39 protein-coding genes are annotated in these 46,487 nt (G+C 41.8%); 16 read left to right on the top strand and 23 right to left on the bottom strand.

The genetic code is table 11. The annotated features are described in order from the left end of the window. From VK664_RS19470 to VK664_RS19455, 4 genes are all read left to right on the top strand, one after another. A partial coding sequence (locus tag VK664_RS19470; RefSeq protein WP_461400369.1) for an amino acid permease occupies positions 1 to 925 on the top strand: 925 nt, incomplete at its 5' end. A 34-nt stretch (positions 926 to 959) separates the two neighbouring features. After that, on the top strand, positions 960 to 2,237 hold the full coding sequence (locus tag VK664_RS19465; protein ID WP_461400368.1) for an ethanolamine ammonia-lyase subunit EutB: 1,278 nt from the start codon (positions 960 to 962) through the stop codon (positions 2,235 to 2,237). Then, positions 2,237 to 2,986, top strand: a complete 750-nt coding sequence (gene eutC, locus VK664_RS19460; RefSeq protein ID WP_461400367.1) for an ethanolamine ammonia-lyase subunit EutC — start codon at positions 2,237 to 2,239, stop codon at positions 2,984 to 2,986. Before VK664_RS19465 ends, eutC begins: the two co-directional genes overlap by 1 nt. A 786-nt stretch (positions 2,987 to 3,772) precedes the next feature. Continuing rightward, positions 3,773 to 4,024, top strand: coding sequence for a hypothetical protein (locus VK664_RS19455; RefSeq protein ID WP_461400366.1), 252 nt, complete (start codon positions 3,773 to 3,775; stop codon positions 4,022 to 4,024). A 232-nt stretch (positions 4,025 to 4,256) separates the two neighbouring features. Here the strand turns inward: VK664_RS19455 and VK664_RS19450 are convergent, their stop codons facing one another. The 4 genes from VK664_RS19450 to VK664_RS19435 all read right to left on the bottom strand — a co-directional run bounded on the left by VK664_RS19450 (position 4,257) and on the right by VK664_RS19435 (position 7,350). Further along, on the bottom strand, positions 4,257 to 4,676 hold the full coding sequence (locus VK664_RS19450; protein ID WP_461400365.1) for an Imm63 family immunity protein: 420 nt from the start codon (positions 4,674 to 4,676) through the stop codon (positions 4,257 to 4,259). A 106-nt stretch (positions 4,677 to 4,782) separates the two neighbouring features. Then, a complete protein-coding gene (locus VK664_RS19445; protein ID WP_461400364.1) occupies positions 4,783 to 5,358 on the bottom strand; it encodes a pentapeptide repeat-containing protein in 576 nt (191 codons plus the stop codon). A 14-nt stretch (positions 5,359 to 5,372) separates the two neighbouring features. Continuing rightward, a complete protein-coding gene (locus VK664_RS19440; protein WP_461400363.1) occupies positions 5,373 to 6,455 on the bottom strand; it encodes a calcium:cation antiporter in 1,083 nt (360 codons plus the stop codon). Positions 6,456 to 6,486: 31 nt separating this feature from the next. Next, a complete protein-coding gene (locus VK664_RS19435) occupies positions 6,487 to 7,350 on the bottom strand; it encodes a transglutaminase-like domain-containing protein (RefSeq protein WP_461400362.1) in 864 nt (287 codons plus the stop codon). A 276-nt stretch (positions 7,351 to 7,626) separates the two neighbouring features. Here VK664_RS19435 and VK664_RS19430 point away from each other — a divergent pair, with 276 nt between their 5' ends. Both VK664_RS19430 and nudK read left to right on the top strand, forming a co-directional pair. Continuing rightward, positions 7,627 to 7,914: a T9SS type A sorting domain-containing protein gene (locus VK664_RS19430; RefSeq protein ID WP_461400370.1), complete on the top strand. Its 288-nt coding sequence runs from the start codon at positions 7,627 to 7,629 to the stop codon at positions 7,912 to 7,914. An 83-nt stretch (positions 7,915 to 7,997) separates the two neighbouring features. Beyond that, entirely contained in the window at positions 7,998 to 8,576 is a 579-nt protein-coding gene (gene nudK / locus VK664_RS19425; protein ID WP_461400361.1) for a GDP-mannose pyrophosphatase NudK, read from the top strand. Positions 8,577 to 8,736: 160 nt separating this feature from the next. Here the strand turns inward: nudK and VK664_RS19420 are convergent, their stop codons facing one another. The 6 genes from VK664_RS19420 to VK664_RS19395 form a co-directional block, all read right to left on the bottom strand. Next, complete coding sequence (locus tag VK664_RS19420; RefSeq protein WP_461400360.1) at positions 8,737 to 9,594, bottom strand: SDR family oxidoreductase; 858 nt, start codon at positions 9,592 to 9,594, stop codon at positions 8,737 to 8,739. Between the two features lie 877 nt (positions 9,595 to 10,471). After that, a complete protein-coding gene (locus tag VK664_RS19415) occupies positions 10,472 to 11,371 on the bottom strand; it encodes a helix-turn-helix domain-containing protein (protein WP_461400359.1) in 900 nt (299 codons plus the stop codon). A gap of 229 nt (positions 11,372 to 11,600) precedes the next feature. Beyond that, entirely contained in the window at positions 11,601 to 11,969 is a 369-nt protein-coding gene (locus VK664_RS19410; RefSeq protein WP_461400358.1) for an Atu4866 domain-containing protein, read from the bottom strand. A gap of 197 nt (positions 11,970 to 12,166) precedes the next feature. Beyond that, complete coding sequence (locus VK664_RS19405; protein WP_461400357.1) at positions 12,167 to 12,826, bottom strand: YdeI/OmpD-associated family protein; 660 nt, start codon at positions 12,824 to 12,826, stop codon at positions 12,167 to 12,169. A 30-nt stretch (positions 12,827 to 12,856) separates the two neighbouring features. After that, on the bottom strand, positions 12,857 to 15,133 hold the full coding sequence (locus tag VK664_RS19400; protein WP_461400356.1) for a xanthine dehydrogenase family protein molybdopterin-binding subunit: 2,277 nt from the start codon (positions 15,131 to 15,133) through the stop codon (positions 12,857 to 12,859). A 50-nt stretch (positions 15,134 to 15,183) separates the two neighbouring features. After that, positions 15,184 to 15,642 carry a (2Fe-2S)-binding protein gene (locus VK664_RS19395; RefSeq protein ID WP_461400355.1) on the bottom strand — a complete coding sequence of 153 codons (459 nt, stop codon included), beginning with the start codon at positions 15,640 to 15,642 and terminating at the stop codon, positions 15,184 to 15,186. Positions 15,643 to 16,011: 369 nt separating this feature from the next. On the opposite strand from VK664_RS19395, the gene VK664_RS19390 reads away from it, so the two are divergent. From VK664_RS19390 to VK664_RS19380, 3 genes are all read left to right on the top strand, one after another. Beyond that, on the top strand, positions 16,012 to 16,713 hold the full coding sequence (locus VK664_RS19390; RefSeq protein ID WP_461400354.1) for a YceI family protein: 702 nt from the start codon (positions 16,012 to 16,014) through the stop codon (positions 16,711 to 16,713). Positions 16,714 to 17,112: 399 nt separating this feature from the next. Beyond that, positions 17,113 to 17,322, top strand: coding sequence for a hypothetical protein (locus VK664_RS19385; RefSeq protein ID WP_461400353.1), 210 nt, complete (start codon positions 17,113 to 17,115; stop codon positions 17,320 to 17,322). A 113-nt stretch (positions 17,323 to 17,435) separates the two neighbouring features. After that, positions 17,436 to 18,947 (top strand): MFS transporter, encoded by a 1,512-nt coding sequence (locus VK664_RS19380; protein ID WP_461400352.1) that lies wholly within the window; start codon positions 17,436 to 17,438, stop codon positions 18,945 to 18,947. 239 nt (positions 18,948 to 19,186) lie between these two features. Here VK664_RS19380 and VK664_RS19375 read toward each other — a convergent pair whose 3' ends face one another. The 8 genes from VK664_RS19375 to VK664_RS19340 all read right to left on the bottom strand — a co-directional run bounded on the left by VK664_RS19375 (position 19,187) and on the right by VK664_RS19340 (position 31,922). Continuing rightward, positions 19,187 to 20,503 (bottom strand): TldD/PmbA family protein, encoded by a 1,317-nt coding sequence (locus VK664_RS19375; RefSeq protein ID WP_461400351.1) that lies wholly within the window; start codon positions 20,501 to 20,503, stop codon positions 19,187 to 19,189. Positions 20,504 to 20,509: 6 nt separating this feature from the next. After that, complete coding sequence (locus VK664_RS19370; RefSeq protein ID WP_461400350.1) at positions 20,510 to 22,144, bottom strand: TldD/PmbA family protein; 1,635 nt, start codon at positions 22,142 to 22,144, stop codon at positions 20,510 to 20,512. 20 nt (positions 22,145 to 22,164) lie between these two features. Beyond that, positions 22,165 to 23,805: a TldD/PmbA family protein gene (locus VK664_RS19365; RefSeq protein ID WP_461400349.1), complete on the bottom strand. Its 1,641-nt coding sequence runs from the start codon at positions 23,803 to 23,805 to the stop codon at positions 22,165 to 22,167. 83 nt (positions 23,806 to 23,888) lie between these two features. After that, positions 23,889 to 25,793, bottom strand: coding sequence for a hypothetical protein (locus VK664_RS19360; protein WP_461400348.1), 1,905 nt, complete (start codon positions 25,791 to 25,793; stop codon positions 23,889 to 23,891). Further along, the gene (locus tag VK664_RS19355; protein ID WP_461400347.1) at positions 25,790 to 28,216 is read right to left on the bottom strand and encodes a DUF4175 family protein; all 2,427 of its coding nucleotides are present in this window, start codon (positions 28,214 to 28,216) and stop codon (positions 25,790 to 25,792) included. Before VK664_RS19355 ends, VK664_RS19360 begins: the two co-directional genes overlap by 4 nt. 143 nt (positions 28,217 to 28,359) lie before the next feature. After that, on the bottom strand, positions 28,360 to 29,907 hold the full coding sequence (locus VK664_RS19350; RefSeq protein ID WP_461400346.1) for a BatA domain-containing protein: 1,548 nt from the start codon (positions 29,905 to 29,907) through the stop codon (positions 28,360 to 28,362). Next, positions 29,908 to 30,795, bottom strand: coding sequence for a DUF58 domain-containing protein (locus tag VK664_RS19345; RefSeq protein ID WP_461400345.1), 888 nt, complete (start codon positions 30,793 to 30,795; stop codon positions 29,908 to 29,910). Between the two features lie 149 nt (positions 30,796 to 30,944). After that, positions 30,945 to 31,922, bottom strand: a complete 978-nt coding sequence (locus VK664_RS19340) for an AAA family ATPase (protein WP_461400344.1) — start codon at positions 31,920 to 31,922, stop codon at positions 30,945 to 30,947. A gap of 241 nt (positions 31,923 to 32,163) precedes the next feature. Between VK664_RS19340 and VK664_RS19335 the strand changes: the two genes are divergently transcribed. Then, positions 32,164 to 32,784, top strand: coding sequence for a DUF4159 domain-containing protein (locus tag VK664_RS19335; protein WP_461400343.1), 621 nt, complete (start codon positions 32,164 to 32,166; stop codon positions 32,782 to 32,784). A 98-nt stretch (positions 32,785 to 32,882) separates the two neighbouring features. Here the strand turns inward: VK664_RS19335 and VK664_RS19330 are convergent, their stop codons facing one another. After that, entirely contained in the window at positions 32,883 to 36,665 is a 3,783-nt protein-coding gene (locus tag VK664_RS19330) for a S8 family serine peptidase (protein ID WP_461400342.1), read from the bottom strand. Positions 36,666 to 36,753: 88 nt separating this feature from the next. Between VK664_RS19330 and VK664_RS19325 the strand changes: the two genes are divergently transcribed. The 6 genes from VK664_RS19325 (at position 36,754) to VK664_RS19300 (ending at position 42,734) form a co-directional block, all read left to right on the top strand. Continuing rightward, positions 36,754 to 37,215: a hypothetical protein gene (locus VK664_RS19325; RefSeq protein ID WP_461400341.1), complete on the top strand. Its 462-nt coding sequence runs from the start codon at positions 36,754 to 36,756 to the stop codon at positions 37,213 to 37,215. Between the two features lie 345 nt (positions 37,216 to 37,560). Beyond that, the gene (uxuA, locus tag VK664_RS19320; protein ID WP_461400340.1) at positions 37,561 to 38,736 is read left to right on the top strand and encodes a mannonate dehydratase; all 1,176 of its coding nucleotides are present in this window, start codon (positions 37,561 to 37,563) and stop codon (positions 38,734 to 38,736) included. Positions 38,737 to 38,803: 67 nt separating this feature from the next. After that, positions 38,804 to 39,493, top strand: coding sequence for a response regulator transcription factor (locus tag VK664_RS19315; protein ID WP_461400339.1), 690 nt, complete (start codon positions 38,804 to 38,806; stop codon positions 39,491 to 39,493). Continuing rightward, complete coding sequence (locus VK664_RS19310) at positions 39,494 to 40,876, top strand: HAMP domain-containing sensor histidine kinase (RefSeq protein WP_461400338.1); 1,383 nt, start codon at positions 39,494 to 39,496, stop codon at positions 40,874 to 40,876. Between the two features lie 347 nt (positions 40,877 to 41,223). Further along, positions 41,224 to 42,093 (top strand): universal stress protein, encoded by an 870-nt coding sequence (locus VK664_RS19305; RefSeq protein WP_461400337.1) that lies wholly within the window; start codon positions 41,224 to 41,226, stop codon positions 42,091 to 42,093. A gap of 344 nt (positions 42,094 to 42,437) precedes the next feature. Next, complete coding sequence (locus VK664_RS19300) at positions 42,438 to 42,734, top strand: early set domain-containing protein (protein ID WP_461400336.1); 297 nt, start codon at positions 42,438 to 42,440, stop codon at positions 42,732 to 42,734. Positions 42,735 to 42,847: 113 nt separating this feature from the next. Here the strand turns inward: VK664_RS19300 and VK664_RS19295 are convergent, their stop codons facing one another. The 4 genes from VK664_RS19295 to VK664_RS19280 all read right to left on the bottom strand — a co-directional run bounded on the left by VK664_RS19295 (position 42,848) and on the right by VK664_RS19280 (position 46,200). Continuing rightward, entirely contained in the window at positions 42,848 to 43,513 is a 666-nt protein-coding gene (locus VK664_RS19295) for an SDR family NAD(P)-dependent oxidoreductase (RefSeq protein ID WP_461400335.1), read from the bottom strand. 23 nt (positions 43,514 to 43,536) lie between these two features. After that, positions 43,537 to 44,826, bottom strand: coding sequence for a PA0069 family radical SAM protein (locus tag VK664_RS19290; protein ID WP_461400334.1), 1,290 nt, complete (start codon positions 44,824 to 44,826; stop codon positions 43,537 to 43,539). Positions 44,827 to 44,843: 17 nt separating this feature from the next. Then, the gene (locus tag VK664_RS19285; protein ID WP_461400333.1) at positions 44,844 to 45,452 is read right to left on the bottom strand and encodes a 2'-5' RNA ligase family protein; all 609 of its coding nucleotides are present in this window, start codon (positions 45,450 to 45,452) and stop codon (positions 44,844 to 44,846) included. A 169-nt stretch (positions 45,453 to 45,621) separates the two neighbouring features. Then, on the bottom strand, positions 45,622 to 46,200 hold the full coding sequence (locus VK664_RS19280; RefSeq protein ID WP_461400332.1) for a 2'-5' RNA ligase family protein: 579 nt from the start codon (positions 46,198 to 46,200) through the stop codon (positions 45,622 to 45,624). Positions 46,201 to 46,487 lie beyond the last annotated feature (287 nt).

Here is a 46,487-nt window from a genome sequence, read left to right as displayed (position 1 = left end):
TAACATTTCCGGCATAAAAGAATCGGCAGCTTTTTCTGTGTTTATCACAATCCTTGCCGTTGCTGAATTACTGTTATTCATGGGCATAATTGCGCCTCATTTCAATGCCGGGAACTTCCTGACGAATCCAATGCCATTTGGCTGGAAGGGCATATTTGCTGCACTACCTTTTGCGATCTGGTTCTACCTTGCCATTGAAGGTGTTGCCATGGTCGCCGAGGAAGTAAAAGATCCTTCCCGCAATATCCGCAAAGGGTATCTTTCGGGTATGGCAACGCTTGCTTTCCTTGCTCTCGGTGTGATGATTTTAACCGGCGGTATTACCGACTGGAAGAACCTGAGCAATATCGATTATCCTTTACCTGAAGCCATTAGTATTGTGCTTGGCAAAGGCAGTACACTCACGAAAATATTTGCCAGTATTGGTTTGTTTGGATTGGTAGCTTCTTTTCATGGAACCATACTGGCAGGTTCAAGGCAGGTGTTTGCCATGGCAAGAAGCGGTTATTTACCCTCGCCACTTGCAAAGGTCAATCATCGTTTTAAAACGCCCCATTGGTCCATCGTGGCCGGCGGGTTTATTAGTTTTGCCGCTTTGTTTACCGGGACTACCAGCCAGGTGATTGTTCTATCTGTATTAGGTGCTGTGGTTATGTATATTACCAGTATGATAAGTCTCTTTATTCTCCGGAAAAAAGAACCTGGAATGAACCGACCCTTCAAATCTCCTTTTTATCCTTTCTTTCCTGCCATAGCCCTGATTTTGTCAGGCATATGCCTGGTGGCAATCGTTTATTACAATTTGTTACTCACGATTATTTTTACCGCCGGCCTTGGATTGTGGCTCGTAATTTTTGTAATAACAGGAAAACATAAATTGCCATTAAAAGACGAACTTTTGATGAAAGCCGGACCACAGGTATAAACCGGGGTGAAGTTTATGATGAAAGCGAAGCAAGATGAGTTACCAGCATACCATAGGTAGGAAATTATACAGGTTTATTGATCTGAAAGATTTGCTTGCGAAAGCTTCTCCGTTTAGAAGTGGTGATGCTTTGGCAGGCATAGCTGCCGCTTCTTATGAAGAAAGAATAGCGGCACAAATGACATTGGCTGAATTGCCACTTTCAACTTTTCTTAATGAAGCAGTAGTACCTTATGAACTGGATGAAGTGAATGGTGAAACCCTGGCAAATCTCAAATGGGGCATCACTCCTGAAATGGCCGCTGCCGTGTCAAAACTAATGCGGAACCAGGACCTGATCGCCGTTGCTAAAAAGGCAGAGATAGTTACAAAATTCAGAAACACAATAGGGTTAAAGGGAAGATTTTCAACCCGGCTGCAACCCAATCATCCTACCGATGATGCACGTGGTATTGCTGCAAGCATTATTGATGGTTTGCTTTACGCCAGTGGCGACGCAGTAATCGGAATTAACCCTGCAATGGATAGCCCGGCAGAAGCATTACGATTACTTATGTTGCTTGACAATCTGCGAAATCATTTTGAGATTCCGATGCAATCCTGTGTGCTGACGCATATTACTACAACCATTGAATTGGTTAAAAGTGGCGCGCCGGTTGACCTTTGTTTCCAGTCAATTGCCGGAACCCAAAAAACAAACACAAGTTTTGGTATTAACCTCTCTATGTTGCAGGAAGGGTATGATGCCACCTTATCTTTACAAAGAGGTACACTTGGAAATAATGTAATGTATTTTGAAACAGGGCAGGGTAGCGCTTTGTCTGCCAATGCCCACCACGGAGTGGATCAGCAGACCTGTGAGGCGCGTGCTTATGCGGTAGCAAGGAAGTTTAATCCTTTGCTGGTAAATACAGTAGTGGGATTTATAGGTCCTGAATATTTGTATGATGGAAAACAAATCATACGTGCAGCACTGGAAGATCATTTCTGCGGAAAACTGCTTGGTCTGCCAATGGGGGTTGATGTTTGTTACACGAATCATGCTGAAGCTGACCAGGATGATATGGATAACCTCCTCACCTTACTGGCTGTAGCCGGTTGTAATTTTGTAATGGGGATACCGGGTTCGGATGACATCATGCTGAACTATCAATCAACTTCATTTCATGATGCACTATATATCAGGAAACTACTGGGATTAAGACCAGCACCTGAGTTTGAGCAATGGCTATTGAAGCAGGAGATGATGGATGAAACAGGCCGGCTAATAAATTCCGGTAATCTAAAAAAGCTAGTACAACATTTGTTCTGATGAACGAGATTATTATTCATGATAATTGGGAAGCATTACGTGAGTTCACTGATGCAAGGATAGCATTAGGAAGAACCGGTAGCAGCATACCAATGCAAAAAGAATTTGAATTTAAACTTGCGTATGCCCATGCCCGTGATGCCGTTCATTCCAACATGGATACCGAATCATTGATTAACGGTCTTCAGCGATTTGCTGTTCCAATACTGACACTTGCAAGCCAGGTATCTTCGCGCCAGCTATACCTGCAAAGACCCGATCTTGGAAGATTGCTTGATGAAGAATCTGAAAAAAAAGTAGCGGATTTTTCATCACCTAATGATCTTGCTTTGATTATAGCGGATGGATTATCGGCGACAGCTATTAATCATAACCTGCTCCCACTACTTGACATATTGTTGCCTGGGCTGAAGTCTGCCGGTTTGAAACCGGGTCCGGTATCTATTGTTAAACAGGGCCGGGTTGCTATCTGTGATCCTGTAGCTTACGGTCTTCAATCAAAAATTACCTTGATGCTTATTGGCGAGCGGCCGGGCCTTAGTGCCGCCGACAGTATCGGCGCTTATATAACATATGATCCCAGGCCAGGACTAACGGATGAATCAAGGAACTGCGTATCCAATATCAGGCCGAGGGGGTTATCATTTGAAAAAGCTTCAGAAAAAATTCTATATATCATCGGAGAAGCGATGAAGAGAAAGTTATCTGGCACTTCTTTGAAAGACAATGCGGGACTGATAAACGAATAGAAGCATATCCGTTCAGTTACCGATTTCAACATATTTGAAAACTACATTGTTAGCTATAATAGACTTTTTGAAATCTGCTTAGTAATTTTAGTCGTCGATTGTGCACTTTCATGGCGTTCACTCGGTTCTTCCCTTCGCCGGATGGGCCTTTCGGTTGGGTTGATTTGCCACTGTGATTCCTGGTTAATACGTTTGTTCATGCCGTTCTCTGCTGTTGCCTCCGATCGGCTTTAGTTCCCTGATCGGCTTTTTTAGGTATGCTTCCAGCGCCAGGTTCTGTTGGGCCCTGATCGGCTTGGGTAACTCCGAACAGGAATCGAAGGTGGCAATCAAACCAACCTCAGGCCCATCCTGCACGTTCTAACCGCGGTCACTTAAGGGGATATGCGACCAGCTCAACAAAATTCTACATTCACTCATCGCAGTTATCAGCATTGCAGTCTCCGCTTTCCGTTATCAGCAGTGTTCAATTATCGGCATTGCAGTTATCGCAATTGCAATTGTGCGCATAAACTTCTCTGTATTATGCTTCTTTGTATTATACTTCTCTGAATTATACTTCTCTGAATTGTACTTTTCTGAATTATGCTTGTCGAATTACGCCTGTCGAATTAGACTTCAACAATTTAGATGTAGACGTCCAGATGTTGACATTTCTAATTTCTCTCTACTATTTCTGTTTTATTGGCAGTGTGAATGCTTTGACGATATCGTAATTGTGTCCATAGATGAAACCGCAATAAAGGACTAGTAACACTTGTAATGACTGGTCGCATATTCCCCCAAATGGATGAGTTAGTTGGGAGTGGGATGGTGCTTTTGTTTGGCCTTCGTACTCCCGTACGTACGGGAGAGTTACTGCAGCCGATCAGGGCCCAACAGCAGCTACCACCTGATGAATGCCTGACAAAGCCGATCAGGGCACAAAAAGCTCAACGGAGACAACAACAGCCGCCGGTACGAACAATCCCGCCAAATGCGGGACTGGACACAGCCAAACAAAAGCACCATCCCACTCACAACGGTGCGAAGGAATGAAACAGAACTGTTGCTTAATAGTGCTCTTTGCACAGTGGCCAGGGGTTACCACAACCGATCAAGGCCCAAAAAGCTGACCGGAGACAATAGCAGCCACCGGCATAAAGAATCCCGCCAAGTGCGGGACGGGACACAGACGCGAAAAGGCGCCATCCAGCTGCCAACGGAGCGAAGGAATGAAACAGAACTGTTGCATAATAGTGCTGATACTGTTTAAGAAGGAAGTTTGGAATTAATTCAGCTTATCATCAAATGGAGATTTTTCCAGTATGAGTTTATGTTCTTCAGCTTCTCTTTCCTTCCAGCCTTGCGATAATGTAGCCAGCAATTGCTCCTGGTGCTGGAAAAGTAGCTTGCGAAAATCCTGGTTTCTTACCCGATGTCTTAATTCATATTTACAGGCCATTGAAAATGTAATGCCTGCAAATACCCAATATAATAATTCATCCAGGGCATTGGTTTGACGGTGTTCAAGTTCCTGTCCACGTTCAACAACAATAAAATGATAAACCCCAGCCTCATCTATCACAATATGTGGAAGGGCCCCATCATCCGATATCCGATAGGTTGGCAAAAGATTACCAGGTGCATTGATTTTTGACGCCAGTTCCTCAATGATCTTTTTCAGCCCTAAGTAAGGATCGTTTTCCATTTATAATAATAATAATAATAATTGCCTTAAGAAATAATTCACTACTTACAAACTCACCACTTACCACTCACCACTCACAACTAACTCATCACTCATCACTCATCACTCATAACTCAACAACGATGTCGTACTTATGCAAAAGTCCAACCACTCCTTCAATGGAAAACTTCGCCTTTCTTATCTTATTAATATCTGGATCAAGAGCGTAGTTGAAAGAACTTCTTAAGTCAGCCTTTTCAAGGTTTGTGTTTTCAAATTTTGCCTTATGAAAATCACACTTGATAAAGCTACTGCCTGAGAGGTCAGTATCTGTGAAATCAACTTCATGCAGTGTACAGTCTTTAAAAAGCGTTTTCTTCATCACCCGTTTATAAAAGGAACTGAAGTTCAGGATACAATTTTCAAACTCAACTGAAAACAGAAAATCATTGCAGTTCTCGAAGTTGATTCCAATTATTTTTGACTCCTTAAATTTTACCGTGTTTAGCGTGGCTCCTGTTATTTTTGTCATACTGATGTTGCAGCCTGTAAATTCGCATTCGATAAACTGAACGTTCGACAAATCCATATTTGCAAAATTGCAGTTTATGAACCGGCAGTTTTCATATTCCCCCTTTACAAATGGCCGGGTGGTAAAATCAACTGAGTCGAATTGGTCGTCTTCAAAATAATTTTCACTCATAGAAAATTTGTTGCTTAAGGCACAACAGTAGTAAATAAATAGACGGCAAAAATAACCAGCAATACAATACCCGGTAGAATATTTGTTTTTCCGGTAGCCAGTGAAAGCATTACAGTAAACAAAGACAAAATCAGCAGCACCATTGATTTTGTATCTATTCCTAATGTAAGTGTGATCCCGGTTAAAATTGAAACAATGGCAACAGCTGGAATGGTTAAGCCGATACTTGCCAGCGCGGAACCAAGGGATAGGTTAAGACTGGTTTGAATACGGTCCTTCCTGGCCGCACGAAAAGCAGCCAGGCCCTCAGGTAAAAGCACAACAGCTGCGATGATAACTCCCACAAGTGTTTTAGGTGCTTTAAGCGCTGCTACACCGGATTCTATCACCGGTGCAAGCGACTTTGCAAGGGTAACAACGCCTGTGAGACAAACCAGCAACAACAGCAGGCTTAAAAGGGCAGTTTTATTTGAGGGAGGTACAGCATGAGATTCTACATCATTACCCGGCCCGGGTGGCAGGAAATAATCGCGGTGTCTTACCGTTTGCACTAAAACAAATGATCCGTACAATACCAATGAAATGACTGCTACAAAAATAAGCTGGCTGTTGCTGTATTGTCCACCGGGTTCTGAAACTGTATAGTTTGGAAGAACAAGTGTAAGAATACAGATTGCAGTAAGTGTGCTAAGTGCCGCTCCTGCTCCTGCCAGCCCGAAAGATTGTTCCTTAAATCGCAGTCCTCCAACCAGCAAACAAAGACCGATGATGCCATTCAGAATAATCATTACAGCGGCAAAAACGGTGTCCCTTGCAAGTTCAGCAGTTTCAGGACCACCTGCAAGCATAAGCGAAACAATCAAAGCAACTTCAATGATCGTAATTGCAAGGGCAAGCACCAGGGTACCAAAGGGTTCACCCACACGGTGAGCAATTACTTCAGCATGATGCACGGCCGCCAATACGCCACCGACTAATGTAGCGGCGACAACAACCATATATATTCCGCTAAGGCCCATGCCAACCCCCAGCAAAGCGAGCATAGCTAATACAGGTGCAATGATGGTCCAGGCAGGTAATCCAGTTTGTTGAGTCATTTATAGGTTTTAGTATCGATAATAACCAACGCTATGATGAAAATGTTTGAGGCGCATCATAGGTAATACCATCAAATTTACCTGATTCGTAGTAAAAAGGAACCAGTACACCTTCCGTCAGCTGGCTGTCTACTGTCATAGAGTCCAAAGTGATGTTACCAAAAATATTTGCTATGGCGGTATCTGCTGCGTCCCGGCCTACAGCAATTCTGACAAGTCCGTTCAAAGGAGCAAGTTTAGTAGCATCAAAAAGCACCCAATAGCCTGCGAGGTAAACTTCAAAGCAGGCATGAAAATCCTGGGGTTGTAACTGGTAGGCATAAGCGGAACAGTATCTCGCCGGGATAGTGAGCGCCCGGCATAATGCTATCCCAAGATGAGCAAAATCGCGGCAAACGCCTGCCTGTTGAGTCACAGTATCGTAAGCTGAAGTTTCTGCATTGGTTGAACCACTCAAATACTCAACATTTTTGTGGATCCAGTTGGTAATGGCCAATACCTTTTCGAATGGATTCTCAATATTTCCGAACTGGTGGTTAGCAAAACGGAATAATTTATCGGATTGGCAATAACGACTCGGATACAGATAGGTAAGAATCCCCTGCGGGAAGTCGAAAACCTGCATCTCGTTCAGATTTTCAAAATTGATAGTCTGCCAGTTGTTGTCAACAAGTCCTGAATAAGAATAATTGAGTGCGCCGGGTACATCCACGGTGGTTCTGATCAGCCTGTCCCCTTCAATGCCGCTTTTTAGTTCTGCTGTCTGATGGATACCTGCTATGAGAAACGATTCATACAATAACTGCTGGTTTTGAAACGAAGGATGAATGTTAAGGATTAGGGTACTGGGTTCGCTGACATGGTAATTTAAAATCGAAGTAATTCTGAATTTCATTTTCTGATTTTTTCCCGGATGTTAAAAGGGGTTTGCTGCACTACATTCTTAATTGTAAAGGAAATGGATGGCAAGAACCGAAGATAATCACAAAGCCTTGGGCTTTATGCGAAGGAGTTTATTAAGTATATACCATTATCTAAGCTAAGTGAAAATATAAAAAGTATAAGTAATCCTACGTATTTTACATATCAATATGCAAGCCAGCGTTGTATAGACGAAAGAAAATATCCATCCATGAAAATCGGGCTGTTTGCAACATTGCTCTTTTATTGAATTGCCGGCCGCTTCAAGTATTCATTTGTTGTTTCCGCTACCCTTTCAAGAAAAGAGGTTCAGCAAATTTTTTATTATGAACAGGCCTCAGATAAAATTCAACCTCGCAGTTTACAGCCCGCTGGTAATATCAGGGTTGTAAGGATCTTTTATGCGGCCGGCAGGCTGATCAAATCATCATACGAATTCCAACGCGGAATATCAATGTCCGATTGCCCACCGGGTATATACATACTGCAGGTAAGCAGAAGCCGGCAGCAGTTGATATCAAAAATTGTTAAGTTATAATTGACTTAAACATGTGATTTCTATTAACGGCAACGAAAAGCCGGATAGCTATTCCTAAATTGCTCTGCATTAAATTTTAATACATGAACGACAGGGTGAAGATCACAGACACAAAAATTCTTTCAGACAATTGGTATGTCCTAAAAAAGGTTACCTATGAATACCGGCAAAAAGACGGTAGCTGGCTCACTTACACTCGTGAAGCATATGATCGTGGCAATGGAGCTACAATATTGCTTTACAATAGAATTGAAAAAACAGTGATACTTACACGGCAGTTTCGAATGCCGACATTTATCAATGGCAATGAGTCGGGCATGCTGATAGAAGCCTGTGCGGGTCTGCTTGATAAAGATAATGCGGAAGATTGCATCAGGCGGGAGACTGAAGAAGAAACCGGTTACCGGCTCAGGGATGTACGTAAAGTCTTTGAGGCTTATATGTCACCGGGTTCAGTAACTGAAGTTTTGTATTTTTTTGTTGCTGAGTATGAAAAATCCATGAAAGTGAATGATGGCGGTGGGGTTGAACATGAGCAGGAAAATATCGAAGTGTTGGAATTCAATTTCGATCTGGCACTCAAAATGATTGAATCCGGCGAAATCAAAGACGGGAAAACGATTATGTTACTGCAACACCTAAGACTTCAGAAGATCCTTTAAAAGGAGTTGTGAGTTATGAGTTATGAGTGATGAGTGATGAGTGAGTGATGAGTGAGTAATGAGTTGTCAGTATAGTGCGTTTTAGGACGTCCCATTAACTAATATTTCATGTTTCTCACACTCATCACTCACTCATCACTCATCACTCATAACTCATCACTCATAATTCTATTAAACTTTCTTCAAAAGCCGTAGAAGTTGCTAAATGTTCCACGTTTTTCATATCGTGCTGAACGGTTTTGATCTTTGCTTTTGCCAGATCATAGGCATCTTGTCCAAGAAAGAGATGAAGTGGTGGCTTCTCAAGATTAGATACTTCAATCATCACCTGGGCGGCTTTTTCAGGGTCTCCCGCCTGGTTGCCGTTCAGGCCTTCCTGGTGAAGATTCTGCGTCGCGCGGACAACGGTATAGTCAGCGATTTCATTAGCCGGTACCCGCAACGAACCCGCATCAAGGAAATTGGTTCTGAAGTATCCTGGTGAAACTATTGTTACATGAACGCCAAAAGGTTTCACCTCAGCTGCAAGGGATTCCGAGAAACCATGTACAGCAAATTTTGTTGCTGCATAAATTCCAAAACCGGGGAATGCGCCATTAAACCCGCCGATAGAAGCTACATTGAAGATATGTCCTGAATTTTGTGCCCGCAGATAAGGCATGGCTTTTCTTATCACGTTTAGGGAACCAAACACGTTGATGTTGAAGTTTTCCCTGGCTTCGTTGTCTGTTAATTCTTCCAGGCTACCTATCTGACCATAGCCTGCATTGTTTACAACTACATCTATGCGTCCAAAATGATTTACCGTTTTTTTAATCGCAGCTTCAACGCTGTTTTCATCGGTTATTTCAACTTTCAAAGCCAGGAAGTTTTCAGATGTTGAGTTAACAGCGTCCTGCAGTTCTTTGGCATTTCGTGAAGTTGCGGCAACACGATAACCGTTTTCAAGTAATTTTTTTGTAAGTGACAGGCCCAATCCTTTGGAAGCGCCCGTAATAAACCAAACATTATTTTTCATGTCTTTGTGCTTTTTGAATTGTATTTTTTGTTTGAATTGTCTTTGTCTATGAACTGTCTGTGTCTTTTGAACTGTCTGTGTCAATGAATTGTCCTTGCCTTTTGAATTGTCTTAGATTTTAGTTTTAATTGTCTATTACATAGTAACTGTCTTATGAATAATTGTCATTTGAATTTTAATTATCTTTTTTGACGATTCGAATGTCTTTGATACTTCAAAGTTAGATCACCTTGCTCCCGTTGTTGTTATCGTCATCAAACCAATTCTTACATAATTCAAACATTAAGGGCTTGCAATTCTAGATGAGACAGGAATTGATAAATAACAGTTGGTAATAAAAATAGCGGGCTTACATATTGGCAACGCCTTTAATAATTGTCAAGGCGGATAAACTACAAGTTTGAAGGAAAAGTATGCAGATTGAAAATGATCGAAAGGATAACGGGCCTTCCTGCCATTCCAGGATATGTAATCATATTGTGGCTTTAATCTTAATGCCTGCAGCTATCACAAGATCCCGGTCTAACACTAAAAGTCAAAATCCTATTTAAAAAATCAAACAAGATTGAAAATAAATTCAGAAAGTATGAATCGGAAAAAATGAGTCTCAGAACAAAAATCGAATCTCAAAGTAATTTGGACTCTCAAAACAAAATTGAAACTCAAACAAAATTGAAACTCAAACAAATGAAACTCAAACAAATGAAACTCAAACAAATGAATCTCAATCAAAATGAATCTCAATCAAAATGAATAATAATCACAAGTTCCAGATTTTGAAATAAATTATGAATGATAGATGAAGAGAATTGTAAAATTTTTGTAATTCATATTTTCCTTTCATAATTCATAACTCATAATTCATATCTCTCTTTACTCAGTTTCTGAAAGCAGAAGGTGCCATTTGCGTTTGCTTCCTGAAGAAGTTTGTGAAATGAGAAGGTTCCTCAAAGCCGAGGCTGTAGCTGATTTCTGAAATGTTCCAATTAGTATGTTTAAGCAGTGCCATTGCTTCCCTGGCTAGCCGGTCGAATATATGATTAGTGGTGGTCTTGCCGGTTGTTGACCTGATTGCCCTGTTCAGATGATTTACATGCACAGAAAGCTGCTCGGCAAAATCTCTTGGTGAACGGAGGGTAAAGCGTTGATTGGGCGTTTCAATTGGAAATTGCCTTTCAAGTAGCTCAGTAAATACGGATGTTATACGGGCATTGGCATCAGTATGCTGATATAAGTTTTCGGTTGGCTGAATCTTTAATGCATAGTGTATGAGTTCAGTGATATAGTTACGGATGAGATCATACTTGTACATATAGTCGGACTTTATTTCATTCAGCATTTTATCAAAAACCTGCGAAACATAAATATCCTGTTCCGGGGTTAAAGTATATGCTGGTTTGCTTCCTGGCATAAACATCGGAAGTTCCCTGATGCCTCCGCGCATTCCTTCAGTGAAAAAAGCCTCTTTAAATATGCAAAAGCTACCGGTATCATCCTCTGTTAATTGTTCGAACTTATAGGGAACGGCCGGATTAAAAAATATGAGTGTGCTGCCATTTACTTCTATGCTCTTGTCGGCATAATGATAAGCATGTTTGCCACGCATCAGGGCAACTTTATAGAAATCGCGCCTTGAGTATTGAACCGGCGTGCCATTAGGACCAACGCAATCAGCCATTCGGAAAACATTGAAATGACCGATGTCCTTCTGAAGGTTTTCGGGTAACCAATTCATTTTTTTCTGATAGAATTCTTCCAATGTTTCTGTCTTCGACATATCTTAAATTTAATAAATTTCAACAGGATTATTTAACATCCATTATTCAAGACTTATTCTACTACACTTATTTCAAGACTTATTCAACCACACTGTTTTTCCTGCCGGTAATTTCTTACATACCCTTGCTGCCATATTCTTTTTGTTATGTTCTTCTCAATTTTTTGGACCCGTAAAGATTATAGCTCGGCTAACTGGTCCTGATACGGGCTATAGAAACTATTTCTTTTCAGCGTTTGGGCGTTTCGCGGTAAAATACATGGCCCCCATGATACAAGGTATCTTTTCCACTAAAATCACCGCTAGCGGTAAATCCTGTGTCGTCCCAATAGCGGATATGACTATTTTTTATTTCGTACCTGCCGTTATATGCATGTTGCCTGGATCCTCTTGCTTTGTCATAGCGTCCGTTTGGAAGTAATTCCTGCCTGATATGACCATCAGCAGTTATCCAAATGCCTGAATAATTAGTTGCCTGTTCCATGAGGCCTGGTTCCATCATGGTTAATTTTTCGCTTCTTGTCACTATAGTGGTTGTGCCCGCCATGGTGATGAGCATGATAATTGAAACAATAATAGTGAGATAGTTGACTGCCATAACTACTGATTTTGATATTTCAAAGATACAGTGCTGCCGGATCGCTGTTATTGCACGTATCAAATCAATACTTGCAAAATTCAAACAATCTTCAAGAGAAATATGGATTATGAGTTATGAATTATGAAACCAGTTATGAAATAATAAATTCATAACTCTTGAACTCTAAACTCCTTTCATAATTCATAACTCATAATTCATATCTCTCTTGAAGGGTTTTTCCATTTATCCCTGAGTTTTTCTATTGTTCCCTCTACCCGTTTTTTCCTGGTTTCATCTCTTTTTGCGGTAACTATCCATTCAACATATTCCTTTCTGTGTGAAAAAGCCAGCTGGTTGAAATAGGCTGCGACCTGTTTATCCCCGTCCAGTGCCTTTTGAAGATCTTCAGGAATCCTGGTTGTTTTTTTTACAGGGTCGATATAATCAAATATAACCCTGGGCTTTTTAGTGGCCTTTTGCTTTTGATCTGATTCGTTTTCCCGCCTCATAGAAAATGTCGACCAGGTATCGTCAAAAGAAATGAGTGAGAGCCATTTGAGACCCGGCTCTTTTAATAGCGATTCCCAACCAATATCCCGGGTAAGATCAGTTTGCATTTTGGAAGTTCCTTTCGGATAATAAATCCAGCAAATCACATCTTCCTTCAATAATTTTTTGATTTTTGGTATACCTGCTTCAACTTCCTTTTGTGTTTTTATAAACCAATGTATCTGGTCGTAGTTTTTAAGATTGGGACCAGCAGCTATTTCTGAATTTTTGGCTTTGATTGTTTTATCAAAATCAGCCGGGGCAGAGATTGTCAGAATCTTCATGCCAGGCTTGAGACGCAGCTTATCCAGGAGGGTTAATGCCATATATATTTTATTACAAGACGAATTTAATATTTAGTCTTTAGGTAATGGCAGACGGATGATAGGCAGATCCCGGTGTCTCACCCCGGTGGCGCGATATACGGCGTTGGCAACTGCTGCACCTGCCGGTCCCTGGGCCGCTTCGCCCGCACCCATGGGTCCGTCTGCGGGATTATTCAAAACAACGACCTCAGTTTCAGGAACCTGGGTAAAGCGGAATATGGGATATGTTTTCCAATCAATACTTAAGATGCGATGGCTATCGAATTTAACCTCTTCCTGCATTGTCCAGCTCGCTGCCTGGATCATACCTCCTTCGGTTTGATTAATAATTCCATCGAGGTTGATGGTCTCACCCGCATCTATAACCGAATACATATTGTGGATGATCAGCTGTTCATTTTCCCTATTATATGATACTTCTGCCGCAACAGCACAATAAGCTGCTGAATTTTTGTACCTGGAAAATGCAATGCCAAGACCATATCTCATATTTTTCTCTGCAGTTGGATTTATGCTTGTTACAGCATTTACAAATTTGGCATTTGAAGGGCTCTCTTTCCTGGCGTCTGCCATGGCTTTAAGTTTTAGCAACACGGCTTTTGCACGATCATCATTCAGGTGCATCAACCGGAATTCAAAGGGATCCTTACCTGCTTTTTCAGCCAGTTCATCCATAAAGCTCTCGATCGCAAATATATTTCCATAAGCACCTAAACTTCTCAGCGCTGAAACACGCAGTGGGCCATCAAAAAAATGTACATCAATCTGCTGGTTAGGAATTTCATAATATGGATCAGCGTTGCGAAAAGCCCCACCGCTAAATCCGCCCGGTTTCCCCGGAAACGGTTTTGATATGTATTTTGCCGTTAACAGGTTTTCAGGGTTGCCTCCGGGTCTTGTGGCATGTGTATCTGACCAAAGATCATGATGCCAGTCTGTTATTTTACCTGCCTGGTCCAGTTTTGCTTTCAAATCCATTATCATGGCACTGCCATAAGGTTCCCAGGCATGTTCATCCTGTCGTGACCATTGCAGCCTGATATGTTTGCCGGGATTGGCGATAGCCAGCACAGCAACTTCTGCAGAAACGTCGTCAGCACCATTATGCCCATAACAACCTGAACCCGGCACACCGATAATATGAATGTTTTCAAGTGGAATGTTCAACATTTTCTGCAAAGCAACCCGGAGCGGATAAATGCCCTGGCTATGTGACCATATATGAAGTACTTCCTTTTCGAATAAAGCCACCGAACATGATGGGCCGATAGAACCATGCATCATGTAGGGCTTATAATAAGACGCAGTATAAACCCTGGAACCAGCGCTGTTTTCGAATGAGGGGCTCCCTTTCGCCTTGACCTCCTCCTTTTTCGACGGCAGGGTTTTGATATAATCCTTGAATGTTTTTACATCTTCCGGGATCAAAGCTTCTTTTTTGTCCCACTGGCAAAAATTGCTACCGACCGTTTGTATTTGTACAGCAGTATATTCGTTTTCCGTTATCACACCGATAAAACTCCCATCTACAACGGCCCTTATTAATGTTGGAAACTGAATCTTCAGCGCTGCTTCATCAAGCGCAATTAAACGGGCACCATAAGAAGGTGGTCTTAATATCCGCGCATGTACCATACCCGGGAATCTTAGGTCCTGTACAAAAACCGGTTTGCCGGTAACCATATTTTTGATGTCGTCCCTTGCAATTGCCTTACCTACGAGTTTATATTCGCTGTTTGGTTTCAGCTTTACCGGCAATGTTACCTTATCAGTTATCTGTTTGCCAGCCAGCAATTTTACAAAAGTGATTTTCTTTAATTTATCGGCCGAGCTAATTGTCCCTTCCGCCATTGTCAATTTCGATTCAGGAGTTTTTAAGGCAATTGCAGCAAGGGCAAGCAATTTTTGCCTGGCAGCAGCTGCTGCATATCGTACAGACATCGCACTATTATCCATAGAACCACTACCCGCTGTATAGCCTTCATCAGGTGTTAAGCCGGTTTCAGCAAGGGTAACATCTACCTGGTCCATTCTCATATCAAGTTCTTCGGCCGCTACCTGCGCTATGGCTGTTCTTATCCCCTGGCCTAATTCCATTTTCCCGGTAAACACGTGCAGGCGTCCTTCCGGCGTAATACGGAGCCAGGCATTGATAGCAGGATTTCTTCGAAGACTAGGGGGTAGTTCATCCGCCATGAATCCATCTGCTATGAATTCATCTACAGCGACACCCGCAATAAGCGTTTGGCCGAGGGTAAAACCTATAGTAAGGCAACCTGCATTTTTTAAAAATTCTCTGCGGATCATAATTGATGCATTATCATAATGGAAAGTTAACCAATGACTATAATGGAAAGTTAACCTATCACGCGTTTTACGGCACGGATGGCACGGGACTGGCTTCCGCAACGGCAAAGACATCGCTGTAATCCATCCCTGATCTGCTGATCATCAGGGTTTGAGTTAATATTTAATAATGATACAGAACACATCACCATTCCATTCAAACAAAAGCCGCACTGAGCTGCCTGTTCTTCAATAAAAGCTTCCTGGACGGGATGTAGCTTATTATTTTTTTCCAGTCCCTCCAATGTTGTAACCGTATGGCCCACCACCACAGAGATGGGGATCATACAACTGGGATGTGCAAGCCCATCCAGCAGCACCATGCAAGCTCCACATTGCTGTAAACCACATCCGAACTTTGGGCCGTTTAGCTCAAGTTCATTGCGGAGAATGTATAAAAGTGGGGTTGAAGCTTCAGCTTTTATTGAATGTTCTTTGCCATTTATTATCAACGTGAAAGATGCTATCATACAAAAAGATTCACTATAAATTTAAACGTTTTTTGGAAGGTTAGACAACCTTGATCGGGAACTAACTTCCCACAATCAAAGGAGAACTCACCGGCATGGGTGGACTCACCGGGCTGATAAACCCAGATTCGGCAAGCTTTACAGTCTTTAGTAGTTTTTGGTACGATTTTATTACATATAACCCCAGATTCTGCTCCCTTCCAGGTTTTACCGGGCTGCCTGATTTGGCAATCTGGCGAATTCTCTTAAATTTGCAGTACAATGTTCAAACATTGATATTTAATCATTAGAATAATATCATAGTATATCAATTAATTAAGCAACAAAATACCAATAAGCAACAAAACACAATTTAAAAAAACCACATTTATGAAAAGCAAAAATTTGATTTATGTCGCCGCATTTTTAGTATTGGGTTTCAGTGCCTGCACTGACGCGCCAGAGTCTGATAAAGCGGAAACCTCCGAAGCTAAGGCTGTAGAGACCGCCAACGGGGAATCAAGCGGGGAATCATATAAAGTGGATCCTGCGGGTAGCAAAGTTGAATTTATTGGGACAAAGGTAACTGGTTATCACCTGGGAGAAATCAAAATCAAAAACGGAGAACTTGCGGTAAAGGATGGCAATGTTACCGGTGGCAATTTTATCCTGGATATGACCAGTTTAGATATTCATGGAGGTTCTGATACCGCTGCCGATAATAAACTGGAGGGACATCTCAAGTCAAAAGACTTTTTTGAGGTTCAGGGAAACCCGGAAGCAACTTTTGTTGTGACTTCAGTAAAACCATTTACGGGCACTGTAAAGGACACAGCAGACAAACGCCAGGAAGCCATCAGTAAATATAAGGTATCCAATCCTACTCATACCATCAGCGGAAATCTTACCATAAAAGGTGTTACAAAAAACATTGAGTTTCCGGCGCAGGTTACCATCAGTCCGAATTCAGTGGATGCGCTGGCTAAATTCAACATTGATCGCAGAGAGTGGAACATAGTTTATCCTGGTAAACCTGATGATCTTATACGTGACCAGGTTCATCTTGGAATTGCATTGAAAGCAGCGAAATAAATCGCCGAAAAATTCTTTATAATACCGGGAATAATTCAACCCCAGGTGGGATCAAGCTAAGGCCAGGTGTTAAATATTACAGGTATTAAATATTACAGGTATTAAATAATAACAACATGCGGTAATGGAATATTAAGTCCGGTCCGCATGTTTTTATTATGTTCATACCGGCCCGGATTTTTTAATATAATCATATCGCCCCCCCAGTTTTAATATGATCATACAGGTCCTCAGGTTTAGTAAGTTCATACTGGCGCCGCAGGTTTTAATATGTTCATAATCCTGGATTAAAACCCGGCATATTGTATTGATATGTGCTTCAGGTGATTATTCAATATTTAGTTGTCGAAAACTAAATAGGGTGGCCCGATTTTTTTAGCTCCCGGTTAAAAGAACGTTATGAAAAGCTTACTGTTTTTAGCAGCACTGGTACTGACCATTGCTGGTTGTAAGGGGCCAATTAATATCACAGGCAATCCGGATGATCATACAAATACCAGCGGAACACTTGGTTCTGCAAGAATGACTAATGAGTTGCCGAGGAAATCTGACAATATGAAAATACCCGATACGATCTCAAGGACAAAAGACACTTTGCGCCGGAACTAAAAAACCAACTGAGCTGCAGAGGAATTATTACATTACTGATTTTCCTGTTGGTATAATGATTGCCTGTCACAAATCGGTACATTCGTAGAGAATGGCGTTAACCTGATTAAGACATGAATCTAACACCAAAGGCAAACCTGACAGAAGGGGAAGTTAAGCGCGGACTGAAATATATTATATGGGATGGACTGGCCTCAGAAGCTATGAATGCACTAACGGCGGGAGCTTTCATGGTTGCATTGGCCTTGCTTATGGGGGCTTCCAATTTCCAGATCGGGGTGATTGCTTCCTTGCCGACATTTACGAATATCTTTCAGTTGCTGGCCATCTGGCTTGTAAGAAAATATAACAACCGCCGTGCTGTCAGTGTGTATTGTTCATTTCTTGCCCGCACTCCTTTAATTGTTATCGGTGCACTCGCAATATTTGCGCCTTCATTTCAATCCATCCAACTTCTTATATTTTTTCTTTTCTTCTATTACCTGTTTGCGTCATTTGCTGGCCTAAGCTGGAATTCATGGATGAAGGATCTTGTACCGGAATCGATGCTTGGCTCTTACTTTTCAAAACGCAGCAAGTATTCACAGATCATGAATGTTTCTCTAAGCATCATGTTGGCTTTTGCAGTTGACTATGTAAAAGATCATTTTCCTGACAAGTTATTATCGGCTTATGGAGTTATGTATATCGCGGGTGGAATTGTTGGAATAGCAGGAGCAATTTTTTTGTCCAAAGCTCCCGAACCACAATCGAGTTTATCCAAGGAAAATATCTTCGTTTTATTAAAGCGACCATTGAGCGATCCGAATTTCCGGAGTTTGCTGATCTTTAATTCAGCCTGGGTTTTTGCGTTGAATCTTGCGATACCATTTTTTTCAGTGTACATGCTGAAAACAATGAACCTGTCGCTGTCTTATATCATTGTTTTAACGGTGATCAGCCAGCTCTGCAGTATTTTTGCGGTAGGCTTGTGGGGAAGATTTTCAGACAGATATAGTAATAAAACTATAATTGCCATAGCTGCACCAATGTATATAGTTTGTATACTAGCCTGGTGTTTTGTTGGTATATATACCACCTTTGCCGCAAATATGACGCTGCTCGTGTTGATTCATATTTTTACAGGCATAGCAACATCTGGAATTAATCTGTCGCTTGTTAACATCGGATTAAAACTCGCTTCGAGACAAGAATCAATCATTTATCTGTCTGCAAAAAATATCATCACTGCATTTTTTTCATCTATAGCCCCGTTGATAGGAGGGATACTTGCAGATTTCTTTACAAGCCGCCGGCTAAATATCACAGCAGAATGGACCGATCCAAAACTTAATAAGGTCTTTCGCCTGCTTGCATTGCATGAATGGAACTTCCTGTTTTTAATTGGAGCTTTTCTTGCGCTGCTTTCATTGCAGTTACTTGGTCGTGTTAAAGAAGTTGGTGAAGTTGAAAAGGATGTGGTTGTAAGGGTGATGCGAAGCACAATCCGTTCCGGCTTAAAGGACCGCTTTGTCATCGGTAACCTGCTAAGTATTCCGGAGCAGGTTTGGGGCATAATTAAACGAAAACCGACGTCAGCTGAAGTAAGGGAAGAGAAAGTTAAAAATGAAGCAGGTAACATTTAGTTTAGTGGTAAGTGGTAAGTGGTGAGTTGAGTGGAAGAGTTATGAGTTTACGAGTATGTTTTCGAAATAATGAATGTTAAATGATCTGTTGAAACATTAAGTATAAAAAGGAAAGCTGCCCGAACCAGGCAGCTTTCCTTTTTATACTAATATGATTGAGACACTCTGGCTTTAATAAAGCACTCATCTTTTAAAAAATTCACAACTTCACCACTTACCACTCACCACTCACCACTAAGTTAAACGGCGTCAGATAAAGAAGTAAATGTGAAGTCCCTGATCTTCATCGGTGGTACGATGACGTTACCGGAGCGCACTGGTTTGCCAAGTTCTTCAACGTTGTTGAGCATGATGATCGGGCTCTCATTAAAACGGAAGTTTTTTATTGGAAACTTGATCTGTCCATTTTCAATATAAAAAGTTCCGTCACGGGTAAGTCCGGTTAACAGAAGTGTCTGGGGATCTACAGAACGTATATACCAGAACCTTGTTACCAGTATACCTTTTTCAGTTCCCTTGATTAATTCTTCAACAGATTTTGTTCCACCTTCCATAATGAAACTCCGCTGACCTGGTAAGGGCTGTACTTTTTTCTGATCGGCCCAATAGCGGCTATAACTAAGATTTTTAACTACACCTTTATCAACCCAAATCGTTTTGGTTAATGGAAGTCCATCCCCGCTCCATGTACTACCGGGGAGTTCAGGATGCAGGGGATCAGAATACAAGGTTACCTGCTCATTAAATAATTGCTCGCCAAGCCTGGTGCCACCACCTTTTTTGCTCATATAGCTGCGACCTTCATCTGCCTGGCGGGCATCAAGTCCGAATGCCAGGTTACCCAACATATCGCTGGCTGCAAGCGGTTCAAGAATAACCGTGTATTTGCCTGGCTCAATTGCACGTGCATTTGCAGAGCCATTGGCTTTGCCAGCTGCAATTTTACTCAGGGTAAGTGTATCAAGTTTGTTTACATCATTGAATGACTGGTCAACATATCCTGAGCCGGTACCTTCCTGGTTACGTACAGTTACCGAGAAAGACACATCGGTACTTGTATTATAAGCAAACAAGCCTTTGGAATTCATCATTGCGTTGAACCTTGTAGTATTCTCAAGAAAGCCGGCTGCTTCCAGTTTTGCTTCTTTAGAAACCTGCAAACTTTTTCCAACCATTTCAGCTCTTGTATCAGGTGTGATTTCTGCGGTGCTCTTCAGGTATCCGACAGACTCTGCAAAGGTCTGTGGTCCCAGCAGAGGCATGTATTCAGGATTCTCCGGTGCAAGTTGGGCAAGTTCCTCAGCGCGCTTAACGCATTTCTGAAGAGATGCATCATCAAATTCATTGATGGTTGCTGCGCCGGTTTTTTTACCGAATGATGAACTGACTCCGAGGGTCATAGTACTCGACTCGCCCGCAGTTGATACAGCATTACGTGCATAACGGATATTACCGCCATCACTGCCGCTGAGTGATACCGTGGTTTCTTCGGCCTTCGAGAAGCTTAATACTTTTTTTAGTATTGTTTGCGCTTCATCTTTTGAAATAATTGCCATAGTGAATTATATTTTTTTACCTGTATTGATCACATTTACTCCATTGAATCGGGTGGTGGAACAACCGTGTGACACGGCGCTCACCTGGCCGGGCTGACCCTTGCCATCGAAAAATGATCCGCCCAAACGGTAATCACTTTTATCTGCGATAGCAGAGCAGGAATTCCAGAACTCCTGCGTGTTTGATTGATAAGATGCATCACGCAACATACCTTCTATCTTACCATTCTTTATTTCAAACGCCAGTTGACTGCTGAACTGAAAATTATAACGTTGCTGATCTATTGAGTATGAATTTCTGCCAAGCATATAAATTCCTTTCTCAACATTTTTGATCATATCCATGGCATTCAGTTTCTGTGTACCGGGCTGCAAAGAAACATTAGGCATTCGTTGGAACTGGACGCTGCTCCAATCGTCTGCATAACAACATCCCTGTGATGATTTTAAGCCAAGTATATGTGCCTGGTCGCGGATGGTCTGGTAGTTGACCAGGATTCCATTTTTAATAATATCCCATTCGCCGCATTTCACACCTTCGTCATCATAACCAACTGCAGCGAGTGATCCATTCTGGGTTTTATCTGCAAGGAAATTTACTTTCGGACTTCCGAAGTTGAATTTTTTTGATTGCCATTTATCGAGTGTCAGGAATGATGTTCCTGCATAGTTCGCTTCATAACCAAGTACGCGGTCCAGTTCAGTCGGGTGACCAACAGATTCATGAATGGTAAGAAACAGGTTGGTCGGATCAAGGATCAGATCATACTTGCCTGGTTCAACCGGTTTTGCGGTAAGCTTTTGTTTTACATGTTCGGTAGCAGTTTTCACATCTTCCAGCATATTGTAACGATTCCTGTACAGGGTAAATATGCTGTTGATTTCTTCTGACTTATCTGGTGTAAGATATTCGTATCCCATACCCATAGGCGAGCTTAATGCATTGCGGGTCTGGAACTGGCCGGATTTTGAATCGATTTTTGTAACCGTAAAAGTCGGCCATAAACGATGTACGTCCTGGTCAATATATGATCCGTCGGTAGATGCAAAATATTTCTGTTCGTTGATAAGGAACAGGGATGAGTTTACAAAGTTTGCACCGCCTTCCAATGCAGCAGCATTCACTGCCAGCAGCAGATCAAGTTTTTCCTTGATGGGTATCTCGAATCCATTTTTCTGGATGGGTGTTTTCCAGCTGACTTCACCATAACCTTTCTGAGGTGCAAGCTGAACCGGCTCTGTCAATAGCTTTGAATTCACTTTCGCTATACGAACTGCCGCAGTCGCAGCTTTTGCAATGCTGTCTTTATCAAGATTGTTCAAAGAAGCAAATCCCCAGCTGCCATTCGCAATCACGCGAATACCCATACCATAAGATTCAGTATTTGCAATGCTTTGAACGCGCTTTTCCCTGGTGGCCAGTGATTGATTAAGATAACGCCCGATACGAACATCGGCATAAGTTGCTCCCTGTGATTTAGCTGTGTTTAACGCAACATCAGCGAGTTGTTTCTTCAGTGCAGTATCAACAGGGTTAAGTAGTTGCTCAGGTGATACCAGGTTACCTAGTACAGGCACGCTTTGCATCATAGATGCACCGACACCCATTCCGGATAAGTATAAAAAGTCTCTTCTTTTCAATGTTGTTTTTTTTGTTTTGCTTAACCTATTTTCCTCGCAGTATTAATAACATTTACACCATTGAACCTTGTGGTAGCGCTGCCATGTGATACGGCATTGCTTTGAGCCGGCTGGCCTTTACCATCATTGAATGCACCACCTAAGCGATAGTCTGAAGCATCACAGATTGCTCCGCATGAATTCCAGAACTCCTGTGTGTTGGCCTGGTAAGCTACATCGTTGAGCATACCAACGATTTTACCGTCTTTGATCTCGTAAAAGTTCTGGCCACCAAACTGGAAGTTATAACGTTGCTGGTCAATCGAAAACGATCCGTCGCCAATGATATAAATACCCTTCTCAACATTTTTAATCATATCATCAACGCTGAGTTTTGTTTTGCCCGGCTGCAGTGATACATTTGGCATTCTCTGGAACTGTACATCACTCCAGCTTTGAGAATAGCAGCATCCTTGTGAAGCATTCAGGCCGATGATATGCGCCTGGTCGCGGATGGTCTGGAAGTTTACAAGTTTACCATCCTTAATAAGATCCCATTTGCCACATTTTACACCTTCATCATCATAACCTACTGCACCCAGGGAGCCTGGTTGCGTTTTGTCTGCCACGATATTTACCAGTTCGTTTCCGAATTTGAAATTTTTTGATTTCCAGCGGTCAAGTGTCAGGAAAGATGTACCGGCATAATTGGCTTCATAACCAAGCACACGGTCCAGTTCTGTCGGGTGACCAACGGATTCATGAATGGTGAGCCACAAATGTGACGGATCCAGTACCAGGTCGTATTTACCCGGTTCTACAGATTTTGCTTTCAGTTTCTGATCTGTATCTTTTGTTGCTGCGATAACATCTTCAAGCATATCATAGCGACCCTTATATAATGGTACGATCCCTGCTATTTTATCAGATGGCCGGGCCTGGAGATATTCATATCCCATACCCATTGGTGAACTCAATGAACGTCTTGACATAAACTTTCCGCTGGCGCGATCAATCCGGGTAACGTTGAAGTTTGGATAGATCCGCTGTATATCCTGGTCAATATATGAGCCATCGGTTGAAGCAAAATACTTTTGTTCATTCACCGCAAAAATCACGGAGTTCACAAAAGTTGCCCCGTTTTTCAAAGCAGCATCGTTTACCTGCAAAAGCAAATCAACTTTTTCCTTTACCGGAACAGAGAACGCATTTACTTCCACTGGTGCCTTCCAACTTACTTCCCCGAATCCTTTCTGCGGTGCAAGGCGAACTGCCTCACCCTGTATCTTCGCATTTGCTTTTGCAACTGCAACTGCCTGCTCAGCCGCTTTGGCAATAGCATCTTTTGTTACATTGTTTGTTGCTGCAAATCCCCAGCAACCATTAGCGATAACACGAATGCCGATACCAAAAGATTCCGTGTTTGCCACACCCTGAACTCGTTTTTCACGGGTAGCAACAAACTGGTTCAAATAGCGGCCGATACGAACATCGGCATAAGTTGCGCCTTTTGATTTAGCTGCATTCAGAGCAACGTCAGCAAATTCTTTTTTTATCTTAACATCAATGCCTTCATTTAAGGCTTGCAGTGGATCGATTTCATTGCCAAGGAGCGAAAATTCCGGCAGAAACATTGCACCCATGCTCATGGCAGACAGGTGAAGAAAGTCTTTTCTTTTCAAGGTATTTCCTCTTAATAGTTAGTGAATGGTGATGTATTATAATTAAAATACAGAACAGCAATCTATGAAAATTTTATTAACTACTACCTGCTATTGTGAAATTTTTCTTCAATCCACAAATATGTACAGCAAATAACAAACATTAGAATTATATATAATCTTGTATGCCGTTGAAATCCATTTGCAATAGCGGTCCTGGTTGATATTTGTTTATCTGTTGATTGTGATAATTGTATTTCATTAGCCGTAATCTTTTTAACTGCAAGCAAATCATTCCAGTCGGCTTTGCCAAAGTTGTACCAGTAAAACGACTGGCTATCATTTGACACAATGGTTTGCCAGCCAGTTTTGCGTGGCCAATAAATTCCCTTCCACTGAAAGGGCAGAATAAACTGTTGATTAAGGGGGATAAACGACTGGTTAACCCTGGCTTGAAAAGGCAATGAGTCTGCCGACTCCACAGTCATTATTGCGGGCTTGTCTGTAATTGTTATTAATGGATCGATGGAATACTGGTCCGGAACAAGTTTTGTCTTTGATGTTTCACTGATCAGATCTGACCAGTATTGGCGATAAGCAATTGTGTCGCCGGTCAGCACCCAATTATAGGTATTTGCTATTGTTGTAGATAGCAATTTTCCATTTCCCGAAACTGCGGATGCAGAGAAAAGATGACCTTCTTTATCCATTATAATTGGCCTTACCTGTTCCAGGTTGCTGATAAACATTGGACGGGTGGCGGTAAGAACTGGCATTGTTGCACTGGTATCTGCACCCTGCAGATGTAACAGCTGATTATTGAGTGAACCGGATTGAATGTAACGGAAGGGTTCATTAAAAAACAATGAAGACAGTGTAATGCTGTCAACTTTTATGATCAGCCCGAGGCCATCCTGCTGAACAGCGCTCCGTATACTGTTGAGCTCGCCGCCGGAAAGTTTGTTTAGAGCCGTTGCATCGCCAATCACCAGGTCAAAATTATTTAACAGGTTGCTGTTGATCCTGTCAGCTTTGATACCAGAGATGTTAAGATATTCAGTATTGAATTTATTCATGCTCACGGTAGTCCGTATCGCTACGCCATAATTATTTGCGAATAACCAGTTCTTTAGAAATTTGTTTTCAAAATCAGGCGAAGAAGCCAGCACTAGTATTTTGATCGGCGCGGCTGTAACAGTTTCAAAAGGTATTTTCTCTTTTTGGATAGTGTCTTTCCCATCCAGGACCAGCAGGGTGTATACAGCTCTCCCTTTTTGTTTCGGAATAGTTTGTAACTGGAAGGTGGTCAACTGGTCTCCAGGAAGCTGCGTGGAATCGAGTATGGTATTAAAGCCTTGGAGGAAGATATTAAGATCTCCATGCTCCATGTTACGGAATGACCCCTGTATCCTGAGCTTGTCACCAATATTTAACTGCCGGTTCCAATTGATAGAACTGAAATACCTTTTGATCAAAGGCGGATGAAAAAAGATAATTGATTTATCTAAAGCCTTCAATTCATTTACTTCAAGCCCATATCCCAAAACATGAATTTTTTTTATTGCCGGTTCAACGACATTTGAGGTACTGCCCAAATTTGAGGTACTGTTCAAATTTGAGGTACTGCTATCATCCATGATACCGGGCGACTTTTTTTCAGACCCGGGGATCTCATTTATATGATAAATCAGTATGGCTTTACTGTTTGCGGCTGCTATCCCGGGCTCGGTTGTATAAACTTTTGAAGCTGGCTTCGCGCTTAGTAATTTACGAAGTGTATCGGCAGAAGACCCTGTTGTAAGAATAATGATTTCATCAGAGCCTTCGTTAACCGGCTTTTTGTCCGACGATATATTAAGATAAAGCAGGTAGATACAGGTAATTGCCACCAGGCTGACCAATGCCCTCAGATGTTTATGTTTTTTATTCGGTCTTCTATAAGCAGCCCATAAAAGATAGCCGCCAAAAATCAAACTCAAAACCGGCGCTAAATAATTCCAGTAACTCATGAGCCGCGGGTCGATTTATTGAGGTTGATAAAATATTCCTTTGAAAGTTTCATATCCGGCGCTGATTCCCTGCTTTTCGGCATGCGCGTGGAAGGTTTAACTATCATTTGCAGTGCTTTGCCGGTGGTTATAAGGTCAGAAAAGCTGCCCTCGTTTTTTATTATTCTTTGTATTGCTTCAAAAGAAGGGAGGAACAATCGTGGATCGGCGCTTGCTTTAAGACTCAGTTGTCCGGCTGTTTGTTCAAGCACTTCAAGTTCAGTATTTGAAAGCACCGGAAGAGTTTGCTTGTTGCCAACACTTTTATTGTCTGGATTTTTATTGTTCGGATTTTTATAGTTCGGATTTTTATTGTCCGTTTTGTTATCTGCTTTGTTAGTAACTAAACCCTGGTTGCCCGGATCATTTTTGTTGTTCAGGATTTGCTCTTTCATTTCATCAAGAATGGTCATTGCATTTCTTAATACCAGTTCTTTTTGTGGCAGAGCCTGGTAAGCCTGGCTGTTGGACCGCTCAACGATCTTATCCAACTCACCCGTGAGTCTTTTTTCCAGTTTTAAAGGAGTTGTTTTGGCATTTGTTTTTGCAACATATTCTCTAGATTTTTGCTGAAGCTCTTTCAACAATCTGAGAGCCTTATACTCATAGGGAAGAGCATCGGTTGGTTTATAGGTCCGCAATCTTAATTCGGCATCCCACATCTCAGCCAGCACTGCCTTCAGATCTTTCTTGGTTTGCGGATCAAAAAAAGTAGCGTCTTCTGCGATATCGTGTTTGTGTGCATACCGGTCTATGATCTTCTCTGCATTATTAAAATCTTCCACTGATATTTTTTCGTCATGATCATCGTCGTGTTCATCACCTTCCTTTGGTTTTTCACCATCATGATCATGACCGATATTGCCATCTTCTCCAATATTTGTTTCAGATTCTTCACCCAGAAATTTGCCATATCTCAGTCGCAACAATTTCTGGTCTATTCCAAGATCATTGCATCGGTTGTTAAAGGTTTCTTTACTCATGGTATCCCTGCCTTTCAGCAACTGCTCTGTTTCAATGATGATCTGGCGCTGGCTGCGAAAGAACTCAGGCTTTATATCAACACCACTCATTATTCCATCCATACTCATTAATACAGACGTGTCCTCTATCTTAATAGTAAATATGTCTGATCTTGTTTCCTGTTTATTATTGTCAATTGCACTGATGTAAAAATAAAGTTCTTCACCGGGCTGCAAGCCCATGCCCGGAAGGTTAAATGTTTTGTTGAGTTTGTATTCCTTTCCCCCGGGTTCAAATTGATTGAATGCCAGTTTTTGTTCTTTAAATTTTACAGCCTCCCCATTGCCGCTGGCTATGGTGGCAACAATATTGCCTGAAGAGATGCCATAGTCGTCTGTGAGAACAAGATTAAGTGAAACTTGTTGTGATTGTCCATATTCAATTAAGGTGGCAGGCTTTGGCGTTTGCACAACAATCGTCGGTTGTTTGTCAGGTATAATTTCAAGCTGGTAAAACTCAGACAACTCGTTATCAATTTTTACCTGGTAAAAACCATTTGAGGAGATCCGTTTTTCGGTTGCCCAGGCTCCGGGCATTTTGTTTATTGATTCAAGATCGAGTACGGTGCTGTCATTGAATATAAGCTGGACTAAAGAAGGATTACCTTTTGTATTCAACTGCCAGGTAAGTTTCGAACCTTGCTCAGCTCTTACATTCAAACGTTGTTGGTTTCGCGTCGCTACGCCAGTATAGGCAGGTGGATCGATGGTAACTGTCACACCATTAATGGAGGGCAAAACTTTTTCCGGTTTTTGATCGGTGCCGGCTTTTTGCTGATTGTTTATTTGTTGAGAGCCCCAACTTAGCTGGGGACCAATTATATAAACTGTTATGGCTAGTACAATACTAAGTGTAAGCAGGAGTATTGCCTTTTTGATCCTGGCAAAGCCTGGGTTGCTTGTATGAAACCGCGCATCGGAAGACGCAATGTTAACCAGAACCGCAGAAATTTTTTTAACCTGTAATTTTTCAAGGAAGCCAAGTTCTTGTTCAGGCTTAAGAAGCAGCGCCGTGCTTTCTTCCAGCTGCGGATGTTGATTGTTCAGCAACTTTGCCGCGTCCTTGTCTCTTACTTTCCGGTTTTTGAATACAAATTCGATAGTGGCAAAAACAATAAGCGTAACCGGAATCAGCCACAAGATATTTAACCTTAGAGAAATATACAGGAACACCATCAATGGTAAAGCAATAGATAAGGCAATCAGGGCCATGGCAATAAGTTCATGGTTTCGCCATGACTTTTGTAAACCTGTTACGATCCTGTGCCCATCCCTGCCATACTGACCGGCCAGTTGATTTTTTGTTACCATAGTTCCCGGTCCGGTATCAGGTGCTGATATATTGCCTTTTGCTTCCGTCATTAATATTTTATTTCATCAATCCTGATTGGTTTATAGTTTTCTATTCATTAATCTTTATACAAGCCCTGCCTGCTTTTTATTTCTCTTGATTAATGAATTGTAAATGTTCGCTGCATGATTTGTGTTTCTTTTGTTTATTGAAATTATACGTTCGCAGCCTGCTTTGTATTTCTCTTGTTTATTGAAATTATACGTTCGCTTGCGAATAGAACGAAGGTGATCAACCAAAAAAGATTACTGAGCTCAATCACTTCAAATGCAGATTTGTTGTCCTTATAAGTTTGCCTTACCACCGTTGGAATAACATCCGCCACTTCTGTTCTTCTCTCGTCGTATCCCTCAACCATTCCCTTAACCTGGTCCTCAATGATAAAAGGAAAAAGCAATTTGGGAAATTCAGGGTTCCAGCTTAGATCGGACCAGGCCGGGTGAAACCGGGTATAGAATCTATATATATTTTTCCCTGGTATGGCTTTACCAGTATCACTTACATCATCTGTACTACTTACATCATCTGTATTATTGTCATTGCTACCATTTCCATCTTCAAGTGTCAGTAAGGGGTTGCCATAGCCGTCTTTCCACACCAGGTCTAAGTTTCCAACCGGGCCTGGTTTTTTTCCGGTATCGGCGATGCGTTGATAAATATTAATTGCATCAGGTGGAACTGCCCCATCCTTAGTAGTTAACCAACTTTTTGTTTTAACCGTAGTTCCAGGCTGATAAACAAACAGGTTTTCAGTGGAAAGATTTTCCGGTGGAATTTCATTCGACAGCCAGAAGAGCCAGTGCTGGGATTTCGGGATATTACTAATTTCATCAACTGTTATTAATGACAACTTATAATTCTCAAAACCCGCAATCGCACGTATGGCTGACTGCAGGTATCTTAAGTCTTCAGAAAATTTATTGTGATAGATGGTAACCAATATAGAGGAAGTATCGGTTTGCCGGAAGTTGACAGGTGTATTTAAGGAAACGCTTTTTATAAAATGGCTTCCATTATTTGCCGGTTGAAACGAAGCCAGCTGGTACCCACCGCTACTTAATTGCCTGGCTAAAGCGGGGATAGCTGTAAACGCAGTATCTGTTTGAGCCATCTGCCAGCGAAGGTCAATAGAAACTATTGGTCTCCGCGAAAAGTTATTGGGCGCAACATCAGCAAGTTTATCATTGCTGAAGAAATATACCGGGTAACCTGCCGGCAAAAGTTGGTCAGCCTTAAGTAGCATCGACCAGTAAGAAAATGTCTTTTTGGGTGATGCTGCTCCTCTCGCCATGAATTCCGAACTATCAGCAACATTTATCTTTTCAAATGCTTCATCAGCGGAACGCAGTTCAAAGCCTTTATTTAATAAGGAATCGATAGGTGATCTAAGCTGGCTATAAATCACCCTAAAATCTTTCTTATCGATAAGGACCCAGCCTTTGCCGTTCCGTTGTTTGTTCGCATGCCATTCAGGTCCGGCCATTAACATGGCAAGGAAAAGAATCATTAAACACCTGATCAATAAAAGCAGCCATTGGGAAAGACGAAGGCTCGATGTATTTTGTTGTGTTGCATCAGACATTAAAAGGGTAGAGCCGATCCGGAGCACTTTTCCTTTCCTGACATTCCATAAATGAATGATCACCGGTATAGTAATACCAATGCCCGCTGCTAACCATATGGGATTTACAAATTGTAACAACTATGCCTTCAATTTATTGCGCTGATTAATGAAATCGCGCAGCGCTTTATCAACCGGCTCATCCAATGCGGTTAAGCGGTAATAAATATTTTTGTTTAGTGAGAATGCCTTTTTTTCATCTATGAATGTTTGCAACTGTTGTTTATAGAGATCTTTATCCGCCTGGGGATTGATTGCAACGACCTGCCCGGTTTCAAGATCTTCCACAGCCTGGTAACCTTTGAAATTGAAATCCAGCTCATTCCTCCCCATCAAATGAAACAACATGATCTCATGTCTAAGCGCCACAAAAGAATTCAATAACTCACTGATCTCTTTATTTTCTTCATAAAAATCTGTAATAAAAATGAGCAACTCACGTTTATGCGTACCTGCAAATATGTCTTTGTAATTAATCGGTTCCGTGAACCTGCCAGCAGGTTTGATATTTTCAAGCTGGTAAAAATATCTGGAAAGGTGTTGATGATCTTTCCGGCAAGGCAAAGAAAAAAGATCCCCGTCACGAAAGACATATAAACCAATTGAATCTCCCTGGCTGTTGGCAAGATAAGCCAGGCAGGCAGCGAGGTAGCGGCCATAATCCATCTTTGTAAATTCACCATCCCTGTGATCCATCGAAGCACTGGCATCTATTACAAATCTTACCGACACACTGGTTTCTGTTTCTGATTCCCTTATATAATAACGGTCCGAGCGCGCATACATTTTCCAGTCGAGCGAACGTAGGTCATCCCCGGGCTGATAACTCCGATATTGGCTGAACTCCATCCCCGTGCCCTTAACATTGCTTTTATGTATGCCGGCCATAAATCCATCCACCGTTGTCTTAGCTGCCAGCGACAGATCCTTTATTGCCAGTAAAATTTTCGGATCAAGTAATTGACTCATACTTCTCAGTTTACATTCTCACCTATTTGACTCTTTTTTCTAAGTCACCTTTCGCAAATCCATAATATTTTCATCCAATCATTAACTCAATCACTATATCATTATATCACAAACTCACCACTCACCACTCACCACTAACTCATAACTCATCACTCATAACTCATCACTTCTTTAGTGACCATATCCGGCGTAATATTTTCTGCGTCTGCCTTAAAATTCATAAGAATTCTGTGTCTTAACACCGGGTAAGCCATTGCATGAATGTCTTCTTTGATCACAGCATATCTCCCTTTCAGGATTGCCCTGGCTTTCGCGGTTAGTATGAGTGCCTGGCCCGCACGTGGACCGGCACCCCAGCGAACCCACTCCTTCACAAACGGAACCTCGCTGGTTGCGGGACGCGTTGAACGGATGATATTGCTCACATAATTGATCAATTCTTCGTTGATGCTAACTTCCCTTACCAGTCCCTGCAACTCTTTTATTTCCTCTCCATTTACAACCGGGTTAACAATGGCCTTTTTATTGCCGGTTGTGTTTGCAAGAATCGCTTTCTCTTCTAACGCTGATGGATAACCGATTTGGATATAAAGCAGGAAACGGTCAAGTTGTGCTTCGGGAAGGGGATAGGTTCCTGCCTGTTCGATAGGGTTCTGCGTGGCAAGAATAAAAAACGGGCGGTCGAGTGGATAGGTTTTGCCACCATATGTTACCTCGAACTCCTGCATTGCTTCAAGCAAAGCAGATTGCGTTTTCGGTGGCGTCCGGTTAATCTCATCCGCCAGCACAATGTTTGCGAATAGTGGTCCCTGGTTGAATTTAAAAAAACGCTTCCCCGTGCTATGATCTTCTTCAAGGATTTCTGTTCCTAATATATCTGTCGGCATCAGGTCCGGTGTAAACTGTATTCTCCTGAACGATAGATGCAGCGCCTGCGAAAGAGTGCGTACCATCAGTGTTTTTGCAAGTCCGGGAACTCCTTCCAGCAAACAATGTCCACCAGCAAGTAAAGCGACAATGATTTCCTCCAGGATATGATCCTGTCCTACGATTACTTTTTGTATTTCTTTTTTTAACAGGGATAGCTTCCCGATCAATTCGTCAACTGTTTTTTCTGTTACTTCCAAAATCTATGTATTAATGAAATTTTAATTAAGCTGGCCGGTTTTTTCAACCGGCAATTGATATGATGGTTATCATATAGTTCAATTACTGGCGGCAGCCGTTGGAATGGTGATGAAAAAGTAAATTAGCTAAAAAAGGGAATGTAAAAAAACAGAATTGATAAGTGGAATTGTTATTAGCCCGGAAGTAAGGATATTTGTTATACAAAACCTATATAGAGAAAATTCATCATAAAATAAGTTAATGCCTGAGGCGAAGTTCACATTTACGAGATTACAATACAGATCCGGCGACTGGAACACTGATCAGCGAATGCCCTCAAACATTCTGAATTCCCTGATTGAATACACTACAATCCCTGTGAACACGGAAGAAAAAATTGTTGAGTTGAGCAGCGACGAGATCTTTGCATATCCATTTTGTTATCTGAGCGGCCACAAACTTGTTCAGTTTGATAAAAAGGAAGCATCAAATTTTAAAAAATATGTGCAGAATGGCGGTTTTGTTTTTGTTGATGATTGCAATCATGATATAGATGGTTTGTTTGCTAAATCTTTTGAAACACAAATGAGCAGCCTGTTTGGTGCAGGATCATTGAAGAAGATTCCCAATTCACACAATATATACAAGTCGTTTTTTGAATTTGAAAAGGGTCCTCCCAACACTTCATTTGAACTCAACGGATGGGGCGATGATCTTGTGCATGATTACCTGAAAGCTGTCGAAATCAATGGACGCATCGGCGTACTCTACAGTAATAAAGACTATGGTTGCGAATGGGATTATGATTTTCGCAACAAAAGATTTTTAGCCGAAGACAACACGAAATTTGGAGTAAACATCGTGGTATATGCGATGACCTGAGTAATAAAAAAAGTGGTAAGTGGTGAGTGGTGAGTTTCTTCATTTCATAACTCAACAACTACACTCACCACTTACCATTCACCACTCACAACTCACCACTAAATCGCGATCATTACTTTTTTGACATACACATCTTTCCCGTGTCTTATCTTAATTAAGTACATTCCTGAAGGCAGACCTTTCAGGCCAATCTGTTTCGTATATCTTCCGATAAAACCAGGAGTTGCGCTTCTGTAAACTGTTTGACCGGCTGCGTTTACCATGGTTATTTCGAGGTTTTCCTTCTTCTTGAATTCAAACTGTAACAAGAACCTGCCATCATTAGGATTTGGTGATACAGATAGCTTGATTTCGTTATCAGATATATCTATTACCGCGGTTGAAACAAAGTTTATTTCGTTGGACGATAACAAACACCCTGAAGCTCCGGTTACAACCGTTTTGTATACGCCTGAAACTGTGGGGCTATAAGCCTGGCCGTTTGCACCCGGTATTTCAGCACCATCTTTGAACCACTGGTTGCCGGTTGCAACTGAGCTGGTCAATGTACTACCGTTCAGCGAAATGCTGGGAAGTGAGACCGACTGTGCTACTACAGCTCTTCTCGCCGTCGGGCAATTGAGCAAATCAATCTTCATATCATAAAAAAAGTAGTAATAGGTTCTGAAATCGTTGGGGGAGGTCACATTATTACCAGTAATTGAAAATGTTTCTGGTATGCTCAGTGGATATGGCGAGGAAGCAACAGGGATATTATTATTGCGAAAAATCGTGGCACCATCGAGGCATCTTATCATAATTGCATACTTGGTACCTGCTTCCGGAATAGGAAGGTTCAGGGCAAACACCGCACCGGTATCCAGCGGATTGTTTACTTCAACCAGACCTGGTGCAGGTGTTGGAGTAGTTGCGAAAACATCGATAGTAGTGCTGGAAACGTTGAAATAAGAAATATTGGTAGCAGTTTCACTTGAAATATCTATTACCGAGAATTGGATCTTGCCAGGATTACCAATATACAGACGCGCACTTTCAATAATCATTGGTCCCGTTGTAGAGAACCTTACAAAATTGCCTATGAAATTGGGGTCATTTCCAAAAGCATTATATCCTCCTGATGGGTACACCATTTTGTTGGGGGGACCTACCTTGGTTTTCACATCGTTCAGACCAATATAATAAGTCCTGTTTGCCGGGATAACAGAAGTGGAAGTATTGTCGCCGCTTGCTATCGGAGTACCCCCTGTTGGAGTTGTATACCAATAGGCCTTGTCTGAGGTTAAGGTGCCTGTTCTTGTCAGCACTACCTGATTGCTGCCACATTGCTCTGCAGATCCTGTCGGTGCTGCTCCCGGAGTAGCGACTATGGCGGTGCCACTAATAGCATCATTCGAAGTTACCTGGTCGCCAGCCAGGTTAGTGCTGGCACTTACTGTATAAGTTGTTCCTGCGATAGCATTAAAAAAAGCCTGGAAGGTAAAAACGCCTTCTGCATATGGTGCCAGCGTAAGAGGATAAACCGTATTAAATGTTGCAATAGTTACAGCGCCGTTTTTAACGGTAGCAGCAACCGGAATATTAGACTGTGCCACATCCCCGAAATTTTTCAATATAACAGTTACCATCTGCGAATCGAGTGCACAGATATTACCCGAAGGGTTGAAGATGGCTGTTATTCCAACGTTTTTCGAAGGTGTTGCCACCTGGGCGCGGAGATCTATCGTCTGTCCCGCTGCATAGCTGCCACAGGCAGAAACATCGGCAGGATTTCCTGTTTCCATGGCAACAACTCTCATAATTGTGTTATTACCCACAACCATGTTTGCCGGGGTTGCGATATTACCTGTAAATGTTGCATTTCCTGCCAATACACTACTTTGTGCCAGCATTTCACCAGCTTCAAAAGCACCATTGTTATTCAGATCAATAAATACTTTCACTATGCGGTTGGCCGTACTGCCGTTGCAGCTGTTAATCTTTATGGAGAAAGGGTAGGTCTGGCCTGACTGAAGTGGAAAAGTAATGCCTGTCAGGTTATTATACCCTTCACAGGTTGCGGGGCCCGCATTGGTTACCGATCCAATCTGTACACTTTCTATCCTGGTGCTTCCTGTCGCAGAGGCAGTGGAACTGCAATAAGCCTGGCCACCAACTCCACTCACCAGCAATGTATAAGCCTGTGCACCTCTTTCCAATGTTGCCTTGTGCGAGATGGTAATGTTATAGGTCTGTCCGGGAACAGCTCCGGGGATAACTATCTTTTCTACGTTGTCAAGAATATTGTCGCCCGTAGTTGCAGGGGCATCGCGGTTATTTGGATCCATCTTATAAGGCAGAAAGGTGTTTGCACCGCTTGTGACTTTTATATCAAGATCATTAATCAGCTTTTTCTCGGGGTTGTTAAGCCTGCTGGTAGTATTTACAGAACTCTTCGGGTCTGTCCAGGAGATGGTAGCTATGAGTGTGCCTTTACCGGAAGCAACAACAGGGAGCGAAAAAGTAGCGCCATTGTTGAGGGATTCCTCACGGATAATCTGGTCTGTATTATTGGAAGTAATTACCGATGCTGCTCTCTCCATGTTTACCAATCCCCAGCCGAATTTGTAATCCGGCCCGGCGGCAGTGCCCGCCTCATCGGCTGTATGTATTACCAGTCCTTTCAGGGTTGCAGAACGCATAAATGTACCTGCATGCAGGCGTGAATAGTATTCCTGTAAAAGAAACAGCGATCCGCTGGCAACCGGCGTCGACATGGAGGTTCCACTGAGATAAGCATAAGCATTCGGATCGCTGGCCAATCCCGAAAGCAGGTTGATACCGTCTGTCACTACATCGGGTTTGATCCGGCCATCATCGGTCGGACCAAAACTTGTAAATGTCGTAAGCTCAACATCAGCAGGTATAAGATATCCGCCGAAAATGGGATTGACAGCACCGACTGTAAGAACATTTTTAGCCACTGAATAGGTTGGGAGAATATCATAACCATCATTGCTGCTCATTCCGGGAAGACGTGGACCGGCATCTATTAGTGAATTGGCTGAATTATAACGAAAAAAATTCCCTCCTTCTTCAGGGCCATTCAAATCGCGGTTATTTCCGGCTGCTTTAACTATAAGGTAATAAGGTGCGTTATAGGCAATGGAGTCCCACATCCGGGCATCATTATCATAATATCCAAACTTGTAATCTTCATTTGTCCCGGCTTCTCCGCGAAATTCCCAGCGGCCCTCACTGTCATTATAATACCAGCCTGAAATAGTTCCGTATGAATGGTTGGAGATAAGCAGGTTTGGAGCTTCCGCCAGCATTTCAGACATATGATTTGTGAAATCGTAGGCAATAAGCTGCTGGGCGCCAAAAGCCATTCCTTTGGCATTTGGATTTACCCCTGAGTTGATCATGATCCCGGCCACATGGGTGGAATGATCTTCAAGAGAAGCCGGATTGTCTTTCTGCGTAACCCTGCCGTTTAGCTCCACATGCGTATTGAGGATTCGCCCGCCATCCCAGATCGCAAGTTTACCTCTCATGTTTGCTGAAGAACCGCTCAGGTTAAGGCCGGTGCTGGCTCCTGGCCACAACAGGTTGGTCTTGATGGTTGCAGCTCCGTCCAGGTTATCCAGGGTAGTTATATATAATGGGTTCCCGGCGGGGTCAATTCCTACAAGCCTGGCTACGCTGCCATTTTTGCCTTTTGTAAGCATTGGCCACGATTTCTGAACTGCAATCGATTTTAACCGGAGATAGTCTTTTTGTTCCTGGACAGCCATGTCGGAACTGGCTTTTTCAAGGATGGAACGGTTTGTTTTGGTTTGGGCGTTAACTCGGGTGCATACAACAGAAACCAGGAAAATCCCCAGGGTTAAAATTCTGCTCATAAGTAGTAGTTGTCTTTGTTTTAAAATTACACTTTTTGGGATTACAACCATCTTTTTTGATAACTTCAGCGCCAAATAGAAATTCCTAATGAAGCAAGTATTAATCAGGATTTCCGCTGCCTTCATGGTTCTGTGTTTATGCTCTTCTTTCATATACGGGATTTTCGGAAAAAGGTGCGGTATCCAGGGCCATGTTTACGAAATCAAGGGCAATCAAATGCCTTCTCCCGACGAAAAACGTGCTCCGCCTAAGGGAATTAAAACCACGGTTTATATTTATGAGCTAACCTCACCCGGCCAGGTGGTTGCTGCCGACAGACCCGGGTTTTATAAATCGGTTAATTCCAGGCTGGTCAAAGAGGTTTCCACTGACGAAAAAGGATTTTTCAAGGTAAAACTACCCCCCGGCAAATATTCACTTTTTACCAGGGCAGAAGCCATGTATTACGCAAATAGCTTTGACCAGTTTAATAATATTTACCCTGTAGAGGTTCAGAAAAAGAAAATGACAGATGTGGTTATTAAGCAGGATTTCAACGCGGCCTATTGAATCTAATAACTGCAAATTGAAAATTAGCTTAGTGTTGGAATCAAATACCTACAGATAGGAATATTGGCTGTGTATTAGAATTAAATACCTACAGATTGGAATATTGGCTGTGTATTAGAATTAAATACCTACAGATAGGAATTTTTGCAGCCTGGTGAATCAAAAAATTATAGAATAAAAAATCGTTGCATACAGTTCGATCCTCTCTGCCTTATCTTGCGCCCGGGAATATGAAACGGGAATTTGAAACGGGAATATGAAATGGGAATATGAAACGGGAATATGAAACATTGATTTCCTGACTAACCTTATTAATCATCTTATTAATCATTCTAAATAGCGATTTTGGAAAAATTCAATTTTCAGCAAACAATGCGCTGGTTTGGTCCGTCTGATCCGGTAAGTTTAGCAGACATCAGGCAGGCGGGATGTTCAGGTATAGTCACGGCGCTCCACCACATACCTAACGGTGAAGTTTGGTCGAAGGAAGAGATCAACAAACGTAAACTGGAAATTGAAGCAGCCGGGCTATTGTGGTCCGTGGTTGAAAGTGTTCCGGTTCATGAAGATATCAAAACCCGCCACGGGAAGTATGAACTGTATGTTGAAAACTACAGGCAATCCCTCAAAAACCTTGCAGCCTGCGGCGTGAAAATAGTTACTTATAATTTTATGCCGGTGCTGGATTGGACCCGCACAGATCTCGCTTTTACATGTGAAGACGGTAGTAAAGCACTTCGTTTTGAAAAAGCGGCGTTTGTGGCCTTTGATCTTTTTATGTTGAAAAGGAAGGGTGCAGAAAACGATTATTCTGCTGCAGAAATTTCAAGGGCAAGAGAACGTTTTGAATCAATGACCGACGATGAAAAGTTATTGCTTCAACGAAATATCATAGCAGGTTTACCCGGAAGCGAGGAAAGTTTCACACTAGCCCGGTTTCAACAGGCGCTTGATAAATACGATGGCATAGATGCAAATAAATTGCAACAAAATCTCTTTTCATTTCTTAATGAAATTGTACCTGTTGCGGAACAGTCGGGCATCAGCCTGGTTATTCATCCCGACGATCCGCCATTCCCTATACTGGGTTTGCCAAGGATCCTGAGTACAGCCGATCACCTGCAGGCTTTGTTTAATGCCGTTCCTTCAACTGCCAACGGGCTTTGTTTCTGCACCGGTTCCTTTGGTGTGAGAGCTGACAATGACCTGGCCGGAATTGTAAGGAAGTATGGCGATCGTATTCATTTTATTCACCTACGTAGCACGCTTCGCAATGAATGGGGTGATTTTTATGAGGCTGATCATCTTACCGGTGATGTAGACATGTATGCTGTGATCAAGGAACTGTTGATAGTGATGAATAGACGCAAACAACAGATACCTGTTCGTCCGGATCATGGTCACCAGATGCTTGATGATCTGAAAAAGAAAACAAACCCCGGTTATAGTGCCATTGGCAGGTTAAGAGGTCTTGCAGAGATCAGGGGGCTTGAATTAGGTATTTATAGAAGTATTTTTTAATTCGTTTTTAATCGGGATTTGAGAACGGCATCAATAAGGCTCGACTTAATTTCTCTATTTTAACGCTATGGAAGAGATAAAAATATTATTGGTAGAAGACGAGAAAAAGATTGCAGAGACATTGAAGAAGGGGTTGACTGAACAACAATACCAGGTTGAACTTGCTTTCGATGGTTTACAGGGGTTGAAGTTGTTTGAAACATATACATTCGATCTCGTTATTCTGGATATTAATATACCGGGGCTTAATGGCTATGAATTGTGCAAAGCCATCCGCAAAATAAATGAGCGGGTTCCGGTTGTTATGTTAACTGCTCTCAGTGCTGTGGACGATAAGGTGGAAGGATTTGATGCTGGAGCCGATGATTACATCGTTAAGCCCTTCGATTTTAAGGAACTGCTGGTTCGTATCCGCGCACTGCTGAAACGCTTATACCAGGGTCCGCCCACCGGGAATATTCTTACGATTGCGGATCTTTCCATGAACCTGGATAACAAAGAGGTTACCCGGCATGGTTCTTTAATATCTTTGACAGCTAAAGAATTTCAATTGCTTGAATACCTTGTTCGAAATAAAAACCGGGTTGTTTCCCGAGCCGACATTGCGCTGAATGTATGGGATATCGACTTTGACACGAAAACCAATGTAATTGACGTGTATGTTAATTTCTTACGGAAGAAACTGGATAAAGATTTCGAAAACAAACTAATTCATACGCAGGTTGGTATGGGATATATTCTAAAAGAAAATCCCTGAGTGAAAATCAAAGTCAAGATAACCGCAATTTTCACCTTACTGGTAACCGCACTGCTGTTACTTTTGAGTGTATCGGTCTTTTATTTTTCGAAACTGGAAAGAAGGGAAACTTTCAAAAACCGGATTACTGGCCGGGCAAGTATCAATACCCAGATTTATTCTATTGTTGGTGATACAAACCTTGCCGCCCTGGCAAGGTTCGATTCCAGCTCAACAACAATACCTCAGAAATCAGTTACAATATTTAACCAGCTGAATACAGCAGTTTATCAGTACACTGCCAGGGGGGCAGATACCATCTATGCAACCAAAGAGATCCTTGATGAGGCCCGCACTCAGAAGCGGTATTATTTCAATGATGGTGAAAAGGAAGCGATTGCATTTAATTATGATGATGGATCCAGGAAGGTGGTTATTGTTGTTGGTGGTTACGACGAGGATGGCTGGACGCGTTTGCGAAAATTGCAAAATATGATGGCAGGTAGTCTCGCTACCGGGATACTTTTAACCCTGGTTGTTGGATATGTATTCTCCCAGCAGCTGGTTCGTCCCATTTCGCAGATTATTCATGAAGTGAATGAGATCAGTTCACAGAATCTTTCACATCGCATTCATGCGGGAAGTTCGCAGGACGAATTGAACCAACTTGCCAATACTTTTAACGAACTGCTCAACCGCCTCCAGGAGTCGTTTTTAATCCAAAGAAGATTTATATCCAATGCCTCGCACGAGTTATCAACCCCGCTTACATCTATCCTGAGCCAGCTGGAAGTTACGCTTCACAAAGATCGTTCTGTCGAAGAGTATATGCAGGTGATGCAGTCGATCCATGAGGATGTGCGCCAGATGCAGCAATTAACAAAAAGCCTGCTGGAGATTGCGAAGACCGGTACCCAGGGCAGTATTGAGCTGATGGAAGTACGTATAGACGAAGTGTTACTTAAAGTAACAGCAGACGTGCAGAAGATCAGCGAAGATTACAATGTTGATCTTAATTTCGGCGATTTCCCGGAGGATGAAAAGGCCTTTATGGTTTTCGGATCCAACGATCTCCTTTACAGTGCTATAAAAAATGTGGTAGAAAATGGATGTAAATATTCCCCGGATCATGTCTCCATCGTGAATCTCACTTTCCCCGAAAATAAAGTTGTTATAGAAGTTAAAAACAAAGGCGATGTAATAGCCGAAGAGGAAATTGAAAATATATTCCAGCCATTTTACCGATCAGGTAATATTGGCCAGGCAAAGGGTTTTGGTCTTGGCCTTGCGCTCGCTAAACGGATTATCAGTTTACATAAAGGTCGTATCGATGTGCAATCTGACATTATTGCCGGCACCGTGTTTGCCATTACGCTACCAAGTCTTGGGCTGACGGAGATATAACAGTATTAACAAAAATTAATCTGCTGTCATTATAAATGGCATTGATATGAAATTGATATAAATTGATATAAATTGATCTGTTGTCTTCATAAATCCCATTCTTTCATCATAAATCGTATTAATATATATTAATCTGTTGTCTTTATTAATCGCATTTACATAAATTTATCTGCACCTTCATTAATGGGATTAATATAAATTTATCCGCACCTTCATCAATGGCATTAATATAAATTAATCCGTTGTCTTCATTAATCGCATTAATACAAATTAATCTGCTGTCTTCATTATGGGCATGATTCGTGATCATCAACCCTGGTAGTCTAACAACCTTATTTTCCGTAGATATGAATAAGTTATTTAATAATATTCTGGTGCCCATTGATTTTTCTGAAGTGTCCGAACTGGCTGTTGAAAAAGCGATAGACATTGCGAATCATTTTAAATGCAACATACACCTCGTATTTGCTGAAACGAACAAGATCGGAACACAGTCAGGGCAATTACAAAAAAATGTTAATAGGTCGGGGTCTGCGGCTGATGCTGAAACCAGGCTATTTCAGTTGCAAAATAAATATACTTACCGGTTACATCCAGGCCAATCTATCCATTCCTCTGTCAGGAAGGGAAACCGGAACCGGGCTGTTATAGAGTATGCGCTCAGGTATAATATCGATTTGGTTATTATTGGCAGGGTAACGGGTGTAGTGAGGAATTTGATTATCGGCCGGTACCGGATCAATGAAATAACAAAACAAATTGAATGTCCTGTGTTAACCGTCCGCAAAGATGCTGCCCATGACCAGTGGATCAATTCCGCCAATCACCAGTGGATGAATATTGTGCTTCCTGTGTGCAGCATGTTACCTATCAGGAAAATCATGTTCGCCAGTTATCTTGCAAGAAAATATAATTCAAAGATCCATTTACTGTCTATTGCCGGTGATGAAAAGGAAGAGGATGCTGACCACAATCAATACCTCTATAAAGCTTACCAGTTACTTCGTGACAACACAAATCTCATGATCGAATGCCATACAATCCGGGGGCATAACATAGCTGATTCAACACTTCGTTTTGCCCGAAAAATAAATGCTGATCTTATTGTGGTGAATCCCGGGAAGGAATCCCGGCTTTCGGGTTTTGTCAATAAACTATTCGATGGAAGTCTGTTCACTGAATCGGGGATCCCAGTATTGACAATTTCAGCGGTGTAACGCTGAAATTGTTGCATGCCGGTGGTGATTATATTTCCCACTGTGACATGGATTATGTAGATACTTTATTCTCATGTTGATACTTTTCACGAATGCCCGGCAATGAAATATTCATGAGCAAACCGCCCATCTATCGGGCTGCAATTTTTTTTTTAATTGAAATAAATTGTCGTAACTTTTAGGAATCAGATGGGGCTCTTTAACCGCTTTCTCCCCCTTACAGAAATACATAGAGTGTTATAGGAATTTGTTGAGTTGTATACAATGTATCCAGGAATTATTTACAACCTGCATATCAAGGTTTACGAAGGGCCATCTATTCTGTTAATATTAAACAAATCACTATGAAACCACATCCATTTCCTTTTATCAATGAGCGCAAGAAAACAATTCAATTTCATTTGAAAATGAAGGCTGTATCTCATGTTTCTCTTTCTGGTACTTTCAATAAATGGTCAACAAATGAACTGGAGATGAAGCATGTTGAAAATGATGACTGGGTTATCGAAATACCAATGCTGCCCCATGGAAAATATTATTATCGTTTTCTGATCGATGACAAAATGTGGATTGAAGATATCGAGAATCAGCTCCGTGAACCAGACGGAGTAGTGGGATTTTACAGTGTCTTGACAGTTTGACGTATCAGACCGAGTTCCCGCCCAAGAAACACCTATCCCACTCCTGGTGGTTGTTTAAAACAGCAAATAACAATAGCTGTTAAGAAATAGCCACCTTTTTTTATGCGGGATAGTCAGCTAACAAGCACTTTGCCCCCGCCGTTACAAATTCCAAAACATAGGTCCGCGATCTCTTCTGGTTTAGTCCAACCCGAAGTATCAGCCCCCGGCATGTTTTGCCTGTTGAGAGCAGTATCCAGGGTTCCAGGTACTATAACATTTACTGTCACATTTTTCCCCCTGGCAGCTGCATTCAGTATATCTGCCAACTTAAAAAGCAATGACTTGCTCAACGCGTATGCAATCATGTCTTTGCCTGCCACCTGATCCAGGGCTGCTTTTGCTCCAACAAACACGATCCGGCCATAATTACGGCTCATCATATGCTGGAACAAAGGTCTGGCTGAATTATATGCAGTTTCAAAATTTAGTTTAAACATTGATTGAAGCTTAACCACATCTGTAGTTTCGATATCCCCCATGGCAAAACCCCCGACCAGCAGCAAAGCAGCGTCAATATTTCCTTTAAGGCTGGAGATCTCCTGGAAAAATTCAAGCGCTGATTCCTCGTTATCCAATGATACCTGGTGTAATTCAAAATTTGAATGACCCTCCGCAAATCCCAGATGACTGCCGGAATGGTCAACACCGATCACATGATAATCGGTAGAAACAAATTTTTTGACAATTGCAGATCCCATATTCCCATTTGCACCTGTGACGATTATATGTTTTGGCATTTTTTATCTAAAAATAACGGTTTTTAAAACATACTCATCTGCTGTCCCGGGCGGCGGAACAGGGTGCAATCAAGTTCCCATCGTTCTGCGTTAAGATTAAATAAGTTTGAATATTTGCGATATTGTTGCGCAACCATTTCCGCTATCTGGCCCTCTCCGCGCATTCTCAAACCAAAACGGCTGTCATTTACCTTTCCATCATGGCTCTGTTCGATCATGTGCCACACCTTATCTGCCCGGTCCGGAAAATTCTTATACAACCAGTCGTGAAACAACAACTTTACTGCCCCATTGAGCCTGATAAAGGTGTAGGCAGAAAAAGTTGCACCATTTTCGCTGGCGGCCTTCATGATCCTTTGCATTTCATGTTCATTTAACCCGGGTATCATTGGCCCAAGCATCACCCCGCATCTGACACCGGCGTCAGTTAATTCTTTAATTACCCTGAGCCTTTGTTTACCTGTCGTGGTTCTGGGTTCCATCACAAGTCGCAGATCTTCATCAAATGAGGTAATTGAAAGGAGTACAGAAACAAGGCCTTTTTTGCCCATTCTTGTCAAAATATCTTTGTCTTTTAGGATGCCGCTGTTTTTGGTTATCATACCAACCGGTTGGTTGAATTCTTCGCAAACTTCAAGAAGCCTCCTGGTAAGCCGGTACTTTTGTTCAGCAGGTTGGTAGCAATCAGTATTGCCGCTCATTGCGAGCGGATAACACTCCCATTTTGGATTCATCAGGAACTTTCGTAGTAACTGCGGAGCATTTTTTTTGACAACGATCTTTCTTTCAAAATCCAGTCCGGCACTATATCCCCAGTATTCATGGACATTTCTGGCATAACAATAAATGCATCCATGCTCACAGCCCTGGTATGCATTCATGCTGTACATCATGCCTACATCAGGACTATCAACTTTGTTGACAATCGATTTTGCTTCCTGCTCTATATACTGTGTAGCTTCATTGGATACAGTCCAGTCGTCTATACCCTCACTATGTTCCCTGACAGTTTCCTGTTTAAGAAAGCGGTTCTTTGTATTAATCTGTGCACCACGTCCTTTTAAATACACCGGTGATTGATTCTGGATATCCGGTTGAGCTTCTTTTACGGATTGAGCTTTTTTTGTTGGTTGATCCTCATTGTTTCTTGGATCATCTTTGTTACTTCGAACATCATTGTTTCTTGGATTCTCATTTTTTCTTTGATCATCTCTGTTACTTTGATCTTCATTGATTCTTTGATCATCTTTGTTGCTTTGATCTTCATCGTTTCTTTGATCCTCAATACCTGGTTGTTCTTCGTGGTTGTCCATGGGATATATTCTCCATTTTAAAATAATTCACCTTGCCTGGTTGTAACAGGCAAATTTTTAAACTCTATGCGTTGCGCTATCTGCCAGGCCTTTTCACCCTGACGACGCTTCAACAATAGCATATTGTCAGCAATGAATCTGCCGGTAAACTGTCGGTGGGAAAAATCCTGCCAGCCCTTTTCATACTGCCAGGCTAATAGTTTGCGGGCTATAAGAATTTGAGGCTCATCAGGAAAATAGGGTTTGTTTTCTTTGTTCAGTTTCATCAGTTGCTGAAAATCTTTTAAGTCTTTTATAAGGTTCCGGATTGGTTCCCTGGTGGTAACATTTATGTAAATGGCATGGGTTGGAAAAGAAGTATAATCCCTCAGCTCCACTTTAAATGGCCTGAAGCCCATCCCGACAATATTCAGACGGTTCATTAGTCTCTCTTCCAGCATTTCATACTGAGTGAAGGTGGCCACCATTATATGCGATTTGCCAGAGGTGCCTAGGGCAGTTTTATAAGTTTCCGCAAAATCTTTTTTCACCTGCCTGATCTTGTTGCGGAGATCTTCCGGTGGATTTAAAACAATCATATACTCATTGATGCGATAGCCGGGTATGCTTTGAATAATTGATTTCATAAGTTCATTTTTATTTTGCTAATGATATTATATGAAGGATATTAGCTAATGATATTATATGAAGGATATTATATGAAGGTTTTTTATTTTGCTAAGGATATTGTATGCAGGTATTGCATTATTAAATAATCCATTTTCATGTACTATTTAGATAATTCAATGATCGATCTCAGGCCACCTTATTAAACAAGTCATTATTTAACGGCAAGAGTCCGAATACCTGTACAGTTCTCAGGGTTTCATATGAATCTTTTCTTTTCAGCAATACCAGCTCTTCAACAACAAAAGACTCATGAAAAATTTTGCGGGAATAATCGCTGAGTGCCTGTTCATATACCCCGGTTGAAAGTTTCGAAGCGACCGGCACATGGGGCCTCCTGAAAAAGCCACCTGGCCCGGCCTGAATAAAATCTTTCATTGTATTTAACTGTGCCACAAAATGTTGAACCGGGCCTGCATCCTGCACGCGCAGAAAAATAGTATGCGTAGGGTAGCCACTATAATTATTAAGCGTAAGTCTGAATCCTTGTTCAAGGCTGCATATGCGCTGAAGCCATCTTATAAGTGTACTTTCCATGCCTTCACTTGCAAAAAAGTTTGTGACAAGAATATGAGGCTTGAGTGATGCCTTCGGTCTCAATTTATAAGTCTCATTAAAAAGGGCTTTTTCAGCCGCAATCTTATCCAAAACAGATTTGTCAGGATAAGCTACCAGGAGATATTCGTTTGTTTCATGCTGATTTTGCATATACCAGGTTGTTGAATGACCAAATATTTAGCATAAATATACTAAATAATTTAGCAAAACAAAACTAAAATTTGTTGCATTTTTACGTTAATCCATATGGTTGAAGTGTCGATTATGGACGTTCATGGCGTTCACTCGGTTCTTCACTTCGCCGGATGGGCCTTTCGGTTGGTTTGATTTGCCACTGTGATTCCTGGTTATTACCATTGTTCATTCCGCTGGTGGTTCTTGTCTCCGATCGGCTTTTAGTTCCCTGATCGGCTTTTTTAGATACACTTCCAGCGCGA

The sequence above is a fragment of the Flavitalea sp. genome (genome assembly GCF_035489435.1).
GTDB lineage: Bacteria > Bacteroidota > Bacteroidia > Chitinophagales > Chitinophagaceae > DATHKG01.
The sequence above is the reverse complement of the archived record's forward strand: the minus strand, read 5'-3'. Positions and strand labels throughout refer to the sequence as shown.

Bases quoted from the DNA above. Each gene is read 5' to 3' on its own strand.
- VK664_RS19325 (WP_461400341.1), top strand. From the start codon at position 36,754: ATGAAGCAAGTATTAATCAGGATTTCCGCTGCCTTCATGGTTCTGTGT.
- VK664_RS19390 (WP_461400354.1), top strand. From the start codon at position 16,012: ATGAAAAGCAAAAATTTGATTTATGTCGCCGCATTTTTAGTATTGGGT.
- VK664_RS19380 (WP_461400352.1), top strand. From the start codon at position 17,436: ATGAATCTAACACCAAAGGCAAACCTGACAGAAGGGGAAGTTAAGCGC.
- VK664_RS19395 (WP_461400355.1), bottom strand. From the start codon at position 15,642: ATGATAGCATCTTTCACGTTGATAATAAATGGCAAAGAACATTCAATA.
- VK664_RS19415 (WP_461400359.1), bottom strand. From the start codon at position 11,371: ATGTCGAAGACAGAAACATTGGAAGAATTCTATCAGAAAAAAATGAAT.
- VK664_RS19405 (WP_461400357.1), bottom strand. From the start codon at position 12,826: ATGGCATTAACCCTCCTGGATAAGCTGCGTCTCAAGCCTGGCATGAAG.
- VK664_RS19410 (WP_461400358.1), bottom strand. From the start codon at position 11,969: ATGGCAGTCAACTATCTCACTATTATTGTTTCAATTATCATGCTCATC.
- VK664_RS19445 (WP_461400364.1), bottom strand. From the start codon at position 5,358: ATGAGTGAAAATTATTTTGAAGACGACCAATTCGACTCAGTTGATTTT.
- VK664_RS19440 (WP_461400363.1), bottom strand. From the start codon at position 6,455: ATGACTCAACAAACTGGATTACCTGCCTGGACCATCATTGCACCTGTA.
- VK664_RS19385 (WP_461400353.1), top strand. From the start codon at position 17,113: ATGAAAAGCTTACTGTTTTTAGCAGCACTGGTACTGACCATTGCTGGT.
- VK664_RS19290 (WP_461400334.1), bottom strand. From the start codon at position 44,826: ATGGACAACCACGAAGAACAACCAGGTATTGAGGATCAAAGAAACGAT.
- VK664_RS19400 (WP_461400356.1), bottom strand. From the start codon at position 15,133: ATGATCCGCAGAGAATTTTTAAAAAATGCAGGTTGCCTTACTATAGGT.
- VK664_RS19330 (WP_461400342.1), bottom strand. From the start codon at position 36,665: ATGAGCAGAATTTTAACCCTGGGGATTTTCCTGGTTTCTGTTGTATGC.
- VK664_RS19420 (WP_461400360.1), bottom strand. From the start codon at position 9,594: ATGAAAAATAATGTTTGGTTTATTACGGGCGCTTCCAAAGGATTGGGC.
- VK664_RS19285 (WP_461400333.1), bottom strand. From the start codon at position 45,452: ATGAAATCAATTATTCAAAGCATACCCGGCTATCGCATCAATGAGTAT.
- VK664_RS19295 (WP_461400335.1), bottom strand. From the start codon at position 43,513: ATGCCAAAACATATAATCGTCACAGGTGCAAATGGGAATATGGGATCT.
- VK664_RS19455 (WP_461400366.1), top strand. From the start codon at position 3,773: ATGGATGAGTTAGTTGGGAGTGGGATGGTGCTTTTGTTTGGCCTTCGT.
- nudK (WP_461400361.1), top strand. From the start codon at position 7,998: ATGAACGACAGGGTGAAGATCACAGACACAAAAATTCTTTCAGACAAT.
- VK664_RS19280 (WP_461400332.1), bottom strand. From the start codon at position 46,200: ATGCAAAATCAGCATGAAACAAACGAATATCTCCTGGTAGCTTATCCT.
- VK664_RS19360 (WP_461400348.1), bottom strand. From the start codon at position 25,793: ATGAGTTACTGGAATTATTTAGCGCCGGTTTTGAGTTTGATTTTTGGC.
- VK664_RS19450 (WP_461400365.1), bottom strand. From the start codon at position 4,676: ATGGAAAACGATCCTTACTTAGGGCTGAAAAAGATCATTGAGGAACTG.
- VK664_RS19465 (WP_461400368.1), top strand. From the start codon at position 960: ATGAGTTACCAGCATACCATAGGTAGGAAATTATACAGGTTTATTGAT.
- VK664_RS19300 (WP_461400336.1), top strand. From the start codon at position 42,438: ATGAAACCACATCCATTTCCTTTTATCAATGAGCGCAAGAAAACAATT.
- VK664_RS19335 (WP_461400343.1), top strand. From the start codon at position 32,164: ATGCCTGAGGCGAAGTTCACATTTACGAGATTACAATACAGATCCGGC.
- VK664_RS19435 (WP_461400362.1), bottom strand. From the start codon at position 7,350: ATGAAATTCAGAATTACTTCGATTTTAAATTACCATGTCAGCGAACCC.
- VK664_RS19355 (WP_461400347.1), bottom strand. From the start codon at position 28,216: ATGACGGAAGCAAAAGGCAATATATCAGCACCTGATACCGGACCGGGA.
- VK664_RS19345 (WP_461400345.1), bottom strand. From the start codon at position 30,795: ATGAGTCAATTACTTGATCCGAAAATTTTACTGGCAATAAAGGATCTG.
- VK664_RS19375 (WP_461400351.1), bottom strand. From the start codon at position 20,503: ATGGCAATTATTTCAAAAGATGAAGCGCAAACAATACTAAAAAAAGTA.
- eutC (WP_461400367.1), top strand. From the start codon at position 2,237: ATGAACGAGATTATTATTCATGATAATTGGGAAGCATTACGTGAGTTC.
- VK664_RS19305 (WP_461400337.1), top strand. From the start codon at position 41,224: ATGAATAAGTTATTTAATAATATTCTGGTGCCCATTGATTTTTCTGAA.
- VK664_RS19315 (WP_461400339.1), top strand. From the start codon at position 38,804: ATGGAAGAGATAAAAATATTATTGGTAGAAGACGAGAAAAAGATTGCA.